The 57067-nt window shown below is 45.4% G+C and carries 56 protein-coding genes and 3 tRNA genes (2 of these 59 running past the window's edge); 11 read left to right on the forward strand and 48 right to left on the reverse strand.

Features of this window, described 5'->3' with window-relative positions:
* The 6 genes from ACHZES_RS07260 to ACHZES_RS07285 form a co-directional block, all read right to left on the reverse strand.
* On the reverse strand, positions 1-1842 hold the 5' portion of the coding sequence (locus ACHZES_RS07260; RefSeq protein WP_395548404.1) for a dockerin type I domain-containing protein. It extends 495 nt beyond the left edge of the window; the window shows 1842 of its 2337 coding nt (coding positions 1-1842); the start codon lies at positions 1840-1842; the stop codon falls past the left edge of the window.
* Positions 1843-2039: 197 nt separating this feature from the next.
* Positions 2040-3452 (reverse strand): oxaloacetate decarboxylase subunit alpha, encoded by a 1413-nt coding sequence (locus ACHZES_RS07265; protein WP_038278790.1) that lies wholly within the window; start codon positions 3450-3452, stop codon positions 2040-2042.
* Positions 3453-3519: 67 nt separating this feature from the next.
* The gene (locus ACHZES_RS07270) at positions 3520-4668 is read right to left on the reverse strand and encodes a sodium ion-translocating decarboxylase subunit beta (protein WP_038278793.1); all 1149 of its coding nucleotides are present in this window, start codon (positions 4666-4668) and stop codon (positions 3520-3522) included.
* 55 nt (positions 4669-4723) lie between these two features.
* Positions 4724-5137, reverse strand: a complete 414-nt coding sequence (locus ACHZES_RS07275; RefSeq protein WP_395548403.1) for a biotin/lipoyl-containing protein — start codon at positions 5135-5137, stop codon at positions 4724-4726.
* Positions 5138-5158: 21 nt separating this feature from the next.
* Positions 5159-5935 (reverse strand): OadG family transporter subunit, encoded by a 777-nt coding sequence (locus ACHZES_RS07280; protein WP_395548402.1) that lies wholly within the window; start codon positions 5933-5935, stop codon positions 5159-5161.
* A gap of 17 nt (positions 5936-5952) precedes the next feature.
* Entirely contained in the window at positions 5953-7407 is a 1455-nt protein-coding gene (locus ACHZES_RS07285; protein WP_395548401.1) for an acyl-CoA carboxylase subunit beta, read from the reverse strand.
* A 300-nt stretch (positions 7408-7707) separates the two neighbouring features.
* Between ACHZES_RS07285 and ACHZES_RS07290 the strand changes: the two genes are divergently transcribed.
* The gene (locus ACHZES_RS07290; RefSeq protein WP_395548400.1) at positions 7708-8250 is read left to right on the forward strand and encodes a beta-class carbonic anhydrase; all 543 of its coding nucleotides are present in this window, start codon (positions 7708-7710) and stop codon (positions 8248-8250) included.
* Positions 8251-8379: 129 nt separating this feature from the next.
* Here the strand turns inward: ACHZES_RS07290 and ACHZES_RS07295 are convergent, their stop codons facing one another.
* Complete coding sequence (locus ACHZES_RS07295) at positions 8380-9717, reverse strand: CitMHS family transporter (RefSeq protein ID WP_395548398.1); 1338 nt, start codon at positions 9715-9717, stop codon at positions 8380-8382.
* Between the two features lie 126 nt (positions 9718-9843).
* Positions 9844-12051 (reverse strand): ATP-binding protein, encoded by a 2208-nt coding sequence (locus ACHZES_RS07300; protein WP_242843054.1) that lies wholly within the window; start codon positions 12049-12051, stop codon positions 9844-9846.
* 77 nt (positions 12052-12128) lie between these two features.
* Here ACHZES_RS07300 and ACHZES_RS07305 point away from each other — a divergent pair, with 77 nt between their 5' ends.
* The gene (locus ACHZES_RS07305; RefSeq protein WP_038278803.1) at positions 12129-12815 is read left to right on the forward strand and encodes a response regulator transcription factor; all 687 of its coding nucleotides are present in this window, start codon (positions 12129-12131) and stop codon (positions 12813-12815) included.
* Here ACHZES_RS07305 and citC read toward each other — a convergent pair.
* From citC to ACHZES_RS07350, 9 genes are all read right to left on the reverse strand, one after another.
* On the reverse strand, positions 12805-13833 hold the full coding sequence (gene citC / locus ACHZES_RS07310) for a [citrate (pro-3S)-lyase] ligase (protein ID WP_395548397.1): 1029 nt from the start codon (positions 13831-13833) through the stop codon (positions 12805-12807). The genes ACHZES_RS07305 and citC overlap by 11 nt on opposite strands.
* A complete protein-coding gene (gene citG / locus ACHZES_RS07315) occupies positions 13776-14732 on the reverse strand; it encodes a triphosphoribosyl-dephospho-CoA synthase CitG (RefSeq protein WP_395548396.1) in 957 nt (318 codons plus the stop codon). Before citG ends, citC begins: the two co-directional genes overlap by 58 nt.
* Positions 14733-14735: 3 nt before the next feature.
* Positions 14736-16298 (reverse strand): citrate lyase subunit alpha, encoded by a 1563-nt coding sequence (gene citF, locus ACHZES_RS07320; protein WP_038278806.1) that lies wholly within the window; start codon positions 16296-16298, stop codon positions 14736-14738.
* Between the two features lies 1 nt (position 16299).
* Positions 16300-17199 carry an aldolase/citrate lyase family protein gene (locus ACHZES_RS07325; protein WP_038278808.1) on the reverse strand — a complete coding sequence of 300 codons (900 nt, stop codon included), beginning with the start codon at positions 17197-17199 and terminating at the stop codon, positions 16300-16302.
* Positions 17196-17498 carry a citrate lyase acyl carrier protein gene (citD, locus tag ACHZES_RS07330; protein ID WP_038278811.1) on the reverse strand — a complete coding sequence of 101 codons (303 nt, stop codon included), beginning with the start codon at positions 17496-17498 and terminating at the stop codon, positions 17196-17198. The genes ACHZES_RS07325 and citD overlap by 4 nt, the downstream gene beginning before the upstream one ends.
* Positions 17499-17602: 104 nt before the next feature.
* Complete coding sequence (gene citX, locus ACHZES_RS07335; RefSeq protein WP_395548395.1) at positions 17603-18136, reverse strand: citrate lyase holo-[acyl-carrier protein] synthase; 534 nt, start codon at positions 18134-18136, stop codon at positions 17603-17605.
* Positions 18137-18174: 38 nt separating this feature from the next.
* On the reverse strand, positions 18175-18750 hold the full coding sequence (locus tag ACHZES_RS07340) for a hypothetical protein (RefSeq protein ID WP_154521604.1): 576 nt from the start codon (positions 18748-18750) through the stop codon (positions 18175-18177).
* A gap of 136 nt (positions 18751-18886) precedes the next feature.
* Positions 18887-19732, reverse strand: coding sequence for a YitT family protein (locus ACHZES_RS07345; RefSeq protein ID WP_038278818.1), 846 nt, complete (start codon positions 19730-19732; stop codon positions 18887-18889).
* A 215-nt stretch (positions 19733-19947) separates the two neighbouring features.
* Entirely contained in the window at positions 19948-21267 is a 1320-nt protein-coding gene (locus ACHZES_RS07350; protein WP_154521607.1) for a D-alanyl-D-alanine carboxypeptidase family protein, read from the reverse strand.
* A 138-nt stretch (positions 21268-21405) separates the two neighbouring features.
* On the opposite strand from ACHZES_RS07350, the gene ACHZES_RS07355 reads away from it, so the two are divergent.
* Complete coding sequence (locus ACHZES_RS07355; protein ID WP_154521610.1) at positions 21406-22650, forward strand: DNA polymerase thumb domain-containing protein; 1245 nt, start codon at positions 21406-21408, stop codon at positions 22648-22650.
* A gap of 47 nt (positions 22651-22697) precedes the next feature.
* Here the strand turns inward: ACHZES_RS07355 and ACHZES_RS07360 are convergent, their stop codons facing one another.
* Entirely contained in the window at positions 22698-23576 is an 879-nt protein-coding gene (locus tag ACHZES_RS07360; RefSeq protein ID WP_154521613.1) for a YitT family protein, read from the reverse strand.
* Positions 23577-23614: 38 nt separating this feature from the next.
* Entirely contained in the window at positions 23615-23884 is a 270-nt protein-coding gene (locus tag ACHZES_RS07365) for a hypothetical protein (protein WP_038278827.1), read from the reverse strand.
* Between the two features lie 89 nt (positions 23885-23973).
* Here ACHZES_RS07365 and ACHZES_RS07370 point away from each other — a divergent pair, with 89 nt between their 5' ends.
* Positions 23974-24897: an RluA family pseudouridine synthase gene (locus tag ACHZES_RS07370; protein WP_395548394.1), complete on the forward strand. Its 924-nt coding sequence runs from the start codon at positions 23974-23976 to the stop codon at positions 24895-24897.
* Here the strand turns inward: ACHZES_RS07370 and ACHZES_RS07375 are convergent.
* Complete coding sequence (locus ACHZES_RS07375) at positions 24860-26260, reverse strand: RsmB/NOP family class I SAM-dependent RNA methyltransferase (RefSeq protein ID WP_395548393.1); 1401 nt, start codon at positions 26258-26260, stop codon at positions 24860-24862. The genes ACHZES_RS07370 and ACHZES_RS07375 overlap by 38 nt on opposite strands.
* Before the next feature lie 105 nt (positions 26261-26365).
* Here ACHZES_RS07375 and ACHZES_RS07380 point away from each other — a divergent pair, with 105 nt between their 5' ends.
* Positions 26366-26941: a hypothetical protein gene (locus ACHZES_RS07380; RefSeq protein ID WP_395548392.1), complete on the forward strand. Its 576-nt coding sequence runs from the start codon at positions 26366-26368 to the stop codon at positions 26939-26941.
* A gap of 168 nt (positions 26942-27109) precedes the next feature.
* On the opposite strand, the gene yedF is transcribed toward ACHZES_RS07380, so the two are convergent.
* The 7 genes from yedF to mgtE all read right to left on the reverse strand — a co-directional run bounded on the left by yedF (position 27110) and on the right by mgtE (position 34164).
* Positions 27110-27724, reverse strand: coding sequence for a sulfurtransferase-like selenium metabolism protein YedF (gene yedF / locus ACHZES_RS07385; protein ID WP_395548391.1), 615 nt, complete (start codon positions 27722-27724; stop codon positions 27110-27112).
* Between the two features lies 1 nt (position 27725).
* Positions 27726-28094: a helix-turn-helix domain-containing protein gene (locus tag ACHZES_RS07390; RefSeq protein WP_051835052.1), complete on the reverse strand. Its 369-nt coding sequence runs from the start codon at positions 28092-28094 to the stop codon at positions 27726-27728.
* Positions 28095-28287: 193 nt separating this feature from the next.
* Positions 28288-28620, reverse strand: coding sequence for a DUF1292 domain-containing protein (locus ACHZES_RS07395; RefSeq protein ID WP_038278840.1), 333 nt, complete (start codon positions 28618-28620; stop codon positions 28288-28290).
* Between the two features lie 98 nt (positions 28621-28718).
* Entirely contained in the window at positions 28719-29243 is a 525-nt protein-coding gene (locus ACHZES_RS07400) for a cob(I)yrinic acid a,c-diamide adenosyltransferase (protein WP_395548390.1), read from the reverse strand.
* Positions 29244-29280: 37 nt separating this feature from the next.
* Positions 29281-31125 (reverse strand): ATP-dependent helicase, encoded by a 1845-nt coding sequence (locus ACHZES_RS07405; protein ID WP_395548389.1) that lies wholly within the window; start codon positions 31123-31125, stop codon positions 29281-29283.
* A gap of 100 nt (positions 31126-31225) precedes the next feature.
* The gene (gene gltX / locus ACHZES_RS07410; protein ID WP_038278845.1) at positions 31226-32686 is read right to left on the reverse strand and encodes a glutamate--tRNA ligase; all 1461 of its coding nucleotides are present in this window, start codon (positions 32684-32686) and stop codon (positions 31226-31228) included.
* Positions 32687-32814: 128 nt separating this feature from the next.
* Positions 32815-34164 carry a magnesium transporter gene (gene mgtE, locus ACHZES_RS07415; RefSeq protein ID WP_089992696.1) on the reverse strand — a complete coding sequence of 450 codons (1350 nt, stop codon included), beginning with the start codon at positions 34162-34164 and terminating at the stop codon, positions 32815-32817.
* A gap of 123 nt (positions 34165-34287) precedes the next feature.
* On the opposite strand from mgtE, the gene ACHZES_RS07420 reads away from it, so the two are divergent.
* Positions 34288-34464 (forward strand): hypothetical protein, encoded by a 177-nt coding sequence (locus ACHZES_RS07420; protein WP_395548388.1) that lies wholly within the window; start codon positions 34288-34290, stop codon positions 34462-34464.
* A 49-nt stretch (positions 34465-34513) separates the two neighbouring features.
* On the opposite strand, the gene ACHZES_RS07425 is transcribed toward ACHZES_RS07420, so the two are convergent.
* The 18 genes from ACHZES_RS07425 to ACHZES_RS07510 all read right to left on the reverse strand — a co-directional run bounded on the left by ACHZES_RS07425 (position 34514) and on the right by ACHZES_RS07510 (position 48918).
* On the reverse strand, positions 34514-37066 hold the full coding sequence (locus tag ACHZES_RS07425) for a transglycosylase domain-containing protein (RefSeq protein WP_154521634.1): 2553 nt from the start codon (positions 37064-37066) through the stop codon (positions 34514-34516).
* Positions 37067-37197: 131 nt separating this feature from the next.
* Positions 37198-37270 (reverse strand) — tRNA-Thr (locus tag ACHZES_RS07430).
* Between the two features lie 208 nt (positions 37271-37478).
* Positions 37479-38423, reverse strand: a complete 945-nt coding sequence (locus tag ACHZES_RS07435; protein WP_395548387.1) for an L-lactate dehydrogenase — start codon at positions 38421-38423, stop codon at positions 37479-37481.
* Positions 38424-38488: 65 nt separating this feature from the next.
* A complete protein-coding gene (locus ACHZES_RS07440) occupies positions 38489-39556 on the reverse strand; it encodes a type IV pilus twitching motility protein PilT (RefSeq protein ID WP_038278855.1) in 1068 nt (355 codons plus the stop codon).
* Complete coding sequence (locus tag ACHZES_RS07445) at positions 39553-40047, reverse strand: short-chain dehydrogenase (RefSeq protein WP_395548385.1); 495 nt, start codon at positions 40045-40047, stop codon at positions 39553-39555. The genes ACHZES_RS07440 and ACHZES_RS07445 overlap by 4 nt, the downstream gene beginning before the upstream one ends.
* Before the next feature lie 13 nt (positions 40048-40060).
* The gene (locus ACHZES_RS07450) at positions 40061-40474 is read right to left on the reverse strand and encodes a hypothetical protein (protein WP_330372848.1); all 414 of its coding nucleotides are present in this window, start codon (positions 40472-40474) and stop codon (positions 40061-40063) included.
* A complete protein-coding gene (locus ACHZES_RS07455) occupies positions 40464-40955 on the reverse strand; it encodes a DUF4860 domain-containing protein (RefSeq protein WP_395548384.1) in 492 nt (163 codons plus the stop codon). The genes ACHZES_RS07450 and ACHZES_RS07455 overlap by 11 nt, the downstream gene beginning before the upstream one ends.
* Positions 40956-40970: 15 nt before the next feature.
* Positions 40971-41291: a hypothetical protein gene (locus ACHZES_RS07460; protein ID WP_038279310.1), complete on the reverse strand. Its 321-nt coding sequence runs from the start codon at positions 41289-41291 to the stop codon at positions 40971-40973.
* A 14-nt stretch (positions 41292-41305) separates the two neighbouring features.
* Positions 41306-42358: a type II secretion system F family protein gene (locus ACHZES_RS07465; protein ID WP_395548383.1), complete on the reverse strand. Its 1053-nt coding sequence runs from the start codon at positions 42356-42358 to the stop codon at positions 41306-41308.
* A 28-nt stretch (positions 42359-42386) separates the two neighbouring features.
* Entirely contained in the window at positions 42387-43370 is a 984-nt protein-coding gene (locus ACHZES_RS07470; RefSeq protein WP_395548466.1) for a transglutaminase family protein, read from the reverse strand.
* A gap of 19 nt (positions 43371-43389) precedes the next feature.
* The gene (gene rlmB, locus ACHZES_RS07475) at positions 43390-44127 is read right to left on the reverse strand and encodes a 23S rRNA (guanosine(2251)-2'-O)-methyltransferase RlmB (protein WP_038278864.1); all 738 of its coding nucleotides are present in this window, start codon (positions 44125-44127) and stop codon (positions 43390-43392) included.
* Positions 44124-44582, reverse strand: coding sequence for a Mini-ribonuclease 3 (locus ACHZES_RS07480; RefSeq protein ID WP_038278866.1), 459 nt, complete (start codon positions 44580-44582; stop codon positions 44124-44126). Before ACHZES_RS07480 ends, rlmB begins: the two co-directional genes overlap by 4 nt.
* Entirely contained in the window at positions 44567-45970 is a 1404-nt protein-coding gene (gene cysS / locus ACHZES_RS07485) for a cysteine--tRNA ligase (RefSeq protein WP_395548382.1), read from the reverse strand. The genes ACHZES_RS07480 and cysS overlap by 16 nt, the downstream gene beginning before the upstream one ends.
* A gap of 20 nt (positions 45971-45990) precedes the next feature.
* Positions 45991-46533, reverse strand: a complete 543-nt coding sequence (ispF, locus tag ACHZES_RS07490; protein WP_038278868.1) for a 2-C-methyl-D-erythritol 2,4-cyclodiphosphate synthase — start codon at positions 46531-46533, stop codon at positions 45991-45993.
* 84 nt (positions 46534-46617) lie between these two features.
* Positions 46618-47544 carry a diacylglycerol kinase family protein gene (locus tag ACHZES_RS07495; protein WP_154521649.1) on the reverse strand — a complete coding sequence of 309 codons (927 nt, stop codon included), beginning with the start codon at positions 47542-47544 and terminating at the stop codon, positions 46618-46620.
* Between the two features lie 135 nt (positions 47545-47679).
* A tRNA-Met gene (locus ACHZES_RS07500) sits at positions 47680-47753 on the reverse strand.
* Between the two features lie 37 nt (positions 47754-47790).
* Positions 47791-47863: transfer RNA gene (locus tag ACHZES_RS07505), tRNA-Val, on the reverse strand.
* A 173-nt stretch (positions 47864-48036) separates the two neighbouring features.
* Entirely contained in the window at positions 48037-48918 is an 882-nt protein-coding gene (locus ACHZES_RS07510; RefSeq protein ID WP_395548464.1) for a LysR substrate-binding domain-containing protein, read from the reverse strand.
* A 120-nt stretch (positions 48919-49038) separates the two neighbouring features.
* Between ACHZES_RS07510 and ACHZES_RS07515 the strand changes: the two genes are divergently transcribed.
* A complete protein-coding gene (locus ACHZES_RS07515; RefSeq protein ID WP_395548462.1) occupies positions 49039-50046 on the forward strand; it encodes a YeiH family protein in 1008 nt (335 codons plus the stop codon).
* A gap of 70 nt (positions 50047-50116) precedes the next feature.
* Here the strand turns inward: ACHZES_RS07515 and ACHZES_RS07520 are convergent, their stop codons facing one another.
* The gene (locus tag ACHZES_RS07520) at positions 50117-51040 is read right to left on the reverse strand and encodes an NYN domain-containing protein (protein ID WP_395548381.1); all 924 of its coding nucleotides are present in this window, start codon (positions 51038-51040) and stop codon (positions 50117-50119) included.
* 201 nt (positions 51041-51241) lie between these two features.
* Here ACHZES_RS07520 and ACHZES_RS07525 point away from each other — a divergent pair, with 201 nt between their 5' ends.
* The 3 genes from ACHZES_RS07525 to ACHZES_RS07535 are packed head-to-tail and all read left to right on the forward strand — an operon-like array spanning position 51242 to position 52346.
* Positions 51242-51430, forward strand: a complete 189-nt coding sequence (locus tag ACHZES_RS07525) for a spore coat associated protein CotJA (protein WP_089992659.1) — start codon at positions 51242-51244, stop codon at positions 51428-51430.
* Positions 51430-51726, forward strand: a complete 297-nt coding sequence (locus ACHZES_RS07530; protein WP_089992655.1) for a spore coat protein CotJB — start codon at positions 51430-51432, stop codon at positions 51724-51726. Before ACHZES_RS07525 ends, ACHZES_RS07530 begins: the two co-directional genes overlap by 1 nt.
* Positions 51726-52346, forward strand: a complete 621-nt coding sequence (locus tag ACHZES_RS07535; RefSeq protein ID WP_154521657.1) for a manganese catalase family protein — start codon at positions 51726-51728, stop codon at positions 52344-52346. The genes ACHZES_RS07530 and ACHZES_RS07535 overlap by 1 nt, the downstream gene beginning before the upstream one ends.
* Positions 52347-52386: 40 nt before the next feature.
* Here the strand turns inward: ACHZES_RS07535 and carB are convergent, their stop codons facing one another.
* Together carB and ACHZES_RS07545 are read right to left on the reverse strand one after the other, a co-directional pair.
* On the reverse strand, positions 52387-55590 hold the full coding sequence (carB, locus tag ACHZES_RS07540; protein ID WP_395548380.1) for a carbamoyl-phosphate synthase large subunit: 3204 nt from the start codon (positions 55588-55590) through the stop codon (positions 52387-52389).
* Positions 55590-56663: a carbamoyl phosphate synthase small subunit gene (locus tag ACHZES_RS07545; protein ID WP_395548379.1), complete on the reverse strand. Its 1074-nt coding sequence runs from the start codon at positions 56661-56663 to the stop codon at positions 55590-55592. Before ACHZES_RS07545 ends, carB begins: the two co-directional genes overlap by 1 nt.
* A 257-nt stretch (positions 56664-56920) precedes the next feature.
* On the opposite strand from ACHZES_RS07545, the gene ACHZES_RS07550 reads away from it, so the two are divergent.
* Positions 56921-57067: the 5' portion of a hypothetical protein gene (locus tag ACHZES_RS07550; RefSeq protein WP_038278888.1), read on the forward strand. Its footprint extends 51 nt past the window's final position; 147 of the gene's 198 nt are visible here — the first part of the coding sequence; it begins with the start codon at positions 56921-56923; its stop codon lies beyond the right edge, outside the window.

The following is a 57067-nucleotide window of genomic DNA, read 5'->3' on the forward strand; positions in this document are numbered from 1 at the left end:
GTTGTTTTGACGCACCACATGGAGGACGTATTCCCTGACACTTCCATTTTGTGCAGTAACTGATACCTTAATATCATTATTGCCGCTTGAAAGCGTGATTGTACCTGTCCCTTTGACAGAAGCCAAGGAACTAAGGGCGGTTGCATACACATTGATGCTTGATACTCCGGGATCCACAATCAAGTCGTATCCAAGGGTATCACGATTAAAGGTGGGAGTCATAACAAATCCTTCCACGCTCAAACCGGACAGCTTATTGTTGGGATTGCCGTCGCCGGTAGGCTGGCTGCAGGCATTATCAGGCATGTTGTTATAAATCGGTATCTTAAACTCAAGCTCTGTCTGTTTCATATCACTGTTATATGCTTTTGAATAAACAGCACCCTCTGATGCAGCTCCCTGTACATTGGTCATATACTGGTGTTTGTATAAATTAGACCCCTGCACATTAAACTTCTTCAGATAAAATGTATCCTGCCCAACTTTTACATAGTTATTACCATAATAGAAAGCTCCGCCTAAAATTGATTTTTCAGGAGAATTCCATGGTCTTTCATAATTGCCGGACTGAGATGCCCACCATAAGCCTCTTTGCACCGCAGTCATATTTCCTGACTGATATGCTTCAATATTAAAAAAATTATAATATCCTTCGTAACCTGATTCTGTTCCTGAAATACTTTTGCCTGATCCGGAAGATCCCTGTTCCTGAATGATCATAGCTGCAAGGACATAAGGATTCACCCCTGACTGGGCAGCCGCATTCATGATCATGTTCACATAGGCGCTGCTGCCTGAAACCGTTCCAGTGGTATTATTATTGGTATTGGTATTGGACGAGGACGGTCCTGTTAAGCTGGCTCCCGGTCCGTATTCCATGACGATGGGAAGGTTTTTTGGCGTTATGGAAGCTTGCGGCCCTTCCAGACTGGCCTTTCCTGAATCGGAACTGGATTCCGCCGCTCCTGCCCCCGGGTTAATCGCCGCTCCCGGTCCAATGACAGCACCTGGCCCTATGACCGTGCCGCCGCCGGAAGAGCTGTCCGTATTTCCTGGGTTACTGCTTCCGCCGGAAGATTCGCCGGATAAAAACGTACCCTTTACCATGGTCTTTAAACCATCTGCCGTATGCTTATTTCCATCATATGTATGGGTCATAAATTGGAATACATTGGTCTCATCAAGGAAATTCCTGGGATCCATATAATATCTTACAATGTCTTCAGAAGCGGTGACCCAGCTGCTTCCATCATATCCGATCCATATACTGCTATCCCAGTTATATGCACCATCTACCGTGGACTTCCAGGATGACAGGCTGTTCGTGTGGACCAGAGTTTTTCCTACCTGGCTTTCTTCCTTAACTGCTGTGTTCCAGTCCAGATTTGTATGCTGGGCGCGGAATACCCACTTGGGATACTGGGCATGCAGCGCACGAAGCTTTGTCTTATAGCTTTCCGGAAACCCTTCCGCTGTAAGCCGGGACTCAAAATCCGCGTCATTGGTATAGGAAGAGGGAAACTTAAGGTAGCTTTTGGAAACATATCCGGTAACCGTCTGACCACCGGAACCGGATACCCGGATTTGATACCAGAGCGCTCCATCCGATGCGTTTTTTTCATCAATCACAGTCACTGACGCTCCGTTCGTTAATTTTGTAACAACTGAATAGGTCGTACCAGGGCCGCTTCTCACATTTAACGTGGTGGCATTTACCGTTGCTGCCTTTTCCGTATAAGCATAAGCATTTATGTATGGCGAAACCGCTCCCATGTAAGAGTCCATCACCAGGACACTGGCCAGAATTACGGCCATCTTACGAGCTTTTTTATACTTTTTCATCTGTTTCTCCCAATATATCCTCTTGTATTTAGTGAATTTCCAATTACATGTAAATTATACATTTATTTATTATAATGACAAATGATACCATGTGTCAACTGAATCAGGTAAAGTTCAGACAAATGGAATTATTTGTAAGAAAATCTTTATACTTATAAAAAAAGATCCCCCTAATTTGGGAGATCTTTTTTTTAAGATTATACTGGATATGCCTTATTTTCCTTATCTGCCAGAGAGGAATCCACCCCGGTCTGCTGTGCAGCCCGGTACTGGAAGAATTCCTTGGCAACCGTTGGGAACAGGGCATAGGAAAGTACATCTTCATCCTGCTGTTTCCACTGTGCGCATTCCTTCTCAAACTGAGGAAGCTGGGGAGCAATTAAATCGGCTGGGCGGCAGGTAATTGGCGTCTCATCGCCGATGATTTTCTTCTGGACTTCTGCGTTAAATGGTTTAACTGTCTGTCCGAACTCGCCCATGAAAATCTTCTTTGTCTCTTTCGTTACCATTTTATAACGTTCACCGCTAATAACATTTAAAACAGCCTGGGTACCAACGATCTGGGAAGACGGTGTTACAAGCGGCGGTTCCCCAAAGTCTTTTCGTACCTTTGGAATCTCTTGCAGCACTTCCATATATTTATCTTCCTGACCGGCTTCCTTTAACTGGCTCACCAGGTTGGAAAGCATGCCGCCAGGTACCTGATACTGAAGGGTCTTAATGTCTACGCCCAATACCTTTGGATTTAAGCGTCCGCTCTTTAATGCTTCCTCTCTGATTGGCTGGAAGTATGCACAGATTTCTGCCAACAGATTCTGATCGTAGCCCGTGTCATAGGGCGTACCGCGGAAAGTCTCAACCATGACCTCAGTCGCCGGCTGGCTGGTTCCAAGGGCAAGTGGGGACATTGCGGTATCGATAATATCGCAGCCTGCTTCTACTGCCTTTAAATAGGTCATAGATGCAACGCCTGAAGTATAGTGGGTGTGTAAGTCAATCGGAAGCTTTGTGGATTCCTTTAATACCCGTACAAGTTCATCTGCCTTGTAGGGTGTTAAAAGTCCTGCCATGTCTTTGATACAGATGGAATCAGCACCCATATCCTCAATCCTCTTTGCAATATCCTTCCAGTAATCCAGGGTATAAGCTTCCCCAAGGGTATAGCTTAAAGCTACCTGTGCATGACCTTTTTCTTTATTACAAGCAGTCACTGCGGTCTGCAAGTTGCGAAGATCGTTGAAACAGTCAAAAATGCGGATAATATCAATGCCGTTAGCCAGGGACTTCTGGACAAAATACTCTACCACGTCATCGGCATAATGGTTATATCCCAGGATGTTCTGCCCCCTAAACAGCATCTGCAGCTTTGTATTCTTAAATCCATCCCTTAATTGTCTCAGTCTCATCCAGGGATCTTCTTTTAAGAAACGCAGGCATGCGTCAAAGGTTGCACCACCCCAGCACTCTACTGCATGATAGCCAACCTGATCCATCTTCTCAATGATGGGAAGCATCTGCTCGGTTGTCATTCTTGTAGCAAACAAAGACTGATGAGCGTCACGAAGGACTGTCTCTACAATCTTAACCGGCTTTTTCTCTATTTCTGCCATTGTCTTACCTCCATGTTTGTCAATTCTTCTGATTACTGGAAAGGCTTAACGCCTTTCCAGTGAAAAGTTATCTAACTCCGAATATTGCCATAAATGTACCAGCCGCAACCGCAGTACCGATAACGCCTGCCACGTTTGGTCCCATGGCATGCATCAGCAGGAAATTCGTAGGATCTGCCTCAGAACCAACCTTCTGGGATACACGGGCTGACATAGGAACAGCAGATACGCCTGCAGAACCGATGAGGGGATTCACCTTACCGCCGGAAACCTTGCACATCAGCTTGCCAAACAATACGCCGGCGGCTGTTCCGACTGCAAATGCCACCAGGCCTAAAATTACGATCTTGATGGTACTCATATTTAAGAAGGCTTCCGCACTGGTCGTCGCACCTACGGAAGTTCCTAACAGGATAACCACGATATACATCATGGCATTGCCTGCAGTCTCCGTCAACTGCTTAACCACGCCGGATTCTTTAAATAAGTTTCCTAACATCAGCATTCCCACCAGGGGAGCTGTTGTTGGAAGAATAAAGCATACGACCGTTGTTACGATGATCGGGAATAAGATCCTCTCAAGCCTTGATACGGGACGAAGCTGTTCCATCCGGATCTTTCTCTCTTTTTCTGTAGTCAGAAGCTTCATGATCGGCGGCTGGATAATGGGCACCAGCGCCATATAGGAATAAGCTGCTACCGCAATGGGCCCCATGAGGGAAGTCATTCCCAGTTTTCCCGCAAGGAATATGGAAGTCGGTCCGTCGGCTCCACCGATGATGGAGATGGCAGCCGCTGCCTTATCGTTAAAGCCCATGAAAATAGCAAGAAAATAAGCGGTATAAATACCGAACTGGGCGGCCGCTCCTAAAAGAAAGCTCTTTGGATTGGCAATCAAAGGCCCAAAGTCCGTCATGGCTCCTACACCCATGAAAATCAGGGGTGGCAGGATGCCCCATTCATCCAGCTTAAAGAAATAATTCAGCAGTCCGCCTCCGGAGCCATCTGCTCCAGCCTCCTTCATAATATCCGGATAGATATTAACTAACAGCATACCAAAGGAAATCGGTACCAGAAGCAGGGGTTCAAAGCCTTTTCTGATAGCCAGGTATAAAAATATGAAGGCTACAAGAATCATGACCATATTCCCTGCTGTCAGGTTAAAAAATGCGGTCTGCTGAAGAAGATTTGTAAATGTATTACTAATATAATCCATGTCAATCCCTCCATATGGATTCCGCCCTGTTTATCTTACGGCGGATTCTTCCGTACTAGTTTAATGTAGCCAAGGTTGCTCCTGCTTCTACTGAGTCACCGATCGCTACATTAACGCTGGCAACGGTTCCATCGGAAGGTGCTACGATCTCGTTCTCCATCTTCATGGCCTCGAGAAGAATCAGCACATCCCCACGTTTCACTGCCTGTCCTGAGCTTACCTTAACGCCAAGGATCTTGCCTGGCATGGGAGCCGCCACTTTAAGGCCACCTTCTGAGCCGGCGCTGGCCGCCTTTACAGGTGCTGCTGCTGGTGCAGGTGCTGCCTTCGGTGCAGGTGCTGCCTTCGGTGCAGCTGGAGCCGGTGCAGACACAGCCTTGTTAGCTGCTGCCGGTGCGCCGGTGGCTGAGCCTTCTTCTACGGTTACCTCATAAACATTCCCATTCACTGTAATTGTATAGTTTTTCATGATGATCATCCTCCTGATTAATTAAGCTTTTTTCCATTTACCAGCTGGCGCCCGTCTGATCGAGCGGACCACCAGGCCGCTTGGAGAGCTTCCTTCCGATGCCGCAATTGCCGCAGTAATCACTGCTACCAGCTCTAAGTCATCCACAAGTTCCAGTTCCTCTTCTATTTCTGCAGCAGAGGCAGAAACTACAGGAAGGGGTGCGGGAGCAGGCTCATTAGCCTTCCCATTAAACTTATCTTCAAGCTTTCCAATATACTTGAAGCATCCGATAAGCAGACTGATGAAAATCAGTACAATAAATACGGTTCCCATTCCCATCAGGGTATTAAACACGGCTTTTTCCATCCGCTCGCCTAATGTATATTCCGGCACAAATGCCACACTGGTAATCTTTGTGAGCTTTGAATCCGTTGTAATGGAAAATTCCAAATTTCTCTTTTCAAATTCTGCTTCGATGGTAGCGCTGTACCCATGGTCAATTGCTTCTACCTTTGCCGTGCTGCCGATTGATACCATGGCGCCAAGCTCATTCTTTATATTCTCCCAGGAATCTACGCCCTCAGCCAGGGCAGCATACTCATCCTGGGACTGCATGTTCTTCTTAAACTCAGGAATCTGGCTGTCCTCAAGACCGGTATACAGCTCTAAGAAGGAACCTGGAAGCTGTTCCATCTGTGACTGGATCCTGGCATCAATTTCTTCGGCTGGGGTATCGGCTTTGCTGCATGCAGATAATGAAAAGAGGCAGGCTGCCATAATAAGTCCCAATGCTACTCGTTTCATATTCAGTTTCATATACCTGTCACCTCATTCTAAATCGTGCCATGTTTTTTTGCCGGACGATCCTCTCTCTTTGTGAACAGCATCTCAAATGCCGCAATGACCCGTGCCCTTGTTTCGCCTGCATCTATGATATCATCAACATATCCTCTCTTAGCCGCAGAAATGGCACTGGACTGAAGCTGCTTATAGCTTTCTGCCTGATCGTTAATAAGTGCTGTTCCGTCTTCAGCCTTTGCAATCTCATCCGCATACATGATTTTCACTGCTTCGGCCGGTTCCATCATACCAATGCAGGCTGACGGCCATGCATAAACAACATCCGCCCCAATAGACTTGCTGTTCATGGTCAGATAGGCTGTTCCAAGAGCCTGCCCCAGAATAACCGTAACTTTGGGAACTGTGGCATTGGCAAAGGCATAGGTTAGCCCTGCAGCTGCCCTGGCAATCTTTTTCTCGGAACACTGGGTTGCTTCATACCCTTTTACATTTACAAGAGTAAGTACCGGAATACTGAATGCGTCACAGAATTGAATAAATCTTGCTGCCTTTTCACAGCCACGCCCGCTTAAAAGGGCTTCATATTCCCCTGTCTTAACGCCGCTTTCATTATAGGATTCCGTTCTGTTTGCAACACAGCCCACTGTCATGCCATTTAAACGGATAAAACCGGTTACCATGGAAGCAGCATATTCCTTCCTGGTCTCCATAAAGAAATGATTATCGGAAATCTGAGTCAATGCAATCGCCGTATCCCCAACATAATTCTCCAGATCGGAGCATATGCGGTTTAAATCGTCATTGCACTCATCATAAGACATGTCATCTTCACTGTTTGAAGGAAGAATGGAAATGAGAGTCCTGATATTATTTATAATGTCATCCGCTTCTCCCGTAAAATCCACCATGCCGGTTTCCCTGCTCTGATAGTCTGCGGAAGCGGTGTTGCATTTTTCTGTATAATTTCCCTGAATTGCATTGGGGGAATTGACAAACAATCTGCCGCCCTTGGTTTCCATAAAGGTAAAGTCAGACATAGCCGCAGAAACAGCCATGCCGCCGCCGCAGGTCCCAAATATCGCTGTTATCTGGGGGATTACTCCTGATGCCAGAGTCTGGCTCATATAAATCTCGCCAAAACCATTTAAAGAGTCAGTTGCTTCCTGAAGCCTTAAACCAGCACAATCGACCAGACCGATTACCGGTGCACCTGTTTTCATAGCCATCGTGTATAGCTTTGTAATCTTCCTTGCATGCATCTCCCCTACGGAGCCACCCAGAACCAATGCATCCTGGCTGTACACATAAACAAGGCAACCTTCAATGGTACCATATCCAGTAACAACACCGTCAGCAGGAGTTTCTTTTGCCGTCATGTTGAAGTCTGTGTTCCTTGCGGTAACATAGCCGCCAACTTCAACAAAACTGTTCTCATCTAGCAAGGCATGAATCCGGTTACTTGCTGATGTTTCTGTTGAATTACTCATTTTGCAATCCTCCATTTTGTAATTTTTTTACAGTCATTTGTTAAACCTTTAACAAAGTCCTATGCAATAACACCAATTTCTGCCAATTATAATTGTATAACGAATTTAGGTAAATTTCAAGTGTCTGACAGAGATTTTTCACATTATATTAAATTTTTTTCCTTTAAGTACAGCACAATATAGGTGAACCATCGGAAGTATTCCTGATAAAACAAACTAAACAATCTTTAAGACAGTATTTTATCCAATATTAAGGTTTCTCCTCTATCATTGGCCTATATGATAAGAAGGAGGCAGACTATGATTAACGAAATATTAAAGCACAATGATGTTTTTGTAAACAACGGTACTTTTAAATCTTTTGCTTCAAACAAATGTCCCAGAAAAAAGCTTGCCATATTAACCTGCATGGATACCCGGCTTGTAGAGCTTCTGCCAGCCGCACTTGGAATCCATAACGGAGATGTAAAGTTAATAAAAAATGCGGGCGGCTTGATCCTCGATACTTTTGACAGCACAATCCGCAGCCTGCTCATCGCTGTTCTGGAATTCGGTGTGAAAGAAATCATGGTAATCGGTCATACGGACTGCGGAGCAGCCGTTATATCCTCAGAAACCATCATTACTCATCTGATCCAGAGAGGCATTGACATGGAAACCATACGAAGGCTGAAAGAGGAGGGATTGGACTTTGAATCCTGGTTTCAGGGCTTTGACAACACAGAAACCGCCGTTCAAAAATCCGTTTCCCTGATTAAAGACCATCCTCTCATGCCTTCCGATGTAGCGGTTCAGGGCTTTGTAATGGATATTGACTGTGGCAGGCTGGATCAGGTATCCTGACCCTTACATAGGAAAGAAAGATGCCGGAATCAAATTCCGGCGTCTTTCCCATTTGAATTTTATTTTAGGATTTTATTTTAGGAGTCTAGTCAATTGGATATTCGCAATCCGCTTCGCTACTTGATGAGGTTAAATAGTCAGTACGCCAAGCAAAAGGCCTGCAACCAGGCAAACGATACTCACTCCCCATATCCACAGGAAGCAGGTCTTAATATGATCTTTGATCTCAACTCCTGCAAGGCCGATTCCCAGGAATGTGGCCGGTACAACAGGGCTAATGAACGTTGCGCAGTTTCGGCAGACCACCATGGTGATCGCAATATGGGCAGGATCTACACCAAATTTGTTTCCTATACTAATCAATACCGGAAGCAGACCGTAGAAATAGGAATCCGTACAGAACAATAATGTCAGCGGTACGGACAGCACTCCGATGATAAGCGGCAGGAAATGACCCATGGACTGTGGGATAAATGCAGCCAGTGCATTTGCCATGTGGTTCATGATCTCACTTTCTTCCAGTACTCCAAGAAATACACCGGCTGCCAAAATGGTAGATGCCATCATAAGGCCAGGACCAGCGTGAGACTTAATGATCTTATTTTGAAGCTTCGCACCAGGATAGTTTACTAAAAGTGCCGCAACACATCCAATCATGAAAATAAAATATGACGGCAATGGCATAAAAACAAGGGCGATAATAACTACTAATGTCAGAAGCACATTGAAAGCAAACAGCTTTGGTCTTGCCAGTTCCCCTATATCAGCGGTAGCAGCACTTTCTTCCAAGTCATCGTAATCATCAATAACAAGAGTGCTATTGATTCCTGCCCCCCTCTTCTTCTCAACAAATCCCCAGAAGAAAGCAGTAAACAGAGCAACTACAATACCAACCGCCTGCATCGGCAAAAGCTTCATCCAAAGGACATTGGCTTCGATCTCCAGTACGGAAGCCGCACGCATAGTCGGGCCGCCCCATGGAAGCAGGTTCATAACACCCATAGAGGTAACACATATTAAAAGCAGCGTTGTTGGACGCATTTTTAATTTCTTATAAACTGGCAGCATGGCTGGAATGGTAATTAAGAACGTAGAAGCTCCGCCTCCATCCAAATGGCCGATTATGGCGATGATACTGGTCATTAAAGCCACACCTACTACATTGTTCCCCACTTTTTTCATAAGCGCATCGATGATGCGGTCAAACATTCCCGCATCAGTCATTATTCCGAAAAACAACACGGAAAATATAAACAGCGCAGCGGTTGAGTGTACCCCTGATACCCCCTTAGAAATAAATTTTCCAACTTCACTGACTGTGAAGGTTCCGGTCAAAACCAGAATCAGCGCACTTACGGTAGATACACCGATAAATGCCAGTGCCGGAACAGTAACATTCCTCAGCAACAAAACAATGATCATGATAATGGTTGCAAAACCTAATAATGCAAGCATTGTCTCATTCATGTTTTCTTCCTCCTCTATACTTTTTATTTATAGGAACAGTATAAAGGCCTAACCTTACACCCTTCCTCCTTCTCCCTTTCATTTCTTTAAGAGAAAAATTAAAAGTTGTTAAGATTAGGCTTTTTTTTACACTCTTTCCTTACAGTTCTTTACTGCTTTTAAAATAGCGGAGTCGGAAACCGGTTTGCCGATGTATTCATCAATTATTTTCCGCTTCTTGGCTTCCAGGATTTCTCTCGTCACCCGGTCCGCCATAATGATCCGGATTATATCCGGGTACTGACCCTGAAGGGACATGAAGAAATCCGTACCGCTTTTCCCGGCAATATCATGTTCTGTTACAATGGCATCGACTTCCTGCTCCTTCAAGGCTTTCCTGGCCTCCTCAAAATCCATGCAGGCCGTCAAAGGCACATGAAGCCTGCCGAAATTCTTTTCCAGAAGCCGTAATACCTTTGGATTATCGTCGATGACCAGGAGCCTTAAGCGATCCCCGCTTTCCTCCTCTGTTTCCTGCTGCTCTTCCTGTTCTTTCTGTTCATTTACAGGAAGGAAAACATGAAATACACTGCCTTCTCCCAGTTTGCTTTCCGCAAAAACATATCCTTTGTGAGAATGAACAATCTGCTCAACCAGAGAAAGGCCCAGGCCTGTTCCGGTCCCATTTTTCTTTGTCGTGAAAAACGGATCAAAAATCTGCTTTAGCACCTCTTCACTCATGCCTTCCCCGTCGTCTGCAATATCAATCCGCAGGTAATAGTTCCACTCTTCTGAAACAGAAGAAAGCTTGTACTGCTTTAATTCATCCGAACTTACCCTGTTTCCGTTTATGGTTATGGTTCCTTCCCTGTGACCGATCGCATGGATTGCATTCACGCAGATATTTAATATGACCTGATTCATCTGGGTTTCGTTACCCAGAAAGCATTCATCAGATAAGGCAATTTCTTTTTCCAGATGCACATGGGCAGGACACACGGAGCTTACCATTTTTATGGCACGTCCAAGCACCTTAGCAGCGTTTATGTTTTTAAAGGCAGTCTCCATATTTTTCCGGCTTAAGGATGAAATCTGCTGGATAATCTCTTTTGCCTTTCCGGAAGCTTCATAAATCTCTGATGCACTGTCATAGTTTTCCTCTCCCTCCGGAAGTTCAAGCATCAGCAATTCGGCATATCCCATGATCGGTGTCAGCAAGTTGTTAAATTCATGGGCAATGCCTCCGGTCATCGTTCCCATGATCTGAAGCCTCTGCTGATGGGCGATGGTTTCTTCACTCTGATGCATTTCCTCTAAAATTTTATTAAGCTCCAAGAGATAGGCGATCTCTTCCGTATCCTTTTTCTTCTGGACCCGTAAATCCCCGATATAAAGCACCATTCCAAGGAGCACGGAGACAATTCCAAAAAAGACAAGGCCCAGCTTGAAAAATCCGGCTGCAACCGGGATATAAATATCATTGTAGTCAATCACCGCACTGACTACCAGAAAGCCGTTTCCTATGATGGCGGGGGAATAGGCGCTGACCTTTTTTACTTCCGGAACTCCCGGGTCTTGCCACCAGTAGGAATAATACTCGGAAACTCCTGCCTCTCCTCTGTTTTGATTTTCTATCATCTTCTGCAGACTGGTTAAATCTTTGTTCGGAAACATCTCCTGCCGGCCTGAAATCACATTGATCCCCCACTGGCTCTCCTGAGGATGAATCAGGATAATCCCTTTTGAATCCTTTATTACCACATACCCGTTGGTTCCCAGACGAATATTGGAAACCAGGGAATTGTAATAGTTTTTCTCATTTAAAACAACGGATAAAGATCTGCCGTCACGAAGAACTTTCTTTAAGACCAAATACATTTCCCCATTTTCCAGTTTACATTGCCGAAAGCTGACCTCCTGACTGATCTCTGTGACAGAATAGGTCGACGCAACTCCATATCCATAAACACTTCTTAATAATTTTCCGTTTTCATTCTCCAGTATAACATCATAAACAAACCGGCTGTGATTCGTTACATAACTCCGGAGTATACTCCAGTCCTCCCTGCCTGTCTTTTTATAATTCTCCTTTTCTATGTCGCATAAGGCGTTTAAATCCGATTGATATCCTTCAATAAAAACTTTTAAATTTTCTCCCATGCTCTGGGTTGTCAAAAGCATCTGTTTCTTTTGATTATTTATAATCGTTTCTTTATATTCCTCCCAGATACTGAAAACAAGACAACAGAAAATCAGCAGCACGGAGACCATGGCACAAAATATAAAAACCGTCCCATATCTTTTACTTTCCTTTATTTTACTCATGAAATCATCCTCTATTTTCCTGTTCCTCATTGACTTGTCTCCGGGTTACTATTATAATAATTTTAACACAATCTTAATCTTTACACAATTTTACTTAGGGGGAAGCTATGTCTGATAAAGTATTAATTGTGGATGACGATCCAGCGGTTTGTAAGTTATTAGAGAAAGTCATGCACAGCAATGATCTGGAAACCAACGTAGCAGACAGCGGGCTTACCGCACTGAATCAACTGAAAAACCACACTTACGATATGATCCTCATGGATGTAATGCTTGGTGATATGGAGGGCTTTGAGGTCATCAAGCGGCTGCGCAGCCAGGGTATTCAGACTCCGGTTATGATCGTAAGCGGAAGAAACGAGGATTATGATTCTCTTTACGGCCTTTCTGTTGGTGCAGATGATTACATAACCAAGCCATTCCGTCCCATAGTGCTGGGGGCCAAGGTAAAGGCGCTGATCCGCCGCAACAAGAATCAGGTGCTGTACAGCTCGGATATTCTGGAATGCGGATCTTTCACTTACAATACTTCCACTATGCGGTTTTATAAAAATGGAGAAGAGATTGTTCTTTCTTCCAAAGAGAGCAGTCTGATGCTGCTGTTTTTAAAACATCCGGGTCAGGTATTTACAAAAGACATGATTTATGATCATGTATGGGGAAATAGCGTTGCCGTAGATGATAACGCCATTATGGTGTATATCAATCGTCTGCGTGGTAAAATCGAAGAAGACCGGCAAAAGCCGGCCCATATCGTAACTGTCAGAGGTCTTGGATACCGGTTTAACCCTTAGGCCTCTGGCCTTTTTTTTTCTTTTTAAGGTATTCCAGTGTGGTTTCAGGAACCAGGCCCTTAATCCCTTCAAAGTCTCCCTTTTCATACCATTTCCGGACCTCAGATGCGCTGATTGCCCCTCCCTCGGAACGCTTCCTCTCAATTTCCGTCACAGCAATCCCATACCGGGGAAGGATTTTTTTCATTTCTTCATTGTAATGTCCGGTTACTACGCATACCGGTTCCGTTCCCACGAAGCGGGTTGTTATTCGAAGGGCCGGGGCAATGCGCCTGCCAAAAAGTTCTAAGTCCAACCGGCAGCCGGCCATTTCTCCGCGGATCTTTTCCTTTATAAAATAGGTTGGAAAGGTGGCTGCGGATATGACAAAATCAGATACCTGATGAACGATTGCCCGGGGAAGATCTTTAAGTCCTTCCTGTACCATGAAAAAGCGTTCCTCTGCTCCAAAACTGCTTCTGTTATCGGCTAACACCAGTACATGGACATAGTCACAGCAGGTTAAGGCCTGTTCTACCAGATACCGGTGTCCATAAGTAAATGGATTGCAGTTAGCAACGATGGAGCCGATGACCACGCCTGGTTTAAAAGCCTCATCCGGAGACTCTGAGATCAGGCGGTTTATAAACTCTTCAAACCCGTTTTTCCTGTTCTCCATAAAAAGGACATCATCGGTCATAAGAACCGTATAAAATCCAAGATCCTCAAACATATCCCTGTTATCCGGCTTTGTGTACATAAGAATATGGGATCTGCCATTCTCAAATTCATACTGGGTCAGATATGAGATGATCGATCCGGTTAAGCCGGTCCCCCGTACGCTTTCATCAACTGCAATGCATTTTAAAACATTCTGCTCTGCCGAACCGGCGGCCCGGATCTGGTAATTCTCGTCAAGCAGACATACGCTGTATTCGATCCCCTGATCATAATCCAGATCATTCCGTTTTAAAAAATCCTTTAACAGTTCCAGTTCTTTTCCTTTAAACGGTCTTCCTTCCAGCTTAATGAATTCCATAGAATCCTCCCCTTTACCGGTTCTTCTGCCAGATTATTCATGAAAATTGCAACAGCCAGAAGATCTGCACATCCTCCGGCACTTATATTTCCCTTTATAAAATCTGCATCCATTTGTTTCAGTGTCTCCATGCTTTTCTCCCCATAGGCCCCGCCGGCACACAGGAAATTCCCGGCAATGGACTGAACCTTCAAAAGGATGGACGGATTATGCCTTGCAATGATGTTGGAGTCTTCCACACGGCTCATGAGCGTAAACAAAGTTTCCAGCTTGATCCGGTTCCAGTCCCGTCCCTCCCTAAGACCTTTTGTCATGACAGGAAGGGCGATCCTGCGTACGGAAGCATAGCCGCTTATGGCCTCTCCCCTTGCACCGGTAAGCCCGTATTGTCTTAAGTTTTTTTCTCCGTTACTGGTAAACTCCCCCATCTCTTCCAATTCTTTTACAAGGGTTTCCCTTACCATGGCCTGCTCCATTTCCAACAGGCTCTCTGTGGTAACTGCTCCATACGCCTTCGTGCATGCCCCGGCGGCTGCACTTAAAATTCCCAGGTGAAAGATCAGGCCCTTATGAGTATTTACCCCTGCCGTAGCCTGATACATGGCTGTTTCTGCAGACTGACCGATCCGGCGGATGCGCTCAAACAGCAGCCTTGGCATGTGGGAAAGTCTCATGCCTTCCATAGTCATGGAAACAAAATACGGCTGTAAGGCTTTGGCACTCTTCTCAAAGGAGTTGACATCCATATCTTTATGAGCACCTGGGGAATACAGATCAACCAGGCCAGGCTTGGGAGTCGTATAAACCTCCTCAAGCATAGCCTGGTAAGCCATGTTTCCGATGTGGAAAGCTGCCTTATTAAGTGACTCATTCGGTTTCACACAAGAACTGCCATTCATTGTTTATTCTCCTGTAAACTGAAACTCCTTGATCTTACGCACCACATCCATAACGGTGCCATCCCGGCTCTCGATGATTCCTACTACCTTATCATCAAACTGCACTTTTTCAGGCTTTCCTGTAATGGAATATGCGATATCCCGAAGTTCCTCAATGGTCTTAAACGGAAGATCCACATCTTTCATACACTGGATCAGATCCTGCCTATTGGGATTGATTGCAATTCCATAATCCGTGATCACTACATCAATGGATTCGCCCGGAGTTGTAACCGTTGTTACATCAGTGCAGACAGCTGGAATCCTTCCCTGAAGCAGGGGAGTAATCACTATGGTACATTTTGCTCCTGCTGCAGTGTCCGGATGTCCTCCCTGAGCACCGGTAATCATGCCGTCAGAACCAACAACTACATTGCAGTTGAAATTCACATCCACTTCTAAGGCTGCCAGGATCACAAAATCCAGTTTGTTTACAACGGCTCCCTTGTTAAAGGGGTCGGCATATTCTCCTGCACTGATTCGGAAATGCTTGGGATTGATGACGGATTCCACTGCATCCAGATCAAAATCCTGGGTATCTAACAGGGCATCCACCTGACCATTCTCCAATAAGTCGCACATGGGTTTTGTCAGTCCTCCCACACCGAAGCGCATACGCACATTTCTCTCCTTCATGATCTTTGCAAGAGAAATGGTGGAGGCGATGGAAGCTCCGCCTACTCCGGTCTGGTAAGAAAATCCATCTTTAAAATACGGGGTATTCACCACAAATTCGGTACAGTAATCGGCCATCATGAGTTTGCGCATATCTGTGGTAGGTTTTGCGGCTCCGGTAGCAATCTTTTCCGGATTTCCGATTTCATCAACCACCACCACATAATCTACTTTTGTCATGGAAATATGGGCCGGGAAGTTTGGAAAAGGAACCAGGCAATCCGTGATTGCAACCACCTTATCCGCATAATCCGCATCCACCATGGAATAAGAGAGAACGCCGCAATCAGATTTTCCGCCGATCCCCCGGCAGTTCCCATAGTCATCACAGGTTGGCGCACCGATAAATGCGATATCGATCCTCACCTCTCCGGTTTCAATGGCACGGACTCTTCCGCCATGAGAACGCATAATGGCCAGGCCTTTTAATTTTCCTTCTGATATGGCCCTGCCGATCTTTCCTCTGACGCCGGAGGACTGAATCCCGGTAATGGTCCCATCCTCAATGTATTCCACCAGTTTATCATGGGCTTTTCCAAGAGAGCTTGCACAGATGGTGATATCCTTGATTCCCATGTTGTGGATTTCTTCCATCACCATGTTTACTACATAGTCGCCTTCTCTGAAATGATGATGAAAGCCCAGGGTCATGCCATCCCGGATCCCGCATTTCACGAGGCAATCGCGAATGCTGTCCACCATCTTGCTGCCCTCTGAATTGATCACGCATTTTGTATACGGACCATCTTTTTTATACACAGATCCATCAAAGTGATGAATTCCCATAAAAGGTTCTTTTCCTGTGATTTTTAAGATTTCTTCCGGAATATCTCTCCCTACTGCATTAATCATCTTACAATCCTCCTTTGTATACGCCAGAGGCCTTGGCAAGCTCTATGGTTCTCTTGGCTCCGTCATAGAACGCAATGTCGATCATTTTTCCGTCTACGATAAATACTCCGATTCCCTTTTCCCTTTTGTCCTCGATTTCCATAACCACCTTTTCTGCAAAGATGATATTCTTCTGTGCCGGTGTAAAGATATCATGGACAATCGGGATCTGGCGTGGATTGATAATGGATTTTCCATCAAATCCCATCAAATGAATGGTTTCCACATCCCGCCGGAAGCCTTCCATATCATTAAGGTCCGTATAAACCGTATCAAAGCACTGGATCTTTGCTGCCCTGGCCGCAATGATTAAGTTCTGCCTGGCTCCCATCAGTTCAACTCCGGTTCCTGTAATATAGGTCTGTAAGTCCTTGGTATAGTCCCCGCCGGAAAGTGCGATTCCAAACAGCCTATCGGAAGCCTCACAGACATCAAGCGCCTTCACCACACCTCTTGCAGATTCTATGGCAGCCATAATAAGGGTCCTTCCCTGCGGAATGCCGAAATCCTCTTCTGCAATCTGGATCTCTGCCTCCACCGCTTTTATATCCTCAGGCCTTTCTGTTTTCGGAATACGAATCGCATCACAGCCGCCTGCAACTGCACAGCGGATGTCTTCCTTCCAATAAGGAGTATCCAAGCCATTGATCCGGACTACCCTCTCGCAGCCCCTGTAATCGATCTCCTGCAATGCATGATAAAGGGAAAACCTGGCTGCATCCTTCTGATTTTCTGCGACCGCATCTTCTAAATCCAGCATTATGGAATCCGGTTTATAAATATACGGATCCTTAATGAGGCCCGGTTTTTGGGCATTTAAAAACATCATAGTTCTTCTGAGACGTTTCTTATTCGGATTCATGATTTCCTTCTGCCTCCCCAAAGAATATTTTCAAACTGGTCCGTGGAACGGGATACCGCACCTTCTACCCGCGCCTTAATGGTGCAGTCCAGTGCCCCCTTATCAACAACTGTGATTCTCACATTGTCAATGTCCAGATTCTTAAGGGTCTCCATGATTACCTTCCGGATTCTGTTGCCATACTGGTTTATGACTGCGCTTTCCAGCACAAAATCGATTTTACCATCACCTGGCTCAACAGTCACCTGACAGTCGCTTGACTCCAATGTACCGGCCATGGCTGGTTTTTTAATTTCCATTTTGCTTAAAGCCTCCCTTTTATTTTCTATACCTTCATTTTAAAGGGAGAATCTTAACCAGGGAAAAAAGGATTCTTAAAATTTATTAAGAAAGGGGCAGATTCTCATCTGCCCCTTTCTTTTAACCATGAATCTATGATACTCTCAACACGTCCGTAAAGCTCCTCTACCGAATGGCTCCGGCTTCGGCCGCATAGCTTTGCATCCTTTTCACATATCAGGCATCTGCGCACAGGGGATCCCAATTCCGCCCTGCCGATCCCGTTTCCAGCCTCATCGTATACGTCGATATCAAACAGCCTTCCAAGTGGATGGGTTTCTTCCATTTGGATTGTTATCTTTTTCACAAAAAGGGGGTCCTGGCTTTTCACCGCATAGAGTTTCAGAAAGCCGGCCTTCTCTTTTACCACGGTCTCTTCCATCACAGCCAGCCCATGTTCCAAAAACAGCCGGTTAAGTTCTTCTCCTCCTGCAGAAAATGCCTGAAGGATTCTGGGAGAGGTTTTCCTTGGACCGGGAATGTTCATCCCAAGAGCCACAATCGTGACATCCTCATGCTTTTTATGAAGAGCTTCCTGCATAAATACTTTCTTTTCCCGGAATGAAAGCATCTCTTCTAATGTCACATTCTCTTCCATTCTGCCTTATCCTCTTTACTCCCTGTTAAGGGTATCTCTCATTCCCTGATTTCTACTATTCCGAGGCTTCCGTCTGATTTTTCCTGAAAGATAATTTTTGAGTTTCCTTCCCCCATGGCTACGCCTTTATCCGTCATCTTTAAGGAAACCGTATCCACATTGGCAACCGCTACCATCAGATCATCACCAAATACCATATCAGGGTTCTGCTTAAATAAATCTTCCTGGTTTTTAAGGGTGATCGTCTCCTCGTCAGCTGTTACAAAAATACAGGGGTAAAACAACAGGTTCGCAAATGCTTCTAAATCCCGGTCTCCTACCGCTTCCTGAATCTTTTCGGCAAACGCCTCCACCTTTTTTCCCGCCCCAGTGCTTTCATCATTCTTCACAGCCTCTATTCCCGGCCCTGACTGGTCCATATTCTCTTCCGGAACTGTCTCCTCATCTCCAAGTTCTGTCCCGGATTTCTCCATCCTGACGGCCGCAGTCTCTGTTTTTGCCGCTTCCGAAGGAGCACCGCCCAAATCTGCAGCTTGCTTCCTGCCGCAGCCAGCTGTCAACAACACAGCAAAAACAACGGCAAAACAAAATAAACTAATTTTCTTTTTCAGCATTTTCCTGGTCCCTCCCTGCGTCCATTTTTCTAATCCGGGTACAGTTTAGCACCTGCCAGACTGATAAGTCAATAGGGTTTCAAAAACCGTAAACCTTAGTCATCTTTCCGTAAGATTCTCGTCTATTCTTTATCCACTATTTATATTCTTTATGAAGGGTAAATCCCCTCCCCCGCACCTCATTGACCTGGTTAATGATCATAAACGCATTGGGATCGATCCCCATAACCAGTTCATTGACCTTTGAAAGCTGTCTCCCTGATATTACGGTAAGAACCGTAAAGGAAGCCTTTCTTAAATACCCTCCTTCACTGGCAAGCAGTGTGGTTCCCCTGTCCATCCGGGATTGGATCGCCTGGCTGATCTCCTCATACTTTTCACTTATGATTTTTACCTGCATCTGGTTGCGGCCGATCAAAAGCACCTTATCAAGAACCGTGGTATAGGAAAGTACCAGCAGGATTCCGTAAAGGATCTGCTCCTTATTGGAAAACAGCATCTGTGCAAGCAGAATCAGGCAGTCAAACACCGACATGGTCATGGACACGGATAGATTCCATTTTTTATTAAGGATCAGCGGGGGAATATCCATTCCTCCGGTGGAAGCACCGGCCCGTATCACCATACCGATTCCCACGCCGATCAAAAGTCCTGAAAAAACAGTGGCCAGCATCCGGTCATTGGTGATTGCAGCATGACCGAACAGATTTTCAAAGATTCCCAATATAAACGGATAATAAAAAGTACTGATTAAAGTAGTAAATGCAAACTGTTTTCCCAAAAAGAAGGCTCCTGCCACAAACATGATAACATTAAAGACTCCGATAAAGGCAGCTACAGGAATACCAAATTGGTGATAGGCCACCAAAGCAAGCCCGGTCGTTCCTCCTGTAATCAGTCCCCCCGGCAGAATAAACAGGGATACAGCCAATGCATATATGGTATTGCCCGCAAGTACCGTTGCGATTTTTTTCATATCCATACTTTTGTAATTTCCCTTCTTCGTATAAAGAAACAATCTTAATATACCATGTACCAATGGTTTATACAATTAATTTTCTGCCTATCTGCTATGAATTCCTTACCTACATGAAATATCAGTATCTCCTTTAAACCGGAATGTAATCAGACTTACCGCTGATAAAGAACAGAATGAGGCAAAAGGTAACGTCGTCGTTTCCTTTTGCCTCATTCTTTTTATGTATTAGGGATAATTCCCATAACTCCCGGCATGGATAAGTATCTATGGAAAATATTTTTTATGCACCAGACCGTTGTCAGGCGTTCTGCTCCGGCCGTCAGATATACCGGATAGCTTTTTACGACCTCTCCGTTTAAGCGGTAAATGACAGTACCCACCGTCTGCCCCTTACGTACCGGAGCATTTAATTCTTTGGGGATCTCTGTCTGTACCGTGACCTCTTCCTCATCCGCCAGAAGGAGGTTAATGCTCTTTTCTTCCTCCCCGCCTATGCTGCAGGATACCAGGACCGGTTCATCTAAGCGTCCGGAAGAAGGAATCCCCTCAATTACTGGAATATCAGGAAGGTTGACATCTTTATATACGTTCCTGTAATGGAAGCGATCCATCCCGTATTGGAACAGCTTTCTTGCGTCCGACCATTTATAAGCCTTATGAGGCGGCCAGCCGCAGCCTAAAAGGGCGATGGTATAGACTCTCCCCTCATCTTGGACAGCTCCCACATAAGAATAACCGGCTCCTCCGGTAAATCCTGTCTTTCCTGAAAACGCCCCGTCCATCATGGCCAGAAGAGTATTGTGGTTATTGCAGGAAAAGAAACGTTTTCCTTCCAGATCAGCAAAGGCATAGCTTCTCGTTGCCGTAATATCAAGGAATTCCTCCTTCTTCGGCGACTGGCCAATGCAATAATTCATGATCCTGGCTAAATCCGCTGCTGTTGTGGAATGTATCTTCACCTGTCCATCCTTTTCTTCTTTGGCATCAAGCCCATTGGGTGTAATAAAATAGGTATCGCTGCATCCTAAATCCCTGGCCTTCTGGTTCATCATCGCAGCAAATCCCTCCTGGCTTCCACCTATGTGCTCTGCAATCATCATAGCGGCATCATTATGGGATTCCAGCATCAGGCTGTAAAGCAGATCCTTTAACTGAAACGTCTCTCCCTTATAAACCCCTAAATGAACCTTAGGCTGGGAAGCTGCATTCTGGCTGGCAGTTACTGTGTCAGAAAGCGTCCCGCGCTCCAAGGCAAGGATGCAAGTCATGATTTTCGTGGTACTGGCCATGGGCCGGACCAAATCTTCATTTTTCCCATATAACACGCGGCCGGTAGAAGCATCCATCAAAACTGCTGATTGGGCATAAAGATTCAGCTCATCCTTTGTCTGAATCGGTGTGTTTTTCTCTTCTTTTTCCTCTGTGACTTTCGCATTTTCATTAACGGCCTCTTTTCCCGTCAGCCAGACCGCAGCAGCCCCTGTCCCTATAAGAAAGACAAACGCTGCTGCCAGCAGTATTCCTATGGCATGCCTCATGAAAGAGCCTCCCCCATGGATTTATTTTATCCTATTCCATTGTTTTTTTAATTATTCCCCTTTACTTTCCGAACGTATTTTCGGTATAATAAGAATAGAAGGAAATATGAAATAAATGACGCCAAAGGAGGGACGGATATGGTACCGGAGCCCTTAATTTTTCACATAGACGTGAATTCTGCATTTTTAAGCTGGGAATCTGTCAGCCGGCTGGAAGCTGACCCAGGCGCCCTGGATTTACGTACCATTCCATCGGCAGTAGGAGGCGATGCCTCTTTAAGGCATGGAATCGTTCTGGCAAAATCCACACCTGCAAAAGCTTATGGAATCATAACCGGAGAACCCATCAGCCAGGCTTTGCGAAAGTGCCCAACCCTTACCGTTGTTCCGGCCCGGTTTGAAGTATACCTTGAGAAATCCAGGAAGATGATGGAGCTTTTGTCTGATTACACTCCTGACTTTGAAAAATTCAGCATCGACGAGGCCTTTCTTGATATGACCTCCACCATCCACCTCTTCGGCTCTCCTCTGGAGGTAGCAAATCAGATACGGGAAAGGATCTGGCGGGAGCTGAAGTTTACGGTGAATGTCGGCATAGCCCCTAATAAGCTCCTGGCTAAAATGGCCTCGGATTTTAAAAAGCCCAATCTCTGCCACACTCTGTTTGCCCATGAAATACCTTTAAAAATGTGGCCCCTTCCCATTCAGGAGCTGTTTTTTGTAGGCCATTCCGCCCAAAAAAAGTTAGAAAGTGTGGGAATCCACACCATAGGGGAGCTGGCAGCCTGCAACGTAAACCACTTAAAACCCCTGCTGGGAGAAAAGTATGCCCTGCTGATCCATGACTATGCCCTTGGCATCGATAACTCGCCCGTGGAAGAGCGGGAGCCTTTAAACAAGGGTTACGGAAACAGTACCACCCTTTCCCATGATATCGACGACTTTGACGTGGCCTGCCAGGTCCTCCTGTCCTTAAGCGAAACCGTGGGCGCCCGTCTCCGCTTTGACCATGTCTTATCTGACTGTGTCTGTGTGGAGATTAAGGACTGGAATTTTCATACCAAGTCCCATCAGATGACCTTAAACAATCCTACGGACTCCACTACAGTGATTTATGAAAACGCCTGTAACTTACTTAAGGAGCTTTGGGACCGCACCCCTCTTCGTTTGATCGGCGTTCGAGCCACTAAGATTTCCGAGGAAGGGTATTGCCAGCTTCATCTATTTGAATCAGAGCAGGCCCGTAAGATGAAGGAAATGGAAAAAGCCGTGGATCATATCCGCGGCAAATTCGGAACCGACAGCGTAAAAAGAGCCAGCTTTTTAAAAAAGGACGCTATTGTAGACCATACATCCGGCCGGGGTAAATCCGGCATAAAATAAGGGTGTGTATGAAAACTGTTAAACATGTTTTCATACACACCCTTTTTCTATAGCTGTCCTCCGATGGCTTTAAACCCTTCTCCATAAACCTCGTTGGAATCCGTGATGATGAGAAATGCATCCTTGTCCGTTTCGTGGATGGCACGGCGGATGGGCACCACCTGGCTGTTGTTGCAGGCGCACATGATCACTTTCTTTTCATCCAGGGAGTAAGAGCCCTGGCCCTGAAGAAAGGTGCAGCCTCGCCCGGTATTTTCCTCGATTCTCTGAGCCGCCTCTTCTGCATGGGAGGTGACCACAAAAACCAGTTTTCCGGCTCCCAGACCATACATAATCTTGTCGATCACCATGGTAGTCACAATGGTAGAAAGCATGCCCAGGATGACCGCATCCAGGTTGCGGAACACCAGTCCACCGGCGATGATTACTACGGCATCTACCACAAGGGATATTTGCCCGATGGTCAGATGAGGGAAAATCTTCCGGATCGCCATAACCAAAAAGTCCGTTCCTCCTGTGGAACAGTTTCTTAAATAGACGATGGTTAACCCCAAACCGGAAAAGATTCCGGTGCAGGCGGAGGCATACAGGGGATTTCCCTGATAAACCGGCAGATAAGGAACTACGTAATCCAGCACAAGGGCAAAGATGATCATGCTCTTCATGGAACGGAGCAAAAAACTCCTTCCCAAAAGCCTGTAACTCACTAATACGATGGGAATGTTTAAGACTATGCTGGTAATGCCCATAGGAAGACCGAACAGAAAGCGCAGAATTAGTGCGATACCAGATACTCCTACGGGTGCGAACTCCGCATTTACCGCAAAATTGTAAATTCCAATGTTAAATAAGATTGCCCCCGCCAGATCACACAGAAGATCGATCCCCAACTCCTTTGGCGAATATTCCTGTTTGATTGTCATCATGAGTGTGCTGCCTCCCTTTCTTCCGCCCCATTTTCTCCTTATAGAAAATAATCATCAATTTCAAATTCTTTTTTTCCGATCTGCACCTGTTTCACCAGGACGTTCACTTCCCCCTCTTCTTCGGTGCAGATTCCGGTCACCTGAATCTGTGTCTTACCATAGGATTCCGTCAAAACCAGTTCTTTATCCATAATTCCCCTGTCTGCAAGCGCTTCCGCCAAATCCAGCAGAACTTCATCTACATCTTCCTTTATATGGTTTCTAACAAATTCCATTTCCAATGCTTCATAAATATCCTGATCAAACATTATCAAAACCCCTCTTTCATTTTCTACCAGCTAATTATAACCCATAGATTCTCCTTGTCAATCACTACCCGTCATGATAGAATCGGTTTATGAAAATGACTATGAATTATACCATAACACAAACGTCTGAAGATATGACTGTAAAACAGTATTTATTAAATCTGGGATATTCCCAGAGCCTCTTAAGACAGCTTCGGAACCGATCAGATGGAATAACGGTTGGGGGAGAGCCGGTCTATACAACCCGCACCCTTAAGCCAGGTGATCTTTTATCCGTCTTTATCTGCGAAGAGGAAAGTTCTAAGAATATTGTTCCCACTCCCATGCCGATACAAATCGAATACGAGGATGAACATATCCTTGTCATTAATAAAGAAGCCGGTGTCCCCATTCATCCGTCCCAGGGTAACTTTGATCATACCCTGGCCAACGGGATTGCCTATTATTTTGAGGAAAAGAAAGAAGCTTTTATCTACCGGGCCATCAACCGTCTTGACCGGGATACCACCGGACTTTTGGTTGTGGCAAAAAATCCTTTAAGCGCCTGCATTCTTTCCGATATGGTGAAAAAACGAGAGATTCACCGTCGTTACCTTGCAGTTGTCCAGGGAGAACTTCCCCTAGAAGGGACCATCGACGCTCCTATTGCCCGGGTAGAAGGCTCCACCATAGAACGATGTGTGGATCCGATACATGGAGAAGAGGCGCGCACTCATTATAAACGGCTTTATTATGACCCTGTGACAGGGCATTCTCTTGCAGGCCTTCGTCTGGAAACAGGCCGCACGCACCAGATCCGGGTTCATTTAAAGTCCATCGGCCATCCCCTGCCAGGAGATTTCCTTTATCACCCGGACTACCGTTACATTACCCGTCAGGCCCTGCATTCCTTCCGGCTGGATTTCCTTCACCCAATCAAAAAGGAACCCCTTTCTTTTGAGGCGCCCCTTCCTGGGGACATGCAGTTCCTTGGTATCACATCCACCGAAGGCCTTTGGGATAATGATTTTTAAGAATCCCACCAGCCAGCTTGGCAAACCCAATGGAATATCCGTCGGTATTAACAAGCACCCAGCCTTTTTTATTATCAAGAGAACGGGAAATGTCTCCAGTTAACGTTTCTCCTTTTAAATACTTAATAATTTCCGCTCCATCCGCCGACAGATCGATGGATAAGTATACCTCTTCCTTTTTAAGGAAAAGAGCAAAGCCATGAGAGGGTTCAAATCGGTTCTTTTTCACAGTTCCCAGATGAAGACCCGGACGAATGATTTTCATACCCTTAAAATCAACCATTTCCGGCGGGATTAAATACAGCTGGTCCCCAAAAAGAATATATTCCTTACGGAGAAGCAATGGGGCAGGGTTAACCAGAAGCTCTTTTAAAAATGTTTCTACTTCTTTTATCACAGACTTATCGCTGCTGTACTCCGGCATGGTCTGCTTTTTTACAGAACCCTCATCTTCGCACTTTCTTAATACTGCCAGGTAATGGCCTTCCCCTTCTGACTTATCAGGCCAGATGCGGAAGGTCTTTTTTAATTCTTCCATACCGGATTTGCTCCATTCCGGACGGCCCGGATAGAGTCCGGGACGCGTTCCTGCATCAGCGATGGAGAAATCGGGATGAGTAATAAGGAAACGTTCGATGACCTGTTCATTTTCCTCCGGGGAAAAGGTGCAGGTGGAATACACGATGGTTCCGCCAGGCTTTAACATGACGGCTGCATTGGAAAGGATCTCTTCCTGACGGGCCGCACAGACCTTTACATGCTCAGGCGTCCATTCCAGTCTGGCCGTTTCATCCTTTCGGAACATCCCTTCTCCGGAACAAGGAGCATCTACCACAATTCTGTCAAAAAAACCGGGAAACCGAAGAGACAGGCTCCCGGAATCCTCGTTGGAGACAACCGCATTTCCGATTCCCAGGCGTTCAACGTTTTGGGAAAGAATTCTTGCTCTGGCCGGATGGATCTCATTGCTTAGAAGGAAGCCTTTTCCCTGCAGCCGCCCTGCAATATGAGTGGTTTTTCCCCCTGGCGCAGCGCATAAGTCAAGGATCTTTTCTCCGGGCTTTGGATCTAACAGTTCCACAACGGCCATGGCGCTTGGCTCCTGGATATAATAAAGACCTGCCTCATGGTATGGATGCTTACCTGGCCGCTCGGCTGCCTGGTAGTAATACCCTTCCGCTGCCCATGGAATCTTTTCCAGATGAAATGGGCTGATCTCACGAAATTTCTCCTTGGAAATCTTTAAGGGATTTACCCTTAAGCCCTGTACCCGTTCCTTCTCATAGCTTTCAATAAAAGAATCATACTCCGCTCCTAAAAGCCGTTTCATTTTTTCCCTGAACTCATCTGGTAATTGAATCATTATTTTTCCTCTGAAATTAAATTTTTATATAAAAAAGCACTTGTTTATTATTATTTTCCGAAGTAAGTGCCAAACTAGGAAGAGACGAATGACCGGAGGTGCCTTATGTCCCTATTAACCATTACTGCTTACTTCATTATACCCATATATACCATTCTGTTTGCCTGGGGAACCGATTGGTTTTCATTAAATTTTTCCGTATTAGGAAATATATCCTCCAGAAAAAACTTATTTCTCTTATGGGGTATCATCATAGGAACGTATTTTTATTACATTTTAAAGCGGATCATTAGCGGACTTCCCCGGAACAGAAAAGAAACCGTGATGAGCATCACTGCCCTTTTGCTTTTAGTTCTGGCAGTCATCACGCCTTATTTGCCGGACTCACAGCCCCTTCATGCGGTTTTCCATGTTATTTTATCTTTTTTAGCATCTGTTTCTCTTCTTATCTGCCTGTATATGATCGTCTGGAAGCTTTACTGCATGAATCAGGAGGTTTACCGACCCTATCTGCATTGCTTACTGGTGATAACGGTTTTATCCGCCTTTTTATTTTTCCTGACTGGAATCGTGAGTACAGTGCTGGAAATATTTTTCATCCTCTCTTGTACCTTTCTGCTTCAAAGGCTTTACCGCAGGGTCCAGGCCCCAAAAAACAGATGGAGATACGATCGGTTATGATAAAATGCGATAAAAAAGGAAAGTGCCCGAAAGAAAGAAATTTTCTTACGGGCACTTCCATTTTTCCTGGTACCATGCCAGCGATGATAAAAATAACTGAATGAATTATAAAACAAAAACCCCTGCTTTGTCAATAAAAAACATCCTCTGCCTTGAGGCCGGTGATGGTTAAGGCCGGATCACCAGTCGGGCACCTGACATTTTCTCTACAATCTCATACATATTTGTTACTGAGCCAACCTTCAGCTTGTCCGCTAATTCATAAAAATTTAAGCAGGTTCCGCAGGTAAGGATTTCCACTCCCTGCGCTTCTAAGCTCTTTAAATCCTCCAGAGACTGGGAGCCTTCCACGGATAACCTTGCTCCTCCATTGTAGAGAAGGACCGTTTCAGGGAGTTCTTCCAGCTGGGTAAGGGCATATACAAATCCCTTCATCAGAATGCGTCCAAGCTCTTCATTACCGCCGCCCATCTGATCCGATGAAAGCACTGCAACAAGACCTTTTTTTCTGGCATCGGGAAGGCATTCCTCATCTTTTGCTGCTTCTACCATATTGCCTGATTCTCTGTTTACGTGGAACAGGATTTCAAATTCCCCATCCGATTTTTTCTCTGAAACCGGAGAAACTCCTTCATAATTCCCTAGCTTCATCACATTCTGAACTGCAATTTCATTGTCCACGAGAACCTTTAATATCCCCTCTTCCATGCCCTTTAATGCCTCTTTTGCCTTAATAACCGGCTGAGGGCATGCCAGGCCTCTTGCATCAACAATTTTTTCCATTTTACCGTTCTCCTTTGCTTCTATTTTCTCTTTCCAGTTCTTCCATCACAATAATCATGGACCTTAAAAGCCGCCTGTCATTCTTTGACAGCATAGCCGCCTTCTGCACCATTTCAATGATTTCATAGTCATTCTGACCAGATTCCCCGTCTTCTGCCTCTTCCTCCAACAGGGAAAAGAAATCCGACATTTTAAGGCCGAATGCACTGCAGATCCTACCGAGTTTCGGCAGGCTGATATTGGCTCTTCTTCCGAACAAACTGGACAATGTGGACTGAGCGATCCCGCTTTCTTTTGATAACCTGTACATAGACCACTCTTTGCTTTTGTTGATTTCCTCGATTTTCTTAAGTACTGCCTCGTTGTCCATACAGCTATCCCTCACTTCCATAGATACAATTATAGTAGTATATAGAATGCAGCTTTGATAGATTGCAATATTCGCTGTATATGCTTCTATTATTTGTAGTGTCTATGATCTGCAAGGTTTCAAAATTACGTTTTCATATAAATCTTAAAGCCGGGACCAGTCCTATTAAGGACCGCCCCGGCTTTTCCTCTGTTTATTCTTCGTCTTCGCCTACCAGCTCATCATATTCCGCTTCGTCCAGTAATTCGTCAAAGGCTTCCGCAACGATCTCATATTCATCGTCATCTTCGATATTTTCAAGATTTGGCTGCCCATCCTCCTTCTCAGAATAACGGTACAGATAAACTTCTCCTTCTTCTGCCTCAGGGCCATTCATAGGAAGCAGAGCAATATAATCTCTTTCGCCTGCTGTGAAAATGGTAAGTACAACGCATTCTAACTCTTTTCCATCATCCAGGGTAAGTGTAACTGTCATTTCCTCCTGCGGTTCCATATCTTCCCGCTCTAAATTAGGATCCTGTGCCATTCTGATACCTCTCTTTTTTCTTAATCTAGTTGTACGGCGCATCTGTCGCCTGCTTCCACTCTATCAAACTATCCGGCAAAAATCAAGGGATTTTACCGTTAATATTCAATTCCCTTCCTCGCTGAAATACCTCTGTCGTATGGATGCTTCACCTTTCTGATTTCCGACACATAATCCGCCATTTCTACAAGTTTTTCTGAGGGCTCTCTTCCTGTGAGAACCACTTCAAGACCCTCAGGACGTGCAGAAAGAAACTCCAAAACCCGTTTTTCCTCTACAAGGCCAAAATTGCATACCGCCATAATTTCATCCAGGACAAGGAGATCGTAATTCTCCTTCACCGCCTTATTTAATGTTATCTCAAGCAGCTGAGAATAGTAAATCCCTGCTTCTTTTTTCTGCTCAGGGGACATTTTTGAAAAAAAACCAAAACTCCGTTCACAGGGCGTTACCGTAATGCGGTCAAGCACACATAATGCATTTACTTCACCGGAATGATCGGTTTTTAAGAAACGGGTAATGAGCACCCGTTTCCCGCTGCCGCAGGCGCGCACAGCCAGTCCGATGGCAGCCGTTGTCTTTCCTTTTCCATCCCCACAGTATATGTGTACACAGGATTTCATATCTCTATCTCCTTTCATCTCCTTATTTCTGCCCCGGTCATTCCCGATCCAGATATTCCCGGACAAAACGGGAAACTTCCTGCTTTTTGCTGTATCTCTCCCGCACGTAATTGACGTGGAGCCGTTCCTTAGACCTTGTCATGGCCACATAAAACATCCGCCGCTCCTCTTCTAAATCAGCAGGGAGAACTGCCTTCTGATGAGGCGTCACTCCTTCATTGGCATCCAGAATGTAGACGATCCGGTATTCCAGGCCTTTAGAGCTGTGCATGGTCATAAGGGCGACTCCCATGGAATTTCCTTCCCTCAGCTGGGCCTGGGCTTTTAATTCCTCCCCATATTCCTTCATATGACGGAACCATTCCTCTGCCGTGTGATAACCGGCGGCACTCTCCTGAATCTGGTCCAAAACCTCCAAAAGCTCCTCCGGCTTCATCCTACGGTACTGGGCGTATTCCCGAATGTAATCATCATAACCCACTGCTTTCCGTATATAGTTTACAGCAGCCACGGGTGCCATATTCCTGATCATCTTTAAATCGTATTCCAGCTGTTCGATCCGTTCCACCATCCAGCCCCTGTCCTGATAAAAGGACTTCACGGATTCCCAATTCACCGGGTTATGTTCCACCGCATCCCGGCTGATATAGCGATTCGGCCGGTTGATGATCTGGAGCACATTGGCCCTGGCCAAATCGCCGGACGCTGCCTGGATATAGGAAATTATGTTTTTTGCAATCCAATGATCGTATAGATTGGGAACGGAATCCTTCATGGAGAAGGGGATGTTATATTCCATAAACTTTTCTATTAACAGCCTTGGGCCCAGATTCGTCCGGTAAAGTACCGCAATCTCCTGCCAGGCAAACCCTGCCTTTGCATAAGCCATAATTTCCTGAACGATCTCTAAAGTTTCCTCCTGAGGATCCTGCCATACTCTTGTAACAATCGGCTTTCCATGTCCTTTTTTTGTAATGATCCTTTTAGGAAAACGCATCTCATTGTGAGCGATCAGCTTTCCAGCGGCCTCCACGATTTCACTGGTACTTCGGAAATTGATATTTAAAAGAACCTTTTTCGCTCCCTGATAGTCCTTTTCAAAGCCCAGCATAATTTCCGGTTTCGCTCCCCGGAAACGATAGATGGACTGGTCATCATCACCTACAATAAACAGGTTGTTTTCCGGTGCAGCCAGCATCCGGACAATTTCGTACTGTACCCGGTTAATATCCTGAAACTCATCCACCAGAATATACCGGTACTTTTTCTGCCATGCTGCCAGGATGTCCTTTCTCTGGACAAATAATTCATAGCACATCACCATCATATCGTCAAAATCAATGAGATTGGCCTTACGGAGCCGGTCCTCATAGTCCTGATAGAGCTGTTTGAATATTTCCTCAGAGCAGTTTTTGGAATAATAGTGATCTAAGTCAATCATCTCTCCTTTTACAGAGCTGATTTCCGACAGGATGGAAGTCACGAATTCCGCCTCATCTTCCACCTCTACCTGATTCTTATCCATAGCTTCCTTTATGTACTGGATCTTCTGTTCCTCCCTTACAATGCTGCGGGCATCGTACCGGTAAGCAAACTTTAAGATCCTGAAAAATATGGCATGAAAGGTTCCAAAGCTGACGGCAGACGGCCTGCCGTCCACAAGGCTTTCAAAACGTTCCTTCATCTCCCTGGCAGCTGCTTTTGTAAAAGTGATGACCAGGATATTGGACGGATCCACATCGTATTTCTCAATTAAATGACAGATCCGGTGGGTGATGGTAAAGGTCTTTCCTGAACCTGGTCCGGCAAGGACCAGCATGGGACCTTCGTGGTGAAGGATTGCCTCCTTCTGGGCTCCCTCATATGTGACCTGTTCCTTCATAGTTTCCTCCGTATCTGGAATCATGCCTGACCGGCAGACCCCGTCAAAACAAAAGCAGAGGTCCGGTCATATCCGGAGCCTCTGCTTCAGCAATTATAACTTATTGAGCTCCATTGCTTAAAAGCTGGATTCCCTTTTTAATTCTCGTAAGGGTCTCTTCTTTTCCAAGGATCTCCATAATCTCGGTAGCGCCTGCGGGAGTCATCTGCTTTCCTGAAACTGCGGTGCGGATGGGCCACATAACAAAACCGGTTTTATATCCCTTTTCGGAAACATACTTTGAAAGCGTTTCATACAACGCATCATTGCTGAAATTCTCCTGAGCTTCCAGGATTGGAAGTACATCCTGCAATAAGTCAAGGGATGTTTCGCTGCCTGTCTTCATTTTCTTATTGGTGTACATGGCAGTATCGTATTCCGGCAAAGTCTCAAAGAAATCAATATGGTCTGCAATATCCGGAAAAACTTCAATTCTTGTTTTAACCATAGCTGCGATCTTCTTTAAGTCCAAATCCTTCTTAATAACAGCCTTCAGATAAGGCTCCGCCAGCTGGTAGAACCGGTCAAAGTCCATGGATTTCATATATTCGCTGTTCATCCACCGAAGCTTGGTCATATCGAAAACTGCCGGGGATTTGCTCATATTGCGGAAGTCAAATTCCTTTATTAATTCATCAAGGGAGAAAATCTCCTGATTGCCCACAGGGGACCAGCCAAGAAGAGCAACGTAATTTACAACAGCCTCAGAAATGAAGCCCTGCATGATTAAATCCTCATAGGAAGAATGGCCGCTTCTTTTACTCAGCTTCTTGTGCTCCTCGTTGGTAATCAGCGGACAGTGCACATATACCGGAACGTCCCAGCCAAATGCGGCATAAAGACGGTTATACTTTGGAGAGGAGGACAGATATTCGTTTCCTCTCACTACATGGGTAATTCCCATGAGATGATCATCTACCACGTTTGCAAAATTATATGTTGGAAATCCGTCGGATTTGATTAATACCATATCATCTAACTCTGAGTTGTCCACGGAAATGTCTCCGTATATCTCATCATGGAAAGAAGTCGTTCCATCGGTAGGATTGTTCTGACGGATGACGTAAGGCATACCTGCCGCCAAATTGGCTTCTACCTCTTCTTTGGAAAGATGGAGGCAGTGCTTATCATAAGTCATGATCTCCTGGCCATCCACGGTCTTTTTAAGGGAATCAAGTCTCTCCTGAGTACAGAAACAGTAATAAGCCTCTCCGCTTTCTACAAGCTTTTTCGCATATTCCAGATAAATACCGGAGGCCTGGCGTTCACTCTGTACATAGGGGCCTACGCCGCCATCCTTGTCCGGACCTTCGTCATGGATAAGGCCGGTCTCTTTTAAGGTTCTATAAATGATCTCGACAGCACCTTCCACAAAACGTTCCTGATCTGTATCTTCAATGCGGAGAAGGAAATCGCCGCCTTCATGTTTTGCAATCAGAAAAGCATATAATGCAGTTCTTAAATTCCCTACGTGCATACGGCCCGTAGGACTTGGTGCGTATCTTGTTCTTATTTTACTCATTGTGAACACACTCCTATATCTTCATTCTCGTAATGGGCCGGTTAAAGGAAGTCACGCCAAAGCCACGTAGTTCATTATATAACGAACCTATAGAAAAAACAATGATTTAACGTAATTTTCCAAAGCAATTATAATCCCAGAAGCTTGCATGCCAGCCGGAAATATATGATCAGGCTGACCGCATCCACGATTGTGGTAATAAGGGGAGCCGCCATAATCGCCGGGTCCATATGGAACACCTTGGCTGCAATGGGTAGAACGCCTCCAATGGTCTTTGCCACGATAACTGTGATCAAAAGGCTGAGCATCACTGTCAGGCAAAGCATCTCCTGCCCAGGATAAAGGATGATCAGACGGATATAATTCACAATCCCCAGGATCAGTCCTACAATGATAGCTACCTTTAATTCTTTAAAAATCACACGGAAAAAGTCTTTTGTTACGATCTCGCCTACTGCCATACCTCTGATAATCATGGTGCTGCTCTGACTTCCTGCATTGCCGCCCGTATCCGTTAGCATGGGAATAAAGGTTACGAGCAAAGGAATCACCGCAAAGGCCGATTCATATCTGGCCAGTATTCCGCCGGTCACCATGCTGCTGATCATCAGTACGAGAAGCCACATGATTCTGTTTTTCGCCAGCTGGAACACGCTGGTTTTTAAATACGGCTTTTCACTGGGAATCATGGCTGCCATCTTTTCAAAGTCTTCCGTGGCCTCCTGTTCCATCACATCCACAACGTCATCCACGGTAACGATCCCCACCAGGCGTTCTTCATGGTCCACCACAGGAAGGCTTAAAAGACCGTATTTACGAAAGCTGTCCGCCACGTCCTCCTGGTCCTCTGTTGTGACTGCCTTTATGACATGGGTATCCATAATATCACCGATGGCAACCTCATAGGGATTCATTAAAAGATCCTTGACCGTGACCACTCCCTCCAGCCTTCTTGTGGCATCCATCACATAGCAGGTGTAAATCGTTTCTTTATCCACTCCATGCAGCCTGATATAGTCAAAGGCCTGCATTACGGTCATGTTCTTTTTAAGGCCCACATATTCAGCCGTCATAATGCTTCCGGCGCTGTTTTCCGGATAGTTTAAAAACTGGTTGATCAGCTTTCTGGTATCAGGGGTCGCATTCCGCAGAACCCTTTTTACCACGCTGGCCGGCAGTTCCTCCAGCATGTCCACCGCATCATCCACAAATAAATCTTCTACAATTGTTCCCAATTCGTGATCTGTCATGCTGTTTATAATATGCTCTTGCTTCTCTACCTCCAGGCAAGCGAATACATCACTTGCCAGCCCCTTAGGAAGCATCCGGAACACCACCACTGTTTTTTCTGAATCCAATGCTTCAATGAAAGCTGCAATATCCACTTCATTGTATTCCATCAGCATATCCTTCAGTTTTCTGAACTGACGGCTGTCGGCCAGCTCCATCAGTTCTTCCACATTGTAATTCTCCTGCATCTTTCTCTTCCTCCACCTGAACCTTTTTTTCCGTCTCGGCTATATGGAAGCAGAACAAATACTGCCTTGCAGGCAGCTTCCAGCAACGTAAAATAGCCAGAATTACAGGACTGCCTGTAATTCATGGCTATCATAAACGCAAAGAAACGTACTCTTTTAACGGCAGCGAAACCAAAGCAGACCCGAAGTACAGGATTCTGCCCTCACTGCCGTACGCCTATGATCATTGTCTGCTTCCATCTTATGACTTCGACCTTCCACTCTGGTTCACTTCCTTTCCTAAATGATTTTCTTAATTAAGGATAACAGCTGCCGCTATAAAAAGCAAGCCCTAACCGGCACTTCTCTCTTATTCCATACCAGGCCCCACTGACTGTACATCGGAATCAGGGCCACCTGGGCCAAAGCCGGGAAAATAATCCTCATCGGAATCCATATCTCCCGGAAATACCGGGGGAACCGTTTCTTTCGGCTTGGTGACTCCCGGACCGATCTCCTGGGGCTTGCTGGTTGAATCTTCCTGCTTGGGTAAGTATGCGGCATGGTTTGCCGCCTCATCAAGCTGTGTTTTTAATCCATCATAATATTCGGTGCCAACCAGCTGGTCTAAGAGTCCGTAGGCAGTGTTTATGGTTTCCTCTGTAGAACTGTCCCGGTGAGTCAGTGCAGATAGTTCCCCGATCAGAGACTGGAGAGAAGAAACTGTCTGTTCCACCGCCTGTTTGGCTGCCTGGGAAGACTCTAAATCTCTTTGGGCCTGGGCCTCCACCTTTTTACGATCTTCCTCTTCCTTCCACTTACTTCCGTTGGCTTTGGCCGTTTGTTCTGCGACTGAAGAAAACAGATCCTTCCTTCCTGTTTCAGCGTCGGTCTTTTCCCCTGTGGAATCCACATTCTTAAGGGAAACCGTTGCCGGCATATCCCAATCCATAACCGGAAGCCCATTGTTTATCCCGGTCATAAATTCCTGCCAGATCTTTCCGGAATAGGTTTTACCGTAAACTCCGGGCATGGCCTTTGGAGTGTCATATCCTACCCAGACTGCTGTTGTGTAATGCTTTGTATACCCGCAAAACCAGGTGTCCTTATTGCTGTTGGTGGTTCCGGTCTTTCCGGCAGCCGGAACGCCAAGTCCCAGGCCATTCCCTGTACCATAAGGCTTATCCAGGGTACCCTTTAACACATCGGTGATCATATAAGCGGTATCTTCCGTAAATATTCTTTCATCCGCCTGGTTTCCATTGTATATTTCACCGTCATACTGGCTTTCTAAGCTGACGATACATGTTTTATTGCTGTATAACCCTTTGTTTGCTAAAACGGAATATCCCCTTGCCATATCCACTACTCTGGCACCTTCCGTAAAGCCTCCAATGCTCATGCTGCTGTTTCCGTTATCCATATAGCTGATGCCTGCAAAATGCATCTTGCCAAGATAGCTGATGCCTTTGTCAACGCCAATGTCTCCTAACACCTGCCAGGCCACCGTATTTAAGCTTCGGTTCAATGCCTCTCTCACGGATATATTGCCAAAATAGTTTCCTCCGCTGTTTTTGGGTCCTTTATCAAACAGATGGTCATTCACCAGTCTGGAGGGATAATAATATCCGGTTTCAAAGGCAGGAGCATAATCGATCAGCGGTTTTATGGTAGATCCTGGCTGGCGCTTACTTAAGAATCCCCGGTTGTACTCATCATCCGTACCCCGGCCGCCCACAATGGCCACCACATATCCGGTCTGGTTGTCAATGCATACCGCTGCCCCTTGTAAGGCAAATTTCCCATTCTCCTGCAGATCCTTAAAACCTTTCAGCCGGTTGTCTATAATCTCCTGCAGGGAATTCTGGATCGATGTCTCCAGGCTGGTATGTATTTCAAAGCCTCCGTTTCGGATCATATCGCTCTTTGCCTGATAAAGCTCCTGGTACTGCTCTCTATATGAATCGTAAGAAGCCTGGTTATTAAAAACATACTGGAAAACAAAATCATCGTTCTTCATTAATTCCAAAGCAGCACAGTGAATGGCATAGCTTGTCAGATAATTTTCCTTTGTTCCCGGCTCATAGATCTTCGCAACGGTCAAAGGCTGAGCCTTGGCGTTTTCCTTTTCCTCTTCCGTAATAAAATTACAGAGAGCCATATTATCAATGATCTGGTTTCTCTTCCAGGTTGCATTTTCCGGATGGGCCACCGGATCATACCTTGACGGATTGTTGCTGATGCCCGCTAAGGTTGCCGCCTCCCACACGGTTAAATCCTTTGCTTCCTTATCAAAATAATAGCGGCTGGCCTCCGATACGCCGTAACACCGGTTGGCAAAGAAGTTGGTGTTGCAGTAAAACTCCAGGATGTCCGACTTGGAGTACTTATCCTCCATTCGGGGCGCCGCGAAAAATTCGGTCAGCTTTCTCTGGATCGTCTTCTCCTGGGTCAGATAAGTATTCTTAATCACCTGCTGGGTGATGGTACTTCCTCCCTGGGTGGCTTTGCCTTTGTTTTTTAAGTATACCACACCAGCACGCATTAACCCCTTGTAGTCGATGCCATGATGCTTATAAAACCTTCTGTCCTCCTGTGCAATATAGGCATTCTGAAGGTTCTTGCTGATCCCTGAAATCGGGACATATTCATAGTGACCGGAATTGATGGTTCCGATCAGGGTTCCGGCAGAATCATATATTCTCGTATCCGTTGGCTGGGAAAAATCAGTCTTGACCGTATTGCTTATAATGACATCTGCTTTTTCTTTGCAGGTCATAATTTCATTCTGAAATTTTAAGAATACAATGCCGCCGGCAAGGCATCCCAAAACCATGACTCCCAGAAATACGAAAAGAATGACTTTAATTGGCCGAAAGAATATGGACCAAAGACTTTTGGGTTTCTTTTTATGTTTCGCCATATCATGTGCCTCCTTTTCATCAATTTGTGTATGCTGTTTACAAGCTTAATGCTGAAAGATGTCTTACTTTCAACCTCTGTATATGACAAAAACGGGAAGCCTCTTTATTAAGACTTCCCGTTTGTTTTCAGAGCTGATGACGGGACTCGGACCCGTGACCTCCTCACTACCAATGAGGTGCGCTACCACCTGTGCCACATCAGCATCTTTTTTCGTTCATCGCTGAACCTCGTATATCATAGCATGGAGAAATCTGTTTGTCAACGTTTATTTTAATTTTTTACTAAAATACATAAAATAGCAAAAATTTCAGATTTTTACCATAAAATCCATTCTTATGTCAGGATCTCCGGAACCGGAAGAAAGCAGGAAACCGGCTTACGATTTGTTTCCTATTCTCTTCCGCACTTCTTTATAAAACGCCTTCAAAACTTTCCCGAAGGGTATCACATGAATGTTGAAACTGCTTCATTTCATCATCCGTTAACGACAGGGAAATGATTCTCTGAATCCCGTTTTTATTGATAATACAGGGTACTCCTGCGTATACATCGGACTGCCCGTATTCACCCTTCAGCATGGCTGATACCGTAAAAACACTGTTCTCATCTCCAAGGATAGCCCTGGTGATTCTGGTGAGAGCCATGCCGATCCCATAATAGGTGGCCTGCTTAGCCTCAATGATCCGGTATGCTGCTCCACGGACCTCGTCTTCGATCCGTTCCAGTTCCCCCCTGCATACCACGCCCTCCTCTTCGCAAAGGGACAGGATGGGCTTTGTAGCAATCATGGCCTGGCTCCAGGGCACAAACTCGCTGTCTCCGTGCTCACCCATGACATAGGCATGGACATTCCTTGGATCCACCCGCAGGGAATCTCCTAACAGGTACCGGAGCCTGGCCGTATCCAGAGTCGTACCGCTTCCAATCACCCGCTTGGGATTAAAGCCTGACAACGAATAGGTAATTCTCGTCATAATATCCACCGGATTGGTAGCTACCAGGAAAACCCCGTTAAAGCCTGATTCCGTTACTGGACGAACAATGGACTGGAATACTGCTGCATTGCGCTTTAGCAAATCAAGCCTTGTCTCCCCGGACTTTTGGGCTACTCCCGCACAAATCACGACAATATCTGCATCCGAGCAGTCTTTGTATTCTCCTGTATAAATCTTCATATGGGATGCAGAAAAAGCAAGACCATGATTTAAGTCCATTGCCTCGCCCTCCGCCCTTTTCCGGTTGATGTCGATTAAAATCAGTTCGTCGCAGACTCCCTGGTTTAAAAGGGAATAGGCATAGCTCATTCCAACCATGCCTGTACCAACTAATACAATCTTTCTTTTATCTGTTCTCATAATCCGGCCACACTCCTCTTATTGTTAAAGATAGTGTATCTGTATGAAATGCAAACTATGCACTCCTACAGTCCCCGATCTATTTTTTTTGCCATTAATTCACTGTTGCTGCTGTAAATGACAGCGTTTTCCCTGGTGATCTTTCCTTCTTTATATAAATTCAAAAGACTGGTATCCATGGAAATCATACCTTCTCCCTGGCCGGTGGCGATCACAGAATCGATCTGATGGGTTTTGGACTCACGGATCATATTCCTGATTGCATTGTTAAAAAACATTATTTCAAATGCCGGATAGACACTTCCATCTACAGCAGGAATCAGCTGCTGGGAGACCACGGCCTGAACGACCATGGAAAGCTGCATCCGGATCTGCTGCTGTTGGTTTGGCGGGAAGTTATCAATGATGCGGTCAATGGTATTGGCCGCTCCCACCGTATGTAAGCTTGAAATCACCAGATGACCGGTTTCCGCTGCTGTCATGGCGATCCGTATGGTTTCATAATCCCTCATCTCACCCACAAGGATCACATCCGGAGCCTGGCGCAGTGCCGCCCGAAGGCCGGTCACATAGCTGTCCGTGTCTGTGGTTACCTCTCTCTGAGTTACCACGCTCTTCTTATGGCGGTGCAGATATTCCAGAGGATCTTCCAGGGTGATCACATGGGAATTGCGAGTATTATTGATCTTGTCAATGATGCAGGCAAGGGTGGTCGTCTTACCACTTCCTGCCGGCCCTGTGACCAGGACAAATCCCTTTGTCATCCTGGCAATATCCATGACAACCTCAGGAATATGAAGCGTTCTGTAATCAGGCAGTTCAAAGGTCACCACCCGGATCACCGCTGCAAGGGAACCTCTCTGGCGGAATACGCTGGAGCGAAATCTGGAAACCCCGGGAAGAGCAAAGGAAAAATCGTCATCTCCGTGCTCCCGCACCTTATCCATGGTTCTGTTTCCTGCCAGCTCATACAATTCCGTGATCAATGTCTCCATTTGAGCCGGAGATAGCTTTTCTTCATTCTGATTTATGATCCTGCTTCCTATTTTATAGGAAAACGGCATGCCTGGCACCAAAAAGATATCCGATGCCTTCTGCGACACGGCAGCACTTAACAAATCTTTTACTTTCATCTCACAGTCTCCTGATTCTTAGTTTCCCCGCCTGTCCACACCGGCATGGAATGATCAATTTCGTAATCCTCTGTCTGAATTACCTTCCACTTTGATATCTGGATATCTTCCTTCCCCTCCGGAGGGAAAACCAGTACTATATTAAGGGCTTGGGACCGTTCCATGGGGATATTGACTGTCACGGTTCCTTTATCCGGTTCATAGGCATCACCAAATTCCTGTGACAAAAGCCGTTTCCGCTCCTGGGGATCCTGGCTCATTTCCCGGACTTTCGCCGCACGTTTTAAAACCATCTGGTAAAAGGCCTCTCCCTCCCCGTCAGCCCGGTAGTACTCTGTCACAGCAGAAGCATTGCGTTCTGCCAGATTGTGCTCACTTTTGGCTGTGCTAAGGGAAAGCATCCCAAAGGTTATCAGGCACATGACAATGAATATGAGGATAAGGGAAGGGCTGCCTAAATTGGCCTTGTATCCATTCTCCTGTTTTGCCATGGTTTCACCTCCGTTACTGTTGCGTTTCATGTCTGGTCACTGTAAGGGTATAGACTCTTTTCCCGTTTTTGCTTACGGTCACTTCCATATGTCCCGGCCCGGTTATGTCTGCCCTTACATCAAAAACAGTCCTCTCTTTTTCACAAGGATTGCCGGACTGATCAAAGCCCATTGTATAGCCGTCGGATTCTTCCTCCTGCCCATAAGCCTGAAACTTTTTTTCAAGTCCCTCCGGACCCTCTGCTTTCCAGACCTCTGCTACACTTTGGGCGATCAGAACGCCCTGGTTTAAATCCGCTGCCTCCCGGCTCATAACATCCGCTTTTACAAATGTTTTTATACAGATGCCAGCGCAAAGGATAAAGAAAAAAACAACGGCAATCATCTCCATCATAAATACGCCTGAGGGGTGTTTCCTATTCATCATCCGCCCCTCCGCTTCTTAAGGAAAGCCAGAGGCTGCCTCCGCCTTCCATCTCCGTTTTTATATGCAGAAGCCTTCCCTCTATCTCCATGGAAACCGGGCTGCATTCCAGAATCTCATTTCCGTCTCCAACTCCCAGTCCGCTTTCTTCGTCTGTAAATAACTCCCACAGCCTGCCATCCTGGTAATAAATAAGGGTCATATAAACCGAATCCTGTATCTCCTGTTCCAGCTTAAGGACAGAGATCCCGGCCATCTCTGTAAGAGAAACCCGGCCGTTTTCATCCCCTTGCCTCACCTTATTGGCTATGTAACTTAAGGCTATATCCTTTTGATAGGTATTCTCCGCTCTGGCATTGATATTCTCATAGACTTTGCCTCCGATGAGCACCGAGAATAAAGCGCAGAGCACAAATACAAGAAACAGCAGTATGGTAAACAGAGCATTGGCCATCTGACCTCTCTGATATTCTTTTCCGCTCACTTGCCCACCTCCCGGTTATCGTTCATGGGGATTGACCGTAATATCCGGCATAAAGTTTGAAGCAAAGCCGCTGTAAAAAACATCATACCGGTTTCTGTCAATCTGAATCCCATAATTTTCTTCCAGATATTCCACGTTTGGCGGATATCTTCCCTCAATGGCATAGCACTGCACCGAAGTCCTGCGTATGGCATCCCGAAGGGTATCAGCTCCCTTTGCATCGGCTTGTCTCGAAAAGAAGAGAGTCCCTGAAACAAAAAGAGCAACCGCACATGCAAAAGCCAGCAAAGAGAACAGCTGACCAAAGACCTCCCCGGGAGACTGTTTCCTTTTCATCATCAAGCCGCCCCCTATCCGATCGCCGATAAGACACTGACAAGGGGAAGCATGACGGAAAGAAGCACCAGCCCCACTGCAACGGCAAGCACTGCCACCACCGTAGGTTCAAACCGGTTGACCATATGTTCCATGGCCGTGTCTGCTTCGTCTTCATAGCTTTTGGATATTTCATCCATAACCCGATCCAGTTGTCCGCTTCTGGTACCTACCTTTATCATCTGCGCATAGAAGCCGTTAAACAACCCGGTATTCTTCATAGCGGTATAATAATCGGTTCCATCCTCAAGCTCTTTTGCGCACTGCCTGATCTTTTCTTCCACTGCCTGATTCTCAACCAGCTGCCCAGCCAGCTCCATCCCCTTTTCCAGCTCCAGTCCGCTGTGAAGAGTCAGTGCAAGGACCGCGGTAAAGCGCCGCTTGGATATTGCAAGAGCCATGCGGCTCCTTTTTTTTATCCAGTGGATCAGCCGCTCCGCAACCAGAAGCTTTTTCCCCTTCCTGCCAAGAAGCCACACCAGGACAGCAGCGAGGGTCAAAAGAATCCCAAGTACCAGGGCAACTGCACAGAATACGCCTCCAAGCCTTGTTGCAGCAAGAGAAACCGGCGACATCTCTGCCCCCAGCTGTTGGTATACCTGTTCAAATATGGGCATAACTTTGGCAAACAAAACCAGAAGAACCACCAGAAGCATGAAAATCATGATGATGGGGTATGTAACTGCATTCCTGATGTTTTTCATGAGGATATGCTCTTTTTCATAATATCCGGCCAATGACTCCATGATCTGATCCAGGGTACCAGTCTCTTCCCCCAGCTTTGCCATCCGAATCACATAGGCTGGATAAAAGCCTGTATTCTCCAGTACTTTTGAGAAAGGAACCCCAAGCTCAGCCTCTTCTGCCATCTGCTTAAGAATTTGTTTCTCTTCCTCCCATACAGAATCCTCCGCCATAACAGACAATCCCTCATCAAGAGGGATCGCCGAATGGAGAAGAATTGATATTTGAAGGCAGAAAGCGGAAAGTTCCCTTGCGGAATATCGCTTTTTCGCTTTCATTTTCATCTGTCGTATCTCCTTTTAATGAAGTTCTTTAGTATGTATATTTCGCCTTATAATTGGAACTGTTTGTGATATATTGCTGTATGGACGGATCACTGCCTCCGGAGGATGCAAATGTTGGGTCCATAAGCTTCCAGTCATATCCGTCAAAATAGATGATATTATCCACCCAGCCCTGGCCTTCAATATAAACATTGACCCATGCATGATAAAGGCTGCCTGTATAGCCCACCACAAGCTTTGTGGGGATATTCTGGGAACGCAGCATGGCAGTCATAACTGCCGCATAATCAAAACAGATTCCCTTTTTCTGAGACAGCACCTGATCTACATCAGGCAGATAGCCGGACTGGACAGAGCTTGCCAGTGCCGTATCATAGGTAAAATTCTTTACAACAAAGTTATAAACATTGGTGACTACACCAATGGCATCAGGTGCGGAAGCCGCAAGCTCCTCCCCCTTTTTTACCACCGCACTTCCGGAAGTAAAGTTCACATACTGATTGGGGTATAGAAACGGCTCAAACTGATCTGATAGTGTTACCTTGATATCGCTGCTGGATTTTATGGCGTACTGGTTCCCCTGTACCTGTTCTAAAACCCGGACCGTATAGTTTCCGTTTCCTTCTGTAAGAGGAAATACCTCATAGGAAGATCTGGCATTTAAATCATAGGAATAAGTCTCGCCTCCGTTTTTTATGACCTGTACTTTTATCTTGGATGAATTACCGCTATACTGGACCATCACATAGCCATGACTGGCGTTTGATGCATCCACCAATGCCGTACCGTTTCCATAGGTAACCGTTCCCGGAGCCTGAGGGGTTCTCACATTGCTCCCGGAAGGTTTTGAATAAAGAGGAACTGCTTCATCCTCGATGCTCACTACGGTCTTCCACTCAATACTTTCCTCTGTACTGTCTGCCGCAGCAATATTACTGCCAGAAACAAATCCGCCAAAAGAAAACAGGATCGCTGCGCAAGCAGCCGCCATAACCGTACCATTCTTATTTATGATCATCACTCCTCATCTATTATCCCAAACGTTGTCTTACAATCTCATAAGCCAGCACACCTGCCGCTACAGAAGCATTTAGAGAATCAATATCCCCCTTCATGGGTATGGATGCCACCATGTCACAGGTTTCTTTGATCAATTTTCCTACGCCGCTTCCTTCGCTGCCGATTACAAGGCCGATCGGCCCTTTTAAGTTAACCCGGTACATCACATCTCCATCCATATCGGCACAGACAAACCACATTCCCTTTTTCTTTAATTCTTCCATGGTCGCTGTGAGATTGGTAACTTTAGCAACAGGTGTATAATTAAGCGCCCCTGCCGATGTCTTTGCAACGGTTGCAGTAAGACCAACAGCCCGGCGCTTAGGGATGATAACCCCGTGGGCTCCTGCTAAATTTGCCGTACGGATGATCGCTCCCAGATTGTGAGGGTCTTCAATTCCGTCTAACAGAAAGAGGAAAGGAGGTTCTCCCTTTTCTTCCGCCGCCTTTAGCATATCTTCCACCTCTGCATATTCATAAGCTGCAGCATGGGCAATCACGCCCTGGTGATGCCCTTCTTCAGACATCTGGTCCAGGCGCTCTCGTTCTACAAAATTAATGATGGTGTCTTTCTTTTTTGCTTCCCTGATAATGGACTGGATGGGGCCATCCTGGACTCCCTTTTGCACATACAGCTTATCAATGGTTTTTCCGGAACGGAATGCCTCCAACACGGCATTCCTTCCCTCTATGGTAAATTCCTCTATCATTCCAGTTCTCCTATTCGTTCAAGTCCTCTTCCTACCAGGGTGACCAGACGGTCTAAATTGCCATTTAAATACAGGTAACCGCACAGGGCTTCAAATCCGGTAGCAGTCCTGTAATCGGCAACAGTTGCGTGTTTTGCGGTTGTCACAGATTTCGCATTGCGTCCCCGCTTGTATGTTGCCACCTCTTCCGGAGTTAAGTCCTCGTCTTCAAGAAGCCGGCGGATAATCTCCGCCTGCGCTCCTGCGTTCACCAGCCTTGCACTCTTCTTATGCATATTATTCACCTGAGTGCTTCCATGGTTCATCACCTTTGTCCGCACGATCAGTTCATAAACCGCATCGCCGATATAGGCGAGTGCCAGCGGGGAATAGGTTTTCACATCCACTTCTTTTAGTTTTAACGTATCCTTAAAAAAATCAGAAAACGCTTCCACTGATGTTATATTCTCTTCCATTTTACACCTTCCCTGGTGTCCTCCAGAACAATGCCCTTTTCTAAAAGTTTTCCGCGGATTTCATCGGCAAGGGCAAAATTCTTGTCTTTTCTGGCCTGCTGCCTGCCTGCGATCATGGTTTCAATTTCGTCATCCAGGATCTCTTCTTCCTTTTCCGTAATGATTCCAAGAACATCGCACAGCCTTTCGATGCTTTCCTTTAAATAAGTTACATATTCTTTGGAGCTGTCTTCATTTGTGGTGGAATTGCTTAATTTTACCAGCTCAAAAACAGCGGAAATGGCATCTGCCGTATTAAAGTCGTCATCCATGGCAGCCTCATATTTAGAAACCAGCTCCTGTACGGCATTTTTGTCTTCATGATCAAGAAATTTTTCTGTCTTTGCAGAAGCTTCCAGATCCTTTAATTTATCAATTGCAGTTAAAATTCTTTCTAATCCGTTCTTTGATGACTCCATCAATTCGGCGCTGAAATTAATAGGGCTTCTGTAATGAGCACTCAGCATAAAGAAACGCAGAACTTGTAAGTCATATTTTTCACTGATTTCTCTGACAGTGAAAAAATTGCCCAGAGACTTGGACATCTTTTTATTGTCAATGTTTAAGAAACCATTGTGCATCCAGTATTTTGCGAATTCTTTTCCATTGGCAGCCTCACTCTGGGCGATCTCGTTCTCATGATGAGGAAAGATTAAGTCTTCTCCTCCTGCATGGATATCGATCTGATCTCCAAGATATTTCCTGGACATTACGGAACACTCAATATGCCAGCCAGGCCGTCCTTCGCACCATGGAGATTCCCAGTAAGGCTCTCCTTCCTTTTTCGGCTTCCAGAGCACGAAATCGGTGGGATCCTCTTTTCCGTCTTCACCGGTCACCTTAATCTCACGGAAACCAGACTGCAGATCATCCAGATTCTTATGGGACAGCTTTCCATATTCCTCAAAGGAACTGGTACGGAAATAAACCGTTCCATCTTTCGCCGCATAGGCATGACCGGAAGCAACAAGCTTTTGGATCATTTCCAGCATACCGCATATTTCCTCTGTTGCTAACGGGCTTTTGGTTGCCGGCTTTACATTCAGCCCTTCCATATCCTTTTTGCATTCATCAATATAGCGCTTAGAAATGGTGTCCGCATCTACGCCCTCTTCAATGGCCTTTTTAATGATCTTATCATCAATATCGGTAAAGTTTGAAACAAAGTTTACCTCATAGCCCTTATATTCAAAATATCTCCGAACCGTATCAAATACGATGATGGGTCTTGCGTTTCCAATGTGAATATAATTGTAAACCGTTGGCCCGCAAACATACATCCGAACCTTTCCAGGCTCCAGGGAAACGAATTCCTCTTTTTGTCTGGATAATGTATTATAAATTTTCATAGTCTCTTCCTTTCCTCTTCTTATTTCCCGCAGCCTCCGCAGCAGCCTTTGCAATCAGCAGCCATGATCCTGTCGTCATAACAGTAATCGTTCATGGAGGTTAACAGAACTATGGCCTGTGAGGATATCCCCTCTCCCATTCCGGTAAAGCCAAGTCCTTCTTCTGTAGTAGCTTTTACATTGACCTTTCCTTCGGTCAGTTTCAAGGCCTCCTCAATGTTTTGTGCCATAGACCGCCGATAGGGAAGAAGCTTTGGTTTTTGAGCGATGACCGTAGCATCGATGTTCTCGATCACATATCCCTGTTCTTCCAAAAGTCCGCCTACGTGCTTTAAAAGTTCAATGCTTGACACTCCTTTATACTTGGGATCCGTATCCGGGAAATGTTCTCCGATATCTCCCAGAGCTGCCGCACCTAAAAGAGCATCTATCACTGCATGGACCAGCACATCTGCGTCAGAATGGCCCAGAAGTCCCTTTTCATAAGGAACCTTTACGCCGCCAAGAATCAAATCTCTTCCTTCTGCTAATTTATGCACATCATATCCCTGTCCAATCCTCATAATTCTCCCTTTCCTCTTTCCTGCCCATGGTATTTGGGCATAATGGTATACCCGCAGGGTGTTTCTTCTATAATATATACATTTCTATACAATCATACGCAACTTTTTGCCAATACAACGAAGCTGTACATCGTTTTGACAAAAACAGCTTTCTCCATCTACATGAACTGCCATTGGACGATCCATATGAATCATAATCTCCTCGCAGGTATAAAACCTGACGCCTCTGTGTAAGGACTTTCTTCCCATAAGGGCACGAATCAGCACAGGGATCAGCTTCCTTTTATTCCCGCTGTTCATGACACAAACAGATAACTGTCCATCTTCAAAGTTTGCTTCCGGCGCAAATTTAAAACCGCCGCCCTCGTAGGGGTGGATGTGGACGGATATAAAATAAGCGTGCCCAAACTCAATCTTCTGGACCCCGTTAAGGAGAATATAACCTTTTGAGGGCTTGGCAAGAATCAGCTGTTTGATTCCTATGAGAAGATAGGTGAGCTTCCCAATGCAAAGCTTACGGAACAGTCCCTTTGACTTTGAATATAAGATGTTATGACAAACGGCCGCATCCATTCCAATCCCTGCGCTAACCATAAAACGGCGGTGGGCTATTTCCCCATCACCATAAGATAAAACTCCGTAATCCATGAGTTTATAATATTTTGGATGCAATATTTTCTTTAAGCAACGGACCGGATTCTTAGGAAGTTTTAAGCTTCTTGCCAGATCATTACCGGATCCGGCAGGAATATACCCAAATGTAACAGAACCGCAAAAGCAAAGCCCATCCAGGATTTCATTTACAGTTCCGTCTCCACCTACTCCTATGATAACGCTTGATTCTCTGCAGCCTTCTGTCAGTTCCCTGGCAAACCGATTGGCATCCCCAGGCTTTTCCGTAAGAAATGCCTGATATTCCACATGACTGGCTTTTAACACTTGTTCTAATCTTTTCCAAACGTTTCTTCCCCGTCCGCCGCGTGAGTTCGGGTTTACAATAAAATAGTACATGGAATCCCTCCACCTTTTACTATTTGTAAGTATATCATAAAACAGAAAAAATGAATATAAGAAAATAGAAAAAGGAATCCGCATCTGTCGAAATATGAAAAACCCTGTAATTTTTCAATTACAGGGTTTTAATCGTAGCGGAAGGGAGATTCGAACTCTCGACACCACGGGTATGAACCGTGTGCTCTGGCCAACTGAGCTATTCCGCCATATTCAATTCTACAGATAAGTGTTTTTACTTATCAATGGGACCTACAGGGCTCGAACCTGTGACCCTCTGCTTGTAAGGCAGATGCTCTCCCAGCTGAGCTAAGATCCCAGTACTTTTCTAGGTCAGGAGCTTGTTTTTTTCTTTCGTTCCCGACTGCTTCATTAGTATAATATTAATTGTATTAATTGTCAACACTTTTTTGTCAATTTTTTTCATTTTTTCCTGTCTCTTTTAAAAACCTTGATTTTCCGGGAATTTCCACCTTTTTTCACCCCCTGCCTTTATTCTCCATGGAGGATATCAAACAGCTCCTGATAATAGGATTTATAAATACTTCCCTTTCTCCATATGAATGTAAAATCATGGGTCAGCTGAAAATCTTCCAATTCAATCCTTTTTAAAACACCCCTGTCTAACTCTTCCTTAACAGCAGCTTCATATAAAAAAGTAACACCCTGCCCTTTTGCCACCATTTTCTTCATGGCGCCAATGTTGCTGATTTCCATTATATTTGGAAAGTCATGGAGCAATAAATTCTTCCCTTCCAGGTAACGTTCAAAGACATACCTGGTTCCGGAGCCAGGTTCCCGGATAAAGAGTCTTTCCCCAAGAAGATCCTCCACTTTTATAATCTCCCTGCAAAACTTATAATCAGGTGCACAAACAGCCGCAAACGGCTCTGTAGTAAAAACCAGAAAGTCGTATTCCTTTTTCTGGAAAAATCCCTCCACCAGAGCAAATTCAATCTCGCCGTCATTCAATTTTCCAAGCAGCTCTCTGGTATCCCCAACTACCATCTGAACCTTTGTCCCAGGATAAACATGAAGATATCTCGTCAGTGCTTCTGGCATCACATACTCTCCTATAGTCATGGTAGCACCAAACACCAGCCTTCCGACTATTCCTGTTTGCTGCTCCATGATCTTCTTCAAATGCAGTTCATCGTCCTTCATGGTTATGGCAGCGGATAAAAAGACTTTTCCCGCCTCCGTCAGATTCACTTTTTTTCCATTGTATTCAAACAATCTGACTCCATATCGGTTCTCTAAATAATGGATATGATGGGATACCGCAGGTTGGGTGATATGAAGTTCACTAGCTGCCTTTGTAAAGTTCATATAACGGCACACCGCTAAAAAAGTATCGATCCGAAAGTCCAGCATGAGATATATTCCCCCTTTCATTGCTTCAATAACCATAACATACTTTTATGATATTATAAATATAAATAATTTTATTTTATTATTATTTTCAAATATAATAAAGCCAAATCAAAAAGGAGGATTTTACTCATGAAAAAATACGCCTCAGGCGTTCTACTCTGCCTTATTATATCCGCTCCCGCATGGTTTTTAGGAAAAGCCTTTCCAGTCATCGGCGGCCCTGTGTTTGCGATCCTTATCGGCATGGCAATGGCCCCCTTTGTAAAAGGGAAGGATTTTTTACGTCCAGGAGTGACTTTTACTTCAAAAAAAATCCTGCAATATGCTGTGATTGTCCTTGGATTCTCCATGAACCTTGCCACAGTTGTTCAAAAGGGAAGGGAAGCCCTACCGATCATCCTGGCAACCATCACCACGTCTCTGGTGATTGCATTCATTCTGTCCCGGGCATTGAAGCTTCCCGGCAAAACTTCTATCTTAATCGGCGTGGGCTCGTCCATCTGCGGAGGTTCCGCCATTGCCGCAACTGCTCCGGTTATTGACGCCGATGACAGTGAGATCGCCCAGTCCATTTCCGTCATCTTTTTCTTCAATATCATAGCCGCTCTGCTTTTCCCGGCTTTGGGATCTGCTTTGGGACTTTCCAATGAAGGCTTTGGACTGTTTGCGGGAACCGCCATTAACGATACCTCTTCCGTAACGGCAGCCGCTTCCGCCTGGGATGGCATGCACGGCAGCAACACCCTGGAAGCAGCAACCATAGTAAAACTGACCAGAACCCTGGCCATCATTCCTATCACCCTGTTTTTAGCATGCTACCGGACTGGAAAAGAGAAGAAAGCTTCCGAACGCTCCATCTCCATTCAGAAAGTTTTTCCTACCTTTGTACTCTTTTTCCTGCTGGCTTCCATAATCACTACTGTTTTTCCTATACCTGTAAGTATTGTCAGTTCATTAAAAGACTTAAGCAAGCTGTTTATTATCATGGCTATGGGAGCCATTGGAACCAATACGGATTTAATCAAGCTGATACGGACAGGCAAAAAACCTCTTTTATTAGGTTTTTGCTGCTGGCTTGGAATCTCTGTGGTAAGTCTGGTCCTTCAAGTAGTCCTTGGAATCTGGTAAAAACAGGTTCATATCTTATAGAATTAAGACGGCCAGGAAACATAGATCTTGTTTTCCTGGCCAACCTTATTTATTCATCTTTTTTCAAATACACGGTCTTATTATTATTTTTATTTTCCCGGACCTCCAGCTGTCCAATGCTGTGGACAAATTTTGAGAAGGTGGAATACCCGTAATCTTTTACCTTGAAATCAGCAAACTTCCGATGTATGCCATTTCCCAGAGCCGCCAGTTCCATACCGTTCTTTCCGCTGCCCTTTACCAGACCAACTGCAAAATCATCTAACTCCTGCTTTTTGGTACGGTTATCCTTCATTCGAACAGTTACCACATTGTTGGATTTTTTAAGCTCAAAACCGCCCATTTCCTCCAAAAATTTGGAAAGGGAGCTGTAGCCGTAATTTCTCACGTCAAAATCAGAGTATTTTTTCACAAGGCGGTTGCCGATCTCTCCCAAGCCTGTCGCCTTATTTTTGTCTTCATTTTCTAAAAGAATTGAAGTGATATCCTGATCGATCACCTCTTTTCCTATGGCGCCTCCTCCAGTACCATCCTCTTCCTGATCAAGGAGGACCTCAAGATTAGTAAAAACCGTACAGGCCGCCCGGAACGATTTGGGAGTCTTATCCTCCCCCATTCCGATGACTTCCTTGCCGGACTCCCGAAGTCTGCTGGCTAAGCGGGTGAAATCGCTGTCACTGGATACGATGCAGAATCCATCTACATTGTCCGTGTAAAGCAAGTCCATAGCGTCAATAATAAGGGCGGAATCGGTTGCATTCTTTCCTACGGTATTGGAGAATTGCTGGATTGGGGTGATCGAATTCTCCAAAAGCTCCATTTTCCATTTTCCCATCTGGGAGCTCGTCCAATCCCCGTAGATCCTTTTGTAAGTAATAACACCGTAGCGGGTCATTTCATCCAGAATACTTGTAATATACTTTGCGGAGATATTATCCGAATCAATCAATACTGCAAATTTCTTGTCACTCAACACTCTGCTCTCCCGTCTTTTTAATTTTCTTTTTATGTCAATTCGATTCTGCATTTCCATTATATTTCATTTTTCTAATTATTACAATATCATTACAGTGGTTAAAATGGGAGAATTTTTGTAACGTATTTTCCTCTATTTCAACCATACTAAAGAAGAAAGCTCAATGAATCAATGAAACACGAAGAAAGGAGCGTTATTATGAATTCATGTGAATGTGGCACAACAAAGGCCAATCTTGCTACACCTACAAAAACAGTTCAACTGGGTATTGCTACGATTCCCATGCAGCCCTGGGAACAACCTTATGATCCGCAGACAGCTTTAAAACATGGGACTATTTTCCCATCCCTTAATCTTCCTTTTTACGTAACGGGAGGTGATCAGTAATGGCAGATCAAAAGGCTCTTTTAAAGCAGATCACAGAAGTAAGCTTTACTGTTAATGATTTAACATTGTATTTAGATACCCATCCGGTGGATGAAAATGCATTAACAGCCTTTAAGCAGGCTATGGAACAAAGAAAACAACTTTTAAAAACCTATGCAGAAAACTTTGAACCTCTAACCATCAACTGTGTCTGCCCTGATACCAACAACAAAACAGAAACAAATACAAAATATGCAGGTCAAAAGCATTTTACCTGGGTAGACGGACCGCTGCCTTGGGAAGGAGGTAACTTATAATGTGGAATTATGAAAAGAGATTGCAGTTCCCTGTAAATATCAAAGAAACATGCCCGAAAACAGCCTCTCTCATTATCAGCCAGTTTGGCGGACCTGATGGAGAGCTGGCAGCTTCCATGCGATATCTTTCCCAAAGATATTCCATGCCATGCAAGGAAGTGGGAGGACTATTAACAGACATTGGTACGGAAGAGCTTGGGCATCTGGAGATGATCTGCTCTATCATTTACCAGCTGACGAAAAATCTGACTATCGAACAGGCTAAGACTGCCGGGTTTGATGCTTACTATATTGACCATACAACAGCTCTCTGGCCTATGGCGGCAGGCGGAGTTCCATTTAATGCCTGTGAATTCCAGTCCAAGGGTGATGCCATTACCGATTTGATCGAAGACCTGGCAGCCGAGCAGAAAGCAAGGACAACCTATGACAACCTCATTCGGATCATACCGAATCCTGATGTCAGAGAACCTTTAAAATTCCTACGGGAAAGGGAAATCGTGCATTTCCAGCGGTTTGGCGAAGCTCTTGAAAATATCAAATCTAATTTAAATCCTAAAAACTTTTATTATTATAACCCGGAATTTGATAAGCAATTTGTCAAATCCACAATGCAATAAAAAAATGCTGGGACAGGTTACCTACTTGCCCCAGCATTTTTTACTTATTTTTAATTTTAGCAATATCAATCAGAGTCAGTTCTTTGGCTTTGTTTTCCATACTGGTCACTAAGGCTGCTGCCGTATCTAAAGAAGTTAAAACCGTTACACCGGTCTCAATGGCATTTCTTCGGATTACAAATCCATCCCTGCTTCTGTCCGCCCCTTGAGTCGGCGTATCAATGACCAGATCGATCTCATGGCCCAGGATTAAGTCCAGCAGGTTTGGCGATTCCTGTTCCAGCTTGCGCACCATAAAAGCTTTTATCCCATGATTGTTAAGCACCCTTGCCGTTCCTGATGTGGAAAATATCTTGTATCCCTGAGCCTGGAATCTTCTGGCGATGTCAATGACCTCCTCCTTATCGGAATCCTTCACGGTTATGATCATGTTTTTATGCCTTGGAAGCTTGATTCCTGCTCCTGCAAACGCCTTGTAAAGAGCCTCATTAAAGGTCTTTGCTATCCCTAAGCACTCTCCGGTGGACTTCATCTCCGGACCCAGGCTAACATCGGCGCCCCGAATCTTTTCAAAGGAGAATACCGGCATTTTTACAGCGATATAATCTGCTTCCGGCGAAAGTCCGGGTTCATATCCCAGCTCCCTGATGGAATGTCCGCAGATGACCTGAGTTGCTAAGGGAACGATGGGAATCCCGGTCACCTTGCTGATATAAGGCACGGTACGGGAAGACCGGGGATTCACCTCTATGACATATACATCTTCTCCGCTTACAATAAACTGAATGTTGATCATTCCCTTAACGTGCAGGGCTCTGGCAAGCCTTCTTGTATACTCCACCAGCTTTTCCTTTACTGATTCACTTATGCTCTGAGCCGGATATATGGAAATGCTGTCACCGGAATGAACGCCGGCTCTTTCTATATGCTCCATAATCCCGGGAATTAGAATATCCTCACCGTCGCAAACCGCATCCACTTCGATTTCCTTACCTGGGATATATTTGTCTACCAAAATGGGGTGATCCTGTGCGATCTGGTTGATGATCCCAATAAATTCGTCAATATCCTGGTCAGAGATGGCAATCTGCATGCCCTGGCCGCCCAACACATAGGAAGGCCTTACTAGCACCGGATATCCAAGCACTCCTGCTGCCCTCTTGGCTTCTTCCGCCGTAAATACCGTCTGGCCCGCAGGTCTTGGGATCCCGCAATCCTCCAGGATCTTATCAAACAGCTCCCGGTCCTCTGCCGCATCTACATCAGACCCTGCTGTTCCCAGAATGGGAACTCCCATCTTGCTCAAAGCCTCCGTCAGCTTAATGGCTGTCTGGCCGCCGAACTGGACCACCGCCCCATCAGGCTTTTCCATGTCAACGATGCTCTCCACATCCTCCGGGGTAAGGGGTTCAAAGTACAGCTTATCTGCAATATCAAAGTCCGTACTAACGGTCTCCGGATTGTTATTGACTATAATCGTTTCATAACCTTCCCTTCGGAAGCTCCATGTACTGTGAACCGAACAGAAGTCAAATTCAATTCCCTGTCCAATGCGGATGGGGCCGGAGCCAAGAACCAGCACCTTCTTTTTTCCTGTTGTTTTTATGGCTTCATTCTCACTTCCAAAGCAGGAATAATAATAAGGAGTTTCAGCAGCAAATTCGGCGGCACAGGTATCCACCATTTTAAATGCGGCTGTAATGCCGTTATCTTTTCTCATGCGGCTGATTTCTTCCAAAGGAATTTTAGTCAGCCTGGAAATGACTGTGTCCGGAAATTCAATCCGCTTTGCTTCCTTTAAGAGATCTAAAGTAAGAGGCCCATTTCTAAGGGCTTCTTCCATTTCCACAAGAATTGCCAGCTTATCAATAAACCACACATCTACTTTTGTAATGTCATGGATCTGTTCATAGGAAAAGCCTCTTCTTAATGCTTCGGCAATGACCCAGATCCTTCGGTCATCCACAAGATGAAGAGTTTCGGTCAGTTCTTCGTCCGTAAGTCCTGTAAAGTCATAGGACATCAGACTGTCTACATGCTGTTCCAGTGAACGAATGGCCTTCATAAGACCGCCCTCAAAATTGGTGCAAATGCTCATGACCTCACCGGTGGCTTTCATCTGGGTCCCTAAGTTTCTCTTGGCACTTAGGAATTTATCAAACGGAAGGCGGGGCATCTTGACGACACAGTAATCTAACATCGGCTCAAAGCTGGCGTAGGTCTTCTTTGTCACCGCATTCTTTATCTCATCCAGGGTATAGCCCATTGCGATTTTTGCCGCAACTTTTGCAATGGGATAACCGGTTGCCTTGGAGGCCAGAGCCGAGGAACGGCTGACCCTGGGATTTACCTCGATCACGCAATACTCAAAGCTTTCCGGGTGAAGGGCATACTGAACGTTGCAGCCTCCTGTGATTCCCAGTTCGCTGATGATCCTTAAGGCAGAAGTACGGAGCATCTGGTATTCTTTATCCCCCAAGGTCTGGGAAGGAGCCACCACAATGCTGTCACCGGTATGAACGCCTACCGGGTCGATGTTTTCCATATTACATACGGTGATCACGTTGCCCGCGCCGTCACGCATCACCTCGTATTCGATCTCCTTCCAGCCTGCAATGCAGCGTTCCACAAGAACCTGTCCTACGCGGGATAAACGAAGTCCATTTTCCAGGATCTCCCGGCACTGCTCCGGATTATCAGCAATTCCTCCCCCGGAACCTCCTAAAGTATAGGCGGGACGAAGCACCACAGGATATCCGATCTTTTCAGCTACCTTTAGGCCGTCCTCCACATGTTCGACAATATCAGAGGGTGCCACCGGTTCGCCGATCTTTTCCATGGTCTCTTTAAACAGCTCCCGGTCTTCCGCCTTTTTAATGGTAAGAGCCGTGGTTCCAATCAGGCGTACATGATGCTCTTTTAAAAATCCCTTATCGTCCAGTTCCATGGCGAGGTTTAAGCCTGCCTGCCCGCCAAGAGTTGGTAGGACGCTGTCCGGTTTTTCTTTTAAGATGAGCTGTTCCACCACCTCTACGGTCAAGGGTTCAATGTAAACCTTATCTGCAATATCCTTATCCGTCATGATGGTCGCCGGGTTGGAGTTTAACAGGACCACTTCGATCCCCTCTTCTTTCAGGGAACGGCAGGCCTGGGTTCCGGCGTAATCAAATTCTGCTGCCTGGCCGATGATAATAGGGCCGGAGCCAAGAACGAGCACTTTTTTAATATCCTGATTCTTCGGCATTATTTTCCCACCTCCATCATTTTTATAAACCGGTCAAATAAGTAGCTGGAATCCTGGGGACCCGGACAGGCCTCCGGGTGGTACTGCACGGTAAATATGTTTTTGTTCGTATATTTCAGTCCCTCATTGGTCCCGTCATTGACATTGATAAAGGCCGGAACCGCCACTGCCGGATTGATGGTATCCACATCAACCACGTATCCGTGATTCTGAGAGGAGATATAAACCCGTCCGGTTTCTAAATCCTTTACCGGATGATTGCCGCCCCTGTGGCCGTATTTCAGTTTATGGGTATCCGCTCCTGTTGCAAGGGCCATGAGCTGATGCCCCAGACAGATGGCAAAAATCGGCACATCGGATTGGTATAGTTTCTTTATTTCTTCAATAATTTCCACACATTCTTTGGGATCACCAGGCCCATTGGACAGCATGATTCCGTCAGGACGGGCAGCGAGGATTTCCTCTGCTTTTGTCGATGCCGGGTAAACCGTTACCTCACAATCTCTCTCCTGTAAGGAGCGGGCAATATTCTTCTTAGCTCCAAGGTCCAAAAGGGCCACCTTTTTCCCGCTGCCGGGAAGAACATATTTCTCCCTGCAGGTAGCCTTCTCCACCACACCAGTCACAGAGTATGTTTTCATACGCAAAATGACTTCGTCAAGATCAAAACTATCATTTGTAGTGATCATGCCGTTCATGGTTCCTTTTTCTCTTAGAATTTTTGTTAGGGCTCTTGTATCGATACCACTGATACCTGGAATGTTGTGTTCATTTAAGAAATGCTGAAGGGTATCCCCGCTTCTAAAATTGCTGGGAATTCTAGATAATTCTCTGACAATGTAGCCATCCGGCCAAGGTTTTAATGATTCCATATCTTCATGACAAATACCGTAATTACCAATCAGGGGGTAAGTCATCACAACCGCTTGCCCCGCATAGGAGGGGTCGGTTAGGACTTCCAAATAACCTGTCATGGAAGTATTGAAAACGATCTCACTGATCACTTCCCGGGTTGAACCAATGCTCGATCCTGTAAACACAGTACCGTCTTCCAGTATTAAAAAAGCTTTCATACGCAAGTCCTGTCCTTTCTTTGATATTGCTCATTGCATGTCTGAGCATGAATGCCCAAATTGAATAGATTATACATGATGCCGCGACATTTTTCAACTGTTTTCTTCTTATAAATTATACTTACTTTTTCTTATAAATACTGCATAATATAATATTTCATCATATTATCATGCATAATAATGCAAATCCCCTTGTTATTCTTTCAAAAGTATAGTTTCGGTACAATTCGCACAGACTAAGGCTGAGGTGATAAAATATGATTGATAACAGCGAACTGCCCATTGGCTTTACCATGGAGTTAGCGCAGCACTCGGATATTCTGACGCGGTTTGCCGGCCTCTCAGAAAAAGAGAGAGACAGGATCGTTGACGGAGCCAGAAACGTGGATAGCCGGGATGAAATG

Source organism: Lacrimispora sanguinis (assembly GCF_044987295.1).
GTDB lineage: Bacteria > Bacillota > Clostridia > Lachnospirales > Lachnospiraceae > Lacrimispora > Lacrimispora celerecrescens_B.

Excerpts from the sequence above, each read along its gene's own strand:
- cysS (WP_395548382.1), bottom strand. The coding sequence starts at position 45,970 with ATGAAAATTTATAATACATTATCCAGACAAAAAGAGGAATTCGTTTCC.
- citG (WP_395548396.1), bottom strand. The coding sequence starts at position 14,732 with ATGAATGGCAGTTCTTGTGTGAAACCGAATGAGTCACTTAATAAGGCA.
- ACHZES_RS07295 (WP_395548398.1), bottom strand. The coding sequence starts at position 9,717 with ATGAATGAGACAATGCTTGCATTATTAGGTTTTGCAACCATTATCATG.
- ACHZES_RS07420 (WP_395548388.1), top strand. The coding sequence starts at position 34,288 with ATGGCTATCATAAACGCAAAGAAACGTACTCTTTTAACGGCAGCGAAA.
- ACHZES_RS07275 (WP_395548403.1), bottom strand. The coding sequence starts at position 5,137 with ATGAAAAACTATACAATTACAGTGAATGGGAATGTTTATGAGGTAACC.
- citC (WP_395548397.1), bottom strand. The coding sequence starts at position 13,833 with ATGGAATTCATTAAGCTGGAAGGAAGACCGTTTAAAGGAAAAGAACTG.
- ACHZES_RS07265 (WP_038278790.1), bottom strand. The coding sequence starts at position 3,452 with ATGGCAGAAATAGAGAAAAAGCCGGTTAAGATTGTAGAGACAGTCCTT.
- ACHZES_RS07510 (WP_395548464.1), bottom strand. The coding sequence starts at position 48,918 with ATGCTGGACTTTCGGATCGATACTTTTTTAGCGGTGTGCCGTTATATG.
- ACHZES_RS07465 (WP_395548383.1), bottom strand. The coding sequence starts at position 42,358 with ATGAAAATGAAAGCGAAAAAGCGATATTCCGCAAGGGAACTTTCCGCT.
- ACHZES_RS07535 (WP_154521657.1), top strand. The coding sequence starts at position 51,726 with ATGTGGAATTATGAAAAGAGATTGCAGTTCCCTGTAAATATCAAAGAA.
- ACHZES_RS07345 (WP_038278818.1), bottom strand. The coding sequence starts at position 19,732 with ATGGATATGAAAAAAATCGCAACGGTACTTGCGGGCAATACCATATAT.
- ACHZES_RS07450 (WP_330372848.1), bottom strand. The coding sequence starts at position 40,474 with ATGATGAATAGGAAACACCCCTCAGGCGTATTTATGATGGAGATGATT.
- ACHZES_RS07340 (WP_154521604.1), bottom strand. The coding sequence starts at position 18,750 with ATGCTGAAAAAGAAAATTAGTTTATTTTGTTTTGCCGTTGTTTTTGCT.
- citX (WP_395548395.1), bottom strand. The coding sequence starts at position 18,136 with ATGGAAGAGAATGTGACATTAGAAGAGATGCTTTCATTCCGGGAAAAG.
- gltX (WP_038278845.1), bottom strand. The coding sequence starts at position 32,686 with ATGAGTAAAATAAGAACAAGATACGCACCAAGTCCTACGGGCCGTATG.
- ACHZES_RS07530 (WP_089992655.1), top strand. The coding sequence starts at position 51,430 with ATGGCAGATCAAAAGGCTCTTTTAAAGCAGATCACAGAAGTAAGCTTT.
- yedF (WP_395548391.1), bottom strand. The coding sequence starts at position 27,724 with ATGGAAAAAATTGTTGATGCAAGAGGCCTGGCATGCCCTCAGCCGGTT.
- ACHZES_RS07480 (WP_038278866.1), bottom strand. The coding sequence starts at position 44,582 with ATGGAAGAGAATATAACATCAGTGGAAGCGTTTTCTGATTTTTTTAAG.
- ACHZES_RS07270 (WP_038278793.1), bottom strand. The coding sequence starts at position 4,668 with ATGGATTATATTAGTAATACATTTACAAATCTTCTTCAGCAGACCGCA.
- ACHZES_RS07350 (WP_154521607.1), bottom strand. The coding sequence starts at position 21,267 with ATGAGGCATGCCATAGGAATACTGCTGGCAGCAGCGTTTGTCTTTCTT.
- ACHZES_RS07435 (WP_395548387.1), bottom strand. The coding sequence starts at position 38,423 with ATGAGAACAGATAAAAGAAAGATTGTATTAGTTGGTACAGGCATGGTT.
- carB (WP_395548380.1), bottom strand. The coding sequence starts at position 55,590 with ATGCCGAAGAATCAGGATATTAAAAAAGTGCTCGTTCTTGGCTCCGGC.
- ACHZES_RS07525 (WP_089992659.1), top strand. The coding sequence starts at position 51,242 with ATGAATTCATGTGAATGTGGCACAACAAAGGCCAATCTTGCTACACCT.
- rlmB (WP_038278864.1), bottom strand. The coding sequence starts at position 44,127 with ATGATAGAGGAATTTACCATAGAGGGAAGGAATGCCGTGTTGGAGGCA.
- ACHZES_RS07355 (WP_154521610.1), top strand. The coding sequence starts at position 21,406 with ATGGTACCGGAGCCCTTAATTTTTCACATAGACGTGAATTCTGCATTT.
- mgtE (WP_089992696.1), bottom strand. The coding sequence starts at position 34,164 with ATGCAGGAGAATTACAATGTGGAAGAACTGATGGAGCTGGCCGACAGC.
- ACHZES_RS07460 (WP_038279310.1), bottom strand. The coding sequence starts at position 41,291 with ATGAAAAGGAAACAGTCTCCCGGGGAGGTCTTTGGTCAGCTGTTCTCT.
- ACHZES_RS07365 (WP_038278827.1), bottom strand. The coding sequence starts at position 23,884 with ATGTTTGATCAGGATATTTATGAAGCATTGGAAATGGAATTTGTTAGA.
- ACHZES_RS07370 (WP_395548394.1), top strand. The coding sequence starts at position 23,974 with ATGAAAATGACTATGAATTATACCATAACACAAACGTCTGAAGATATG.
- ACHZES_RS07400 (WP_395548390.1), bottom strand. The coding sequence starts at position 29,243 with ATGAAATCCTGTGTACACATATACTGTGGGGATGGAAAAGGAAAGACA.
- ACHZES_RS07280 (WP_395548402.1), bottom strand. The coding sequence starts at position 5,935 with ATGAAACTGAATATGAAACGAGTAGCATTGGGACTTATTATGGCAGCC.
- ACHZES_RS07395 (WP_038278840.1), bottom strand. The coding sequence starts at position 28,620 with ATGGCACAGGATCCTAATTTAGAGCGGGAAGATATGGAACCGCAGGAG.
- ACHZES_RS07325 (WP_038278808.1), bottom strand. The coding sequence starts at position 17,199 with ATGAATCCGAATAAGAAACGTCTCAGAAGAACTATGATGTTTTTAAAT.
- ACHZES_RS07445 (WP_395548385.1), bottom strand. The coding sequence starts at position 40,047 with ATGGCAAAACAGGAGAATGGATACAAGGCCAATTTAGGCAGCCCTTCC.
- ACHZES_RS07390 (WP_051835052.1), bottom strand. The coding sequence starts at position 28,094 with ATGGACAACGAGGCAGTACTTAAGAAAATCGAGGAAATCAACAAAAGC.
- ACHZES_RS07545 (WP_395548379.1), bottom strand. The coding sequence starts at position 56,663 with ATGAAAGCTTTTTTAATACTGGAAGACGGTACTGTGTTTACAGGATCG.
- citD (WP_038278811.1), bottom strand. The coding sequence starts at position 17,498 with ATGGAAATTAAAAAACCAGCCATGGCCGGTACATTGGAGTCAAGCGAC.
- ACHZES_RS07285 (WP_395548401.1), bottom strand. The coding sequence starts at position 7,407 with ATGAGTAATTCAACAGAAACATCAGCAAGTAACCGGATTCATGCCTTG.
- ACHZES_RS07495 (WP_154521649.1), bottom strand. The coding sequence starts at position 47,544 with ATGTACTATTTTATTGTAAACCCGAACTCACGCGGCGGACGGGGAAGA.
- ACHZES_RS07405 (WP_395548389.1), bottom strand. The coding sequence starts at position 31,125 with ATGAAGGAACAGGTCACATATGAGGGAGCCCAGAAGGAGGCAATCCTT.
- ispF (WP_038278868.1), bottom strand. The coding sequence starts at position 46,533 with ATGAGGATTGGACAGGGATATGATGTGCATAAATTAGCAGAAGGAAGA.
- citF (WP_038278806.1), bottom strand. The coding sequence starts at position 16,298 with ATGATTAATGCAGTAGGGAGAGATATTCCGGAAGAAATCTTAAAAATC.
- ACHZES_RS07440 (WP_038278855.1), bottom strand. The coding sequence starts at position 39,556 with ATGAAAGTAAAAGATTTGTTAAGTGCTGCCGTGTCGCAGAAGGCATCG.
- ACHZES_RS07305 (WP_038278803.1), top strand. The coding sequence starts at position 12,129 with ATGTCTGATAAAGTATTAATTGTGGATGACGATCCAGCGGTTTGTAAG.
- ACHZES_RS07360 (WP_154521613.1), bottom strand. The coding sequence starts at position 23,576 with ATGATGACAATCAAACAGGAATATTCGCCAAAGGAGTTGGGGATCGAT.
- ACHZES_RS07425 (WP_154521634.1), bottom strand. The coding sequence starts at position 37,066 with ATGGCGAAACATAAAAAGAAACCCAAAAGTCTTTGGTCCATATTCTTT.
- ACHZES_RS07375 (WP_395548393.1), bottom strand. The coding sequence starts at position 26,260 with ATGATTCAATTACCAGATGAGTTCAGGGAAAAAATGAAACGGCTTTTA.
- ACHZES_RS07290 (WP_395548400.1), top strand. The coding sequence starts at position 7,708 with ATGATTAACGAAATATTAAAGCACAATGATGTTTTTGTAAACAACGGT.
- ACHZES_RS07300 (WP_242843054.1), bottom strand. The coding sequence starts at position 12,051 with ATGAGGAACAGGAAAATAGAGGATGATTTCATGAGTAAAATAAAGGAA.
- ACHZES_RS07380 (WP_395548392.1), top strand. The coding sequence starts at position 26,366 with ATGTCCCTATTAACCATTACTGCTTACTTCATTATACCCATATATACC.